Annotated in this window: 50 protein-coding genes, 1 pseudogene and 1 riboswitch; of the genes and pseudogenes, 12 read left to right on the forward strand and 39 right to left on the reverse strand. The window is 60.0% G+C overall.

What is annotated here, in order from left to right; all coding sequences use genetic code 11:
• From AACY18_RS15800 to motA, 4 genes are all read right to left on the reverse strand, one after another.
• A partial coding sequence (locus AACY18_RS15800) for a hypothetical protein (RefSeq protein WP_339465338.1) occupies window positions 1-202 on the reverse strand: 202 nt, incomplete at its 3' end.
• A gap of 212 nt (window positions 203-414) precedes the next feature.
• Window positions 415-1,548, reverse strand: coding sequence for a sterol desaturase family protein (locus AACY18_RS15805; protein WP_339432314.1), 1,134 nt, complete (start codon window positions 1,546-1,548; stop codon window positions 415-417).
• Between the two features lie 90 nt (window positions 1,549-1,638).
• Window positions 1,639-2,715 carry a flagellar motor protein MotB gene (motB, locus tag AACY18_RS15810; protein ID WP_339432313.1) on the reverse strand — a complete coding sequence of 359 codons (1,077 nt, stop codon included), beginning with the start codon at window positions 2,713-2,715 and terminating at the stop codon, window positions 1,639-1,641.
• A 3-nt stretch (window positions 2,716-2,718) separates the two neighbouring features.
• Window positions 2,719-3,570: a flagellar motor stator protein MotA gene (gene motA, locus AACY18_RS15815; RefSeq protein ID WP_339432311.1), complete on the reverse strand. Its 852-nt coding sequence runs from the start codon at window positions 3,568-3,570 to the stop codon at window positions 2,719-2,721.
• Between the two features lie 166 nt (window positions 3,571-3,736).
• On the opposite strand from motA, the gene AACY18_RS15820 reads away from it, so the two are divergent.
• Genes AACY18_RS15820 through asd form a run of 3 tightly spaced genes read left to right on the forward strand, consistent with a single transcriptional unit; the run spans window position 3,737 to window position 7,012 of the window.
• Window positions 3,737-5,275, forward strand: a complete 1,539-nt coding sequence (locus AACY18_RS15820; RefSeq protein ID WP_339465339.1) for an HDOD domain-containing protein — start codon at window positions 3,737-3,739, stop codon at window positions 5,273-5,275.
• A gap of 42 nt (window positions 5,276-5,317) precedes the next feature.
• The gene (rhdA, locus tag AACY18_RS15825; RefSeq protein WP_339432309.1) at window positions 5,318-6,133 is read left to right on the forward strand and encodes a thiosulfate sulfurtransferase; all 816 of its coding nucleotides are present in this window, start codon (window positions 5,318-5,320) and stop codon (window positions 6,131-6,133) included.
• A gap of 18 nt (window positions 6,134-6,151) precedes the next feature.
• Complete coding sequence (gene asd / locus AACY18_RS15830) at window positions 6,152-7,012, forward strand: archaetidylserine decarboxylase (protein ID WP_339432308.1); 861 nt, start codon at window positions 6,152-6,154, stop codon at window positions 7,010-7,012.
• Between the two features lie 68 nt (window positions 7,013-7,080).
• Here asd and AACY18_RS15835 read toward each other — a convergent pair whose 3' ends face one another.
• Complete coding sequence (locus AACY18_RS15835) at window positions 7,081-7,482, reverse strand: lectin OAA family protein (RefSeq protein ID WP_221731209.1); 402 nt, start codon at window positions 7,480-7,482, stop codon at window positions 7,081-7,083.
• A 220-nt stretch (window positions 7,483-7,702) separates the two neighbouring features.
• Here AACY18_RS15835 and AACY18_RS15840 point away from each other — a divergent pair, with 220 nt between their 5' ends.
• A complete protein-coding gene (locus tag AACY18_RS15840; protein ID WP_339465340.1) occupies window positions 7,703-9,457 on the forward strand; it encodes a molecular chaperone in 1,755 nt (584 codons plus the stop codon).
• 103 nt (window positions 9,458-9,560) lie between these two features.
• Here the strand turns inward: AACY18_RS15840 and serB are convergent, their stop codons facing one another.
• A complete protein-coding gene (serB, locus tag AACY18_RS15845) occupies window positions 9,561-10,775 on the reverse strand; it encodes a phosphoserine phosphatase SerB (RefSeq protein WP_339465341.1) in 1,215 nt (404 codons plus the stop codon).
• 134 nt (window positions 10,776-10,909) lie between these two features.
• Between serB and AACY18_RS15850 the strand changes: the two genes are divergently transcribed.
• Entirely contained in the window at window positions 10,910-12,418 is a 1,509-nt protein-coding gene (locus tag AACY18_RS15850; RefSeq protein ID WP_339432305.1) for an AhpA/YtjB family protein, read from the forward strand.
• Between the two features lie 233 nt (window positions 12,419-12,651).
• On the opposite strand, the gene AACY18_RS15855 is transcribed toward AACY18_RS15850, so the two are convergent.
• The 9 genes from AACY18_RS15855 to AACY18_RS15895 form a co-directional block, all read right to left on the reverse strand.
• Entirely contained in the window at window positions 12,652-13,359 is a 708-nt protein-coding gene (locus AACY18_RS15855) for a PqiC family protein (RefSeq protein ID WP_339432304.1), read from the reverse strand.
• 176 nt (window positions 13,360-13,535) lie between these two features.
• Window positions 13,536-15,800: a DNA topoisomerase IV subunit A gene (gene parC / locus AACY18_RS15860; RefSeq protein ID WP_339432303.1), complete on the reverse strand. Its 2,265-nt coding sequence runs from the start codon at window positions 15,798-15,800 to the stop codon at window positions 13,536-13,538.
• 7 nt (window positions 15,801-15,807) lie between these two features.
• Window positions 15,808-16,332: a retropepsin-like aspartic protease family protein gene (locus tag AACY18_RS15865; protein ID WP_339465343.1), complete on the reverse strand. Its 525-nt coding sequence runs from the start codon at window positions 16,330-16,332 to the stop codon at window positions 15,808-15,810.
• Complete coding sequence (locus tag AACY18_RS15870; RefSeq protein ID WP_339432301.1) at window positions 16,329-17,318, reverse strand: esterase-like activity of phytase family protein; 990 nt, start codon at window positions 17,316-17,318, stop codon at window positions 16,329-16,331. The genes AACY18_RS15865 and AACY18_RS15870 overlap by 4 nt, the downstream gene beginning before the upstream one ends.
• Window positions 17,318-19,225, reverse strand: a complete 1,908-nt coding sequence (gene parE / locus AACY18_RS15875; RefSeq protein WP_339432300.1) for a DNA topoisomerase IV subunit B — start codon at window positions 19,223-19,225, stop codon at window positions 17,318-17,320. The genes AACY18_RS15870 and parE overlap by 1 nt, the downstream gene beginning before the upstream one ends.
• A 41-nt stretch (window positions 19,226-19,266) precedes the next feature.
• Window positions 19,267-19,875 (reverse strand): YqiA/YcfP family alpha/beta fold hydrolase, encoded by a 609-nt coding sequence (locus tag AACY18_RS15880; protein WP_339465345.1) that lies wholly within the window; start codon window positions 19,873-19,875, stop codon window positions 19,267-19,269.
• 90 nt (window positions 19,876-19,965) lie between these two features.
• Complete coding sequence (gene cpdA / locus AACY18_RS15885; RefSeq protein WP_339465347.1) at window positions 19,966-20,781, reverse strand: 3',5'-cyclic-AMP phosphodiesterase; 816 nt, start codon at window positions 20,779-20,781, stop codon at window positions 19,966-19,968.
• A 99-nt stretch (window positions 20,782-20,880) separates the two neighbouring features.
• Window positions 20,881-21,333, reverse strand: coding sequence for a DUF1249 domain-containing protein (locus tag AACY18_RS15890; protein ID WP_221731220.1), 453 nt, complete (start codon window positions 21,331-21,333; stop codon window positions 20,881-20,883).
• On the reverse strand, window positions 21,324-21,941 hold the full coding sequence (locus AACY18_RS15895; RefSeq protein ID WP_339432297.1) for an NUDIX domain-containing protein: 618 nt from the start codon (window positions 21,939-21,941) through the stop codon (window positions 21,324-21,326). Before AACY18_RS15895 ends, AACY18_RS15890 begins: the two co-directional genes overlap by 10 nt.
• Before the next feature lie 228 nt (window positions 21,942-22,169).
• Between AACY18_RS15895 and AACY18_RS15900 the strand changes: the two genes are divergently transcribed.
• Window positions 22,170-22,916, forward strand: coding sequence for an RsiV family protein (locus tag AACY18_RS15900; protein ID WP_339465348.1), 747 nt, complete (start codon window positions 22,170-22,172; stop codon window positions 22,914-22,916).
• On the opposite strand, the gene cytX is transcribed toward AACY18_RS15900, so the two are convergent.
• Both cytX and thiC read right to left on the reverse strand, forming a co-directional pair.
• On the reverse strand, window positions 22,885-24,177 hold the full coding sequence (gene cytX, locus AACY18_RS15905; protein WP_339465350.1) for a putative hydroxymethylpyrimidine transporter CytX: 1,293 nt from the start codon (window positions 24,175-24,177) through the stop codon (window positions 22,885-22,887). The genes AACY18_RS15900 and cytX overlap by 32 nt on opposite strands.
• Window positions 24,178-24,364: 187 nt before the next feature.
• The gene (gene thiC / locus AACY18_RS15910; RefSeq protein WP_339432294.1) at window positions 24,365-26,254 is read right to left on the reverse strand and encodes a phosphomethylpyrimidine synthase ThiC; all 1,890 of its coding nucleotides are present in this window, start codon (window positions 26,252-26,254) and stop codon (window positions 24,365-24,367) included.
• Between the two features lie 146 nt (window positions 26,255-26,400).
• Window positions 26,401-26,506, reverse strand: a riboswitch (TPP riboswitch).
• A gap of 204 nt (window positions 26,507-26,710) precedes the next feature.
• Between thiC and AACY18_RS15915 the strand changes: the two genes are divergently transcribed.
• The gene (locus AACY18_RS15915; RefSeq protein WP_339432293.1) at window positions 26,711-28,144 is read left to right on the forward strand and encodes a TolC family outer membrane protein; all 1,434 of its coding nucleotides are present in this window, start codon (window positions 26,711-26,713) and stop codon (window positions 28,142-28,144) included.
• Window positions 28,145-28,201: 57 nt separating this feature from the next.
• Here the strand turns inward: AACY18_RS15915 and waaA are convergent, their stop codons facing one another.
• A complete protein-coding gene (gene waaA / locus AACY18_RS15920) occupies window positions 28,202-29,476 on the reverse strand; it encodes a lipid IV(A) 3-deoxy-D-manno-octulosonic acid transferase (protein WP_339465351.1) in 1,275 nt (424 codons plus the stop codon).
• A gap of 11 nt (window positions 29,477-29,487) precedes the next feature.
• Window positions 29,488-30,384 (reverse strand): LysR family transcriptional regulator, encoded by an 897-nt coding sequence (locus AACY18_RS15925; protein ID WP_339432291.1) that lies wholly within the window; start codon window positions 30,382-30,384, stop codon window positions 29,488-29,490.
• Window positions 30,385-30,493: 109 nt separating this feature from the next.
• Here AACY18_RS15925 and AACY18_RS15930 point away from each other — a divergent pair, with 109 nt between their 5' ends.
• The 4 genes from AACY18_RS15930 (at window position 30,494) to AACY18_RS15945 (ending at window position 33,941) form a co-directional block, all read left to right on the forward strand.
• Complete coding sequence (locus AACY18_RS15930) at window positions 30,494-30,826, forward strand: DMT family transporter (protein ID WP_221731228.1); 333 nt, start codon at window positions 30,494-30,496, stop codon at window positions 30,824-30,826.
• A 133-nt stretch (window positions 30,827-30,959) separates the two neighbouring features.
• Window positions 30,960-32,135 carry an NAD(P)/FAD-dependent oxidoreductase gene (locus AACY18_RS15935; RefSeq protein WP_339465352.1) on the forward strand — a complete coding sequence of 392 codons (1,176 nt, stop codon included), beginning with the start codon at window positions 30,960-30,962 and terminating at the stop codon, window positions 32,133-32,135.
• On the forward strand, window positions 32,132-32,944 hold the full coding sequence (locus tag AACY18_RS15940; RefSeq protein WP_339465353.1) for an aldo/keto reductase: 813 nt from the start codon (window positions 32,132-32,134) through the stop codon (window positions 32,942-32,944). Before AACY18_RS15935 ends, AACY18_RS15940 begins: the two co-directional genes overlap by 4 nt.
• Window positions 32,945-32,975: 31 nt before the next feature.
• Window positions 32,976-33,941, forward strand: coding sequence for a metal ABC transporter ATPase (locus AACY18_RS15945; RefSeq protein ID WP_339465354.1), 966 nt, complete (start codon window positions 32,976-32,978; stop codon window positions 33,939-33,941).
• A 4-nt stretch (window positions 33,942-33,945) separates the two neighbouring features.
• On the opposite strand, the gene AACY18_RS15950 is transcribed toward AACY18_RS15945, so the two are convergent.
• The 5 genes from AACY18_RS15950 to msbA all read right to left on the reverse strand — a co-directional run bounded on the left by AACY18_RS15950 (window position 33,946) and on the right by msbA (window position 40,209).
• Window positions 33,946-34,746 carry a hypothetical protein gene (locus AACY18_RS15950; protein ID WP_339465355.1) on the reverse strand — a complete coding sequence of 267 codons (801 nt, stop codon included), beginning with the start codon at window positions 34,744-34,746 and terminating at the stop codon, window positions 33,946-33,948.
• A gap of 13 nt (window positions 34,747-34,759) precedes the next feature.
• Window positions 34,760-35,446: a hypothetical protein gene (locus AACY18_RS15955; RefSeq protein ID WP_339465356.1), complete on the reverse strand. Its 687-nt coding sequence runs from the start codon at window positions 35,444-35,446 to the stop codon at window positions 34,760-34,762.
• Window positions 35,447-36,421 (reverse strand): glycosyltransferase, encoded by a 975-nt coding sequence (locus AACY18_RS15960; protein ID WP_339465357.1) that lies wholly within the window; start codon window positions 36,419-36,421, stop codon window positions 35,447-35,449.
• A gap of 130 nt (window positions 36,422-36,551) precedes the next feature.
• A complete protein-coding gene (hldE, locus tag AACY18_RS15965) occupies window positions 36,552-37,973 on the reverse strand; it encodes a bifunctional D-glycero-beta-D-manno-heptose-7-phosphate kinase/D-glycero-beta-D-manno-heptose 1-phosphate adenylyltransferase HldE (protein ID WP_339432284.1) in 1,422 nt (473 codons plus the stop codon).
• A 433-nt stretch (window positions 37,974-38,406) separates the two neighbouring features.
• On the reverse strand, window positions 38,407-40,209 hold the full coding sequence (gene msbA / locus AACY18_RS15975; RefSeq protein WP_339432283.1) for a lipid A export permease/ATP-binding protein MsbA: 1,803 nt from the start codon (window positions 40,207-40,209) through the stop codon (window positions 38,407-38,409).
• Between the two features lie 154 nt (window positions 40,210-40,363).
• On the opposite strand from msbA, the gene AACY18_RS15980 reads away from it, so the two are divergent.
• Window positions 40,364-42,226: an O-antigen ligase family protein gene (locus AACY18_RS15980; RefSeq protein ID WP_339465358.1), complete on the forward strand. Its 1,863-nt coding sequence runs from the start codon at window positions 40,364-40,366 to the stop codon at window positions 42,224-42,226.
• Window positions 42,227-42,305: 79 nt separating this feature from the next.
• On the opposite strand, the gene AACY18_RS15985 is transcribed toward AACY18_RS15980, so the two are convergent.
• The 15 genes and pseudogenes from AACY18_RS15985 to waaF all read right to left on the reverse strand — a co-directional run bounded on the left by AACY18_RS15985 (window position 42,306) and on the right by waaF (window position 57,547).
• A complete protein-coding gene (locus tag AACY18_RS15985) occupies window positions 42,306-43,208 on the reverse strand; it encodes a glycosyltransferase (RefSeq protein ID WP_339432315.1) in 903 nt (300 codons plus the stop codon).
• 14 nt (window positions 43,209-43,222) lie between these two features.
• Window positions 43,223-44,380 carry a glycosyltransferase family 4 protein gene (locus AACY18_RS15990; RefSeq protein WP_339465359.1) on the reverse strand — a complete coding sequence of 386 codons (1,158 nt, stop codon included), beginning with the start codon at window positions 44,378-44,380 and terminating at the stop codon, window positions 43,223-43,225.
• Window positions 44,364-44,727 (reverse strand): annotated as a pseudogene (locus AACY18_RS15995) (DUF6625 family protein); the annotation flags it as partial. The gene AACY18_RS15990 and the pseudogene AACY18_RS15995, both read right to left, overlap by 17 nt.
• Before the next feature lie 26 nt (window positions 44,728-44,753).
• Window positions 44,754-46,184, reverse strand: a complete 1,431-nt coding sequence (locus AACY18_RS16000; RefSeq protein WP_339432279.1) for a PIG-L deacetylase family protein — start codon at window positions 46,182-46,184, stop codon at window positions 44,754-44,756.
• Window positions 46,185-46,192: 8 nt separating this feature from the next.
• Window positions 46,193-47,089, reverse strand: coding sequence for an antimicrobial resistance protein Mig-14 (locus tag AACY18_RS16005; protein WP_339432278.1), 897 nt, complete (start codon window positions 47,087-47,089; stop codon window positions 46,193-46,195).
• Window positions 47,089-48,219, reverse strand: coding sequence for a glycosyltransferase (locus tag AACY18_RS16010; RefSeq protein WP_339465360.1), 1,131 nt, complete (start codon window positions 48,217-48,219; stop codon window positions 47,089-47,091). Before AACY18_RS16010 ends, AACY18_RS16005 begins: the two co-directional genes overlap by 1 nt.
• On the reverse strand, window positions 48,203-49,960 hold the full coding sequence (locus AACY18_RS16015; protein WP_339432276.1) for a carbamoyltransferase family protein: 1,758 nt from the start codon (window positions 49,958-49,960) through the stop codon (window positions 48,203-48,205). The genes AACY18_RS16010 and AACY18_RS16015 overlap by 17 nt, the downstream gene beginning before the upstream one ends.
• 172 nt (window positions 49,961-50,132) lie before the next feature.
• Window positions 50,133-50,468 (reverse strand): YceK/YidQ family lipoprotein, encoded by a 336-nt coding sequence (locus tag AACY18_RS16020; RefSeq protein ID WP_339432275.1) that lies wholly within the window; start codon window positions 50,466-50,468, stop codon window positions 50,133-50,135.
• 119 nt (window positions 50,469-50,587) lie between these two features.
• A complete protein-coding gene (locus tag AACY18_RS16025) occupies window positions 50,588-52,039 on the reverse strand; it encodes a lipopolysaccharide kinase InaA family protein (protein WP_339465362.1) in 1,452 nt (483 codons plus the stop codon).
• A complete protein-coding gene (locus AACY18_RS16030; protein WP_339465363.1) occupies window positions 52,039-52,791 on the reverse strand; it encodes a lipopolysaccharide kinase InaA family protein in 753 nt (250 codons plus the stop codon). Before AACY18_RS16030 ends, AACY18_RS16025 begins: the two co-directional genes overlap by 1 nt.
• The gene (locus AACY18_RS16035) at window positions 52,788-53,522 is read right to left on the reverse strand and encodes a lipopolysaccharide kinase InaA family protein (protein WP_339432272.1); all 735 of its coding nucleotides are present in this window, start codon (window positions 53,520-53,522) and stop codon (window positions 52,788-52,790) included. Before AACY18_RS16035 ends, AACY18_RS16030 begins: the two co-directional genes overlap by 4 nt.
• Window positions 53,522-54,328 carry a lipopolysaccharide core heptose(I) kinase RfaP gene (gene rfaP / locus AACY18_RS16040; protein WP_339432271.1) on the reverse strand — a complete coding sequence of 269 codons (807 nt, stop codon included), beginning with the start codon at window positions 54,326-54,328 and terminating at the stop codon, window positions 53,522-53,524. The genes AACY18_RS16035 and rfaP overlap by 1 nt, the downstream gene beginning before the upstream one ends.
• The gene (locus tag AACY18_RS16045; protein ID WP_339465365.1) at window positions 54,329-55,450 is read right to left on the reverse strand and encodes a glycosyltransferase family 4 protein; all 1,122 of its coding nucleotides are present in this window, start codon (window positions 55,448-55,450) and stop codon (window positions 54,329-54,331) included. It lies immediately after the preceding gene.
• Window positions 55,450-56,511, reverse strand: coding sequence for a lipopolysaccharide heptosyltransferase I (gene waaC, locus AACY18_RS16050; RefSeq protein ID WP_221731249.1), 1,062 nt, complete (start codon window positions 56,509-56,511; stop codon window positions 55,450-55,452). The genes AACY18_RS16045 and waaC overlap by 1 nt, the downstream gene beginning before the upstream one ends.
• A gap of 1 nt (window position 56,512) precedes the next feature.
• Window positions 56,513-57,547, reverse strand: coding sequence for a lipopolysaccharide heptosyltransferase II (gene waaF / locus AACY18_RS16055; RefSeq protein WP_339432269.1), 1,035 nt, complete (start codon window positions 57,545-57,547; stop codon window positions 56,513-56,515).
• Between the last annotated feature and the right edge of the window lie 124 nt (window positions 57,548-57,671).

The following is a 57,671-nucleotide window of genomic DNA, read 5'->3' on the forward strand; positions in this document are numbered from 1 at the left end:
CGCCGTTATGGCCAAATTGCAGAAACGCCGGTTGGCTGAGCAAGCTCTCCAGATCGAAATCCGGGTGCTCGCTGACCAGTTCAATGTGGATGTTGTAAAGGTTGCTGATTGCTTCGGTGCCGCTGAACGCCAGCACCTTGAAGTCGTGACGGATAGCAGGAATCTGCAACGAGAAATGCGCCGCATTGGCCGGCCGGAACATACGCTTATCCTTAAGCAAAGAGGAAAAGAGCGCGATGTCGAAACCGTCCCTGGTTTGTGCTCGCGAGAACTGGCGGGCACAGTAACGAGGCGAAAAAAAGATAGCTGTAGGGGGATTCTTCAAAATCGGAAGGACATTTCCTTTACAACAGCCTGCCGTTCAACAGACGTAAAAAAGCCGCGATCAACGCGGCTCCTCCACATCCACCTGCCCTACTTCGGCTCAGGCTTCTTAAACGCATAAAGATGCTGCTGCACAATCCCGCCCGGCAGCTCTTTGCCAAATACGCCATAACGCACCGGCCATTCTTTCGGCGGGAGCTTGAAGGTGCCGAACAGCATGTCCACCAGTGGCGTGTGGATCGCGTAGTTCTTGTAGATGTAGTCCTTGTGCCGGGCGTGGTGCCAGTGGTGGTAGCGCGGCAGCACGATCAGGTAATTCAGCCAGCCACCCTTGATCCGCACGTTGGCGTGGGCCAGTACGGCTTGCACGCCGACCAGAATCACATAGGCATTCAACGCCTGCGGCGCAAAGCCCAGCAGCATCAGCGGCACCAGTACGCCGGTGCGGGTCAGCAGGATTTCGATGAAATGCACGCGCGAGCCGGCCAGCCAGTCCATGTGCGTGCTGGAGTGATGCACGGCGTGAAGGCGCCACAGAAAAGGTACAACGTGGTACAGCCGATGCAGCCAGTACTGACCGAGGTCCGCCACCAGCACCGCGAGCAGGAACTGCACCACCAGCGGCAGGCTTTGCACGCTGGCCTGAAAGCCCGGCGACACGGCCCAACCGGCGATGTAGCTCGACGAAGCGGTGATGAAAATCAGGATGAATTGCACCAGCATGTGACTGACAAAAAAGTAGGTCAGGTCAGTGCGCCAGTGCGGTCGCAGAATGTTTTGCTCGGGGTCCTTGGCATACAGTTTTTCCAGAGGAATAAACACGATGGCCGAGACCAGCAGCGCCAGGACAAACCAGTCCAGACCCAGCGAGTACGGGGTCTGCCCGATTGCACTGACCTGCACGTTGGTGCCGCCGAGAAATACCGCCAGCCCCGACGCGACCAGCCCGGTGATCCCCAGACGCTTGCGTTTGTTGAGCAGGATATTCAGGGTACCGAGGCTGAACGACAGCACCAGCCCCAGCAACAGCGTGGTACGCGCAAACTGTTCGTCGTAGACCTTGCGCAGTTCAGCAGTGGTGAGCCACTCGGGAAACAGGAAGCACAACACCGCGAGCAGGCTCAACAGCCCGAGCGTGGCCGAGATATAACCACTGACCCGCCCCTCACCAAACTTGAAGGGGGCGTGGCCGTGCCGCTGAAAATAGGCTTTGACTCTTTCCATAACTGATCTTCCGTGAATGCGAAAACTGCGATTGGTCAATGCGACGCAGGCAGGCACAAAAAAGCCACGGTTACCGTGGCTTTTTAGGGGTCACTGCTTCGGCGCGGGGGCCGGTGCAGTCGCCGGGGGCGTTGTCGGCGCCGGCGCCGCACTTCCCGGCTCGGCCGGTTTCGGTGCCGCGTCGTCGAACAGGTTCAACCGTTCACGCAACTCGTGGGCAGGCACCGGTTGCTGATCGGCCGGCAGTGCGTTCGGATCGACCGGTGGCGTTGCAACGGCACCATTTTGCCCTTGCTCTGCCGGTTTCGCCGGTTCGGCACCTTGCGCACCTTCGATGGCTGCCTGAGCCTTCTTGGTCAGCACGACAATGTCGATGCGGCGGTTGACCGGATTGAACGGGTTCTCCTTGTCGAACAACGCCGACGAGGCATAACCCACCACTCGCGCCACCTGCTCCTCCGGATAGCTACCAGCGACCAATGCGCGGCGAGCGGCATTGGCACGGTTGGCCGAGAGTTCCCAGTTGCCGTAATCACCACGGCCAATGTATGGCTGGGCGTCAGTGTGGCCGCTGATACTGATCTTGTTCGGCACCGCTTTGATGGTGTCGGCCATGGCCAGCAGGATGTCTTCGAAGTACGGCTTCAGACGTGCGGAACCGGAGTCGAACATCGGCCGGTTCTCGGCGTCCATGATCTGGATGCGCAAGCCGTTCGGCGTGATCTCGAAGAGGATCTGATCCTTGAACTTCTGCAGTTGCGGGTTTTCGTCGACCTTGTTCTGCAACTCTTGCAGGAGCAGTTCCAGACGCTCCTTCTCGACCTGCTCGGCCATGCCTTCGACCTGATCGGTGTCGACGGTGACCTTGTCCGGTTGTGGCTGGGATTTCACCTCGGGGTTGAGGGTATTTTCCGGGGCCAGGGTCGGTGTACCGCCCAGATCGATGATGTAAGGCGTGCCACTTTCAGAGAAGCCGACCGGGTCTTTGAAATAGCCGGCGATGGCGATCTTCTGCTCCGGCGTTGCGGTGGACAGCAGCCACAACACCAGAAAGAACGCCATCATTGCCGTGGCGAAGTCGGCGAAGGCGATTTTCCATGCCCCGCCGTGGTGCCCACCGGCTATGCGCTTGACGCGCTTGATGATTATCGGCTGATTATTTTCCATGGCTTAACGACCGCGAACGGCTTGTTCCAGCTCGGCAAAGCTTGGACGGTGCGCCGGGTACAGCACCTTGCGACCGAACTCCACCGCCAACGATGGCGGCATGCCGGAAGCCGAAGCCACCAGCGAGGCCTTGATGGCTTCGTAGACGTTCAGTTCTTCCTTGGCATCGTGGGCCAGGGAATGCGCCAACGGGCCGAAGAAACCGTACGCGGCGAGAATACCGAAGAAGGTACCCACGAGCGCCGCACCGACGTGCAGACCGATGGACTTCTGATCGCCCTCACCCAAGGATGCCATGGTCACCACGATACCCAGTACCGCCGCGACAATACCGAAACCCGGCATGGCGTCGGCAATGCCGTTTACCGCGTGGGACGGGTGCTCAAGGTCTTCTTTGAGGCTGTACAGCTCCATGTCGAACAGGCCTTCGAGCTCGTGGGGAGCCATGTTGCCGGAGGACATGATGCGCAGGTAATCACAGATGAACGCGGTCATGCGTTCATCTTTAAGGACTGCCGGGTACTTGGCGAAAATCGGGCTCGCGGCGGCGTCTTCGATGTCGCCTTCAATGGCCATCATGCCTTCGCGACGGCTCTTGTTGAGGATCTCGTAGATCAGGCCGAGCACTTCCAGGTAGAAGGTGTGGCTGAAACGCGAACTGAACATGCTCAGGGATTTCTTGAGCACGTGCATCGTCATGTAACCGGGGTTGGCCTGGAGGAATGCACCCAGTGCCGCACCACCGATGATCATCACCTCGAAGGGCTGGACCAGGGCGGCAATCTTGCCGTGGGAAAGCACGTATCCGCCGAGCACGCTCGCGAATACGACGATGATGCCGATAATTTTAGCCATAGGTAGAAAGTACTTATTTAAGTCGGGTTCAAGGTCATATTCGGAAGTTAAAAAATCTCTTCTTCTACTTATCGGCAAAACTGCGCCAGACTATAGCCAGTTCAGGCGAAAAGCCAATTTAGCCCATGCCGGGCGCGTCTACAGTCAGTGAAGATCTCGTCCAGACATGGCTAATGAAACGAACGTCCCACACGTAAAACCGACCACCCTTGAAGGCTGGGTGACATGGCTCGATAGCGTGCGCCTGCCCGTGCCGCAAGACGCTCACGACAAAGTCTGCCGGGCCATTCGTGACAACCGCAGTTCTCTGCGCGACATCGCTGACCTGATGCAGGACAGCCCGGCGCTGGCCTTGAGCATCATCCGTGAGGCAAATCGTCACACCCACGGCACGATGAGCACACCGGCGGAAAATCTCGAAGTGGCGATCAACCGTCTCGGCCTCGCCCGCACCGAAGAACTGCTGGCACGCCTGCCTGCCGAACCGCAGATGCAGATTCCCAAGGCCCTGCGGCAACTGCAAATGATCAGCCAACACGCCACGCAACAGGCCAACGGTTTTTTTGCCAGTCGCCTGGCGCGGCTGTGGCAGGACATTCATTGGGGCAGTCTGCTGTTTCTCTCGCCGTTGTGGCCGCTGGCGCTGACGTATCCACAGTTGCTTGAAGAGTGGGAACTGCGGGTTATCCACAAGGGCGAGTCGGCGCGCACTGTCGAGAAACAGTTGTTCGGCGTGCGCCTGCTGAAAATCGCCGAGGCGCTGGTGCACGTATGGCACCTGCCGGTCTGGGTGCAACAAGGCTACAAATTGCTGCTCGGCGAGCGCCGCGAATTGGTCAAGGTCCTTAGAATCGCCCGCGACAGCGAGCACCCGTTACGTCAGCAAAATCGTCTGGACGATGATCCGACGTTGCGCCGCTGGCTCAATCAGCCGGCCAACACCGTGCTGCTGGCCAACGGGCTGGCGCTGTCGGCGCAACAGGCGTGGGACAGTCCGCACAGTAAGCGCTGGCAGTACCTGACCAGCCTTTATCTGCAAATTTCGATGGACGAGGTGCAGCAGCAATTGCACCAACAGGCGGCCAACAGCGCGCGTCACCATGCGCTGCCGGATCTGTGGCACCCGGCCATTTCGCTGCTATGGCCGTGGGGCACTCATCGCTTGCCGGCCGGAATGCTCCCGGCCGCCGCCCCCAGCGCCGAAGATCTGACGCAGTGGCGCCGGCAATGCGCCGAACTGCTGGCCGAGCCGAGTCGCTTCACCAATGCCATGAGCCTGACCGTTGCCGCCCGTGACGCCCTGGTCGCCAGCGGCATGCATCGGGTGATGATCCTGATGGCCGATCGCACCCAGTCCAATCTGCGCGTGCACCAGACCTTCGGCCTGCCAAAAGAAGCGGGGGCGCTGAACTTTGTGGTCAGTCAGAGCAAAGTCCTGCAACGGCTGCTCGCGCAACAGGCGCAGGTACGGATCAACCCGCAAAACCACGGACAATTCTCTGCCCTGCTGCCGCCGAACCTGCGCTCGCTGTTTCGTGGCGAGCACCTGTTCCTGCGCTCACTGGTCAACAATGGCCGGGTGATCATGATCGTCGTCGCCGATCAGGGCGGTGGCCCCTTCGCCGATATCACCGTGCAAGCCTTTGGCAAAACCGCGCAATGCATCGAAAAAGCCCTGCACAGCTTTAGCAGCCGTGGCCGATGAGGCTGCGCTACAATCCCCCACTTTGTGCTCTGGAGACCTCACATGTCTGACTTCTCTGGCTTGCCGCTCGTGATCGAACCGAGCGACCTGCTCCCCAGGCTCGAGGCAAGCGATCTGATTCTGGTGGACTTGACCAGTGCCGCCCGCTACACCGAAGGACACATTCCCGGGGCGCGGTTTGTCGATCCGAAACGAACCCAGTTCGGCCAGCCACCGGCGCCGGGACTGTTGCCGGCCAAAGCCGATCTGGAAGCGTTGTTCGGTGAGCTGGGCCATCGCCAGGACGCGGTCTACGTGGTCTATGACGACGAGGGCGGCGGCTGGGCCGGACGCTTCATCTGGCTGCTCGACGTGATCGGTCACGACAAGTACCACTATGTCGATGGCGGTCTGCCGGCGTGGCTGGCCGATGGCATGCCGATGTCGATCCAGGTACCTCCTGCCGCCGGTGGTCCGGTGGCATTGACGCTGCACGAAGAACCGACCGCCACGCGCGAATACCTGCAAAGCCGTCTCGGCGCCGCCGACCTGGCGATCTGGGATGCACGCGGGCCGCTGGAATACTCCGGCGAGAAGGTCCTGGCCGCCAAAGCCGGCCATATTCCCGGCGCCGTCAATTTCGAATGGACGGCGGGCATGGACAAGGCGCGTCAGTTACGCATTCGCACTGACATGCCGCAGATCCTCGAAGACCTGGGGATCACCAAGGACAAAGAAATCATTACCCACTGCCAGACCCATCACCGGTCGGGCTTCACTTATCTGGTGGCCAAGTCCCTCGGTTATCCGCGAGTCAAAGGCTACGCCGGTTCCTGGGGCGAATGGGGCAACCACCCCGACACGCCTGTCGAGATTTAAGGTTTTTAAGGACAACTAATGAAAGAGCGTCTGTTTATCCTCAGCCAGTACCTGCTGCCTCATCATTTGCTGTCGCGCCTGGCCGGCTGCATTGCCGAGTGCCGCGTGCGCTGGTTCAAGAATGCGTTCACCCAGTGGTTCGCCAAGCGCTATCAAGTGGACATGTCGCAGGCACTGGTTGAAGACCTGACTGCCTACGAGCACTTCAACGCGTTCTTCACCCGCGCCCTGAAAGACGGCGCGCGTCCGCTGGACGAAACCCCGGGCGCAGTCCTCAGCCCGGCCGACGGTGCCGTCAGCCAGCTCGGCCCGATCGAACACGGTCGGGTGTTCCAGGCCAAGGGCCACAGTTTCAGCGTGCTGGAACTGCTCGGCGGTGACGCGGCAAACGCAGCGCCGTTCATGGGCGGCGACTTCGCCACCATTTACCTGTCGCCGAAGGACTACCACCGCGTACACATGCCGCTGGCCGGCACCCTGCGTGAAATGGTCTACATCCCGGGCCGGATCTTCTCGGTCAACCAGACCACCGCCGAAAACGTCCCGGAGCTGTTCGCCCGCAACGAGCGCGTAGCGTGCATTTTCGACACCGAACGCGGCCCGATGGCGGTTGTTCTGGTGGGCGCGATGATTGTGGCTTCGATCGAAACCGTGTGGGCCGGCCTGGTCACGCCGCCGAAACGCGAGCTGAAAACCTTCCGCTACGACGAAGCCGCCCGCGCGCCGATTCATCTGGAAAAAGGCGCCGAACTGGGCCGTTTCAAGCTGGGTTCGACCGCGATCGTGCTGTTCGGGCCGGATCAAGTGAAGTGGGCTGAAGAACTGGCGGCTGGCTCGCCAGTGCAGATGGGCCAGGGTTTGGCGCTGCCAAAAGCCTGAGTCTGATGTAGCCACTGATCCGCCCGTTCGCACGTCTGCGAATGGGCGGATACGACTCGCGGGGACCGTTACTCTATTTGCCCACGAAAGCCGATTGGCCCTTCGTTGGCATAGGTATTGGTGCCACTGAGGTTTTTCCCTCCATCATTGGAAGTGACGCTCAACGCGACAACGTTCTGATTGTCCCGTCCGCCAATGACCCACTTGCCGCCCGGATGCCACGGGGCATCGTTGCCACCCCACTGATTCTCGACGTTGTACTGGTTCTGGCCTGTGCGTTGCGCCTTGAAGCCAATGGGCCCTTCACCGGCGTAGGTCATGGTGCCGGTGAACGTTTTGCCGTCGTCACCGGACTTGATCTCGATGGCCACGACGTTCTGGTTGTCCCGCGCGCCCAGCACCCAATCTCCACCTGGATGCCAAGGGGCCGAACTGCCGCCCCACTGATTTGCCACTACATATTTAGACATGAACCTCATCTCCTTGAAGTTATGAAGAGACCTGCCCGCTATTGGCAACAGGCCGTACGACCGTGCGTATCCGATCGCACGCCTAAGAGCCTAGTTGCGCCTACGGCATGGCAACGAGCAAGCAGACAAACGGTAAAAAACCCCACAGGAACCCGCGAACCCGGCCACAGCTGCTAGAGTTTTGTGCATTGCCCCATTCGTTTCCGGAGCTGGTCATGGCATGAGTGAGCCTCAATTCCAACCGACATTACGCGCCCCGACGCCAACGCAAACGCGCCTGTCGTTCTGTGAACACACCCCGCGCGATCTCAAACGCTGGATCGCCGACCTGCCCAAAGCCAACATCGGCGAAACCGCCCGCCTGTTGTATCAAGGCCTGGGCGAACTCAATCTGTTGCTCACCCCCAGTGACAATCGCCTGCAACTGCTGGAACTGCTGCGCCCTGAGGTGTACTTCGTCTGCCAGCATCTGGAGCGGCACTTCCTGCATCAGGCGATCATGCTCGACGAGCGCTCGCGCAAGATCAGCAACCTGTGTCAGGCGCTGCAAGGTCATCTGGCCATCGGCTACAAACAGATCGTGTTGCGCATTGCGCCGAAGTACAGCAAGGATCGCGCAGCACTTGTCAGCCAGACCCTGCAACGGGCAGCCCATGCACTTAAAGCTCAAGGGGTGCGCGCCGCGCAGTTGTACAGCTCGCCGCCGGAGCATCTGTGGTTCGAGCTGCATCAGCTCTATCGAATAGCCTGTCAATTGCAGTTGCAACAGCGCCAGGTGCATGACGATCTCGCCAGCCTGAGCACCGAGTTGAGCCTGGAACAGACTTACATCGCCGCCCTGCTATTGGGCTGCGCCCGCTGCAATCAACTGCGACAGAACCAGATTGCCCGGCTGGCAGAAGTGATCGAGCCGTGGAGTGCTTTGCTCAAACTGCATCCCGGTAGCCCGGACGAGGGTTTGTTTGCGATCAGCGCCGAACTCGATGCCGGGCCGCGCTATCGCAACATGTTCCGCAGTGAGCAGAAAAATGCACTGCTCGGCTTCGATCCGCAGCCGCTGGTGAATGTCATCGAGGCATTTCTGCAGCGCCAGGACACGTCGACGCCGCTGCCCGTCCCTGCCGGGCTGAGCTTCGACACCCTGCAACACTTGCATGCGACCTGGGGCCAGGCGGCCGAGCGCAGTTTTCAGCGCACCGTGGGCCAAGGCAGCCTGACCGTGTGCGTGGGCATGAGCGCCCTGCACTTCTATTTGGGTGGTGAACGCACGTTCAGCGAACTGCTCAAGCACCCCGGCGCACGCGCGGCAAACTTCAGCAGCGCCGTGACTCAAGGTGAAAAGGACAGTTGGAGCCAGGCGTTCGACGCCGCGCCGCAAAGCAAGGCCGATGAGTTTCTGCCCTACGAAGAAATTCAGTACGACCAGTTGGTGGAGGACGACAGCAGCACCGACAGCACGCCACACTATCCGACGTATGCTCTGCCTGTGATCAATCACAGTCCCGGTGGTTATTGCCTGGGCTGGCCGAAAGAAGTCCCCGTCGAGCTACAGACCGGGGAAATGCTCGGGATTCAGGACAGCACGAATCAGGGCTGGAGCATCGCGGTCATTCGCTGGATCCGGCAGGTGCGCGGCAGCGGCACGCAGATGGGCATTGAACTGGTGGCGCCCCATGCACAACCGTGCGGTTTGCAACTGGTGCGCTCGCGGGACGATCACAGCCACTATTTACGCGGATTGCTACTGCCGCAGATCAGCTCGATCGACTTGCCGGCCACCTTGCTGGCGCCGCGTTTACCCTTTCAGGAAGGCAGCAAGGTGCTGATCAACACCCTGGGCGAGGAGCACCCCGCCGGGCTGGATCGACGGGTGGCGAGTACGCACAGTTTCAATCAGTTTGCCTATCGCTCGCTGGAGGCGGCGTCGCAGAGCGGGAGCGAAGAGGATTTCGATTCGTTGTGGAAGTCGCTTTAGACCGGGTTGCGCCCTTCGCGAGCAAGCCGGCTCCCACACTTGAAATGCATTCCAAAGTGGGAGCGGGTTTGTTTGCGAAGAGTCCGACGCTGGCCCTGGAGAGTCAGAGCTGCCCGTCGCGATCCCGGAAGCCCAGCAGATACAGCACGCCATCGAGCCCAAGGGTGGAGATCGCCTGCTTCGCCGACTGCTTGACCAACGGCTTGGCGCGAAACGCCACGCCCAACCCGGCAATGGCCAGCATCGGCAGGTCATTGGCGCCGTCGCCGACCGCAATGGTCTGCTCCAGACGCAAACCTTCCTTGTGCGCCAGTTCTTTCAACAGGTCAGCCTTGCGCTGCGCATCGACAATCGGCTCGATCGCCACGCCTGTGCACTTACCGTCGACCACTTCCAGTTCGTTGGCGAACACGTAGTCGATACCGAGTTTGGCCTGCAATTGCTTGGCGAAATAGGTGAAGCCGCCCGACAGGATTGCGGTCTTGTAACCCAGACACTTGAGTTCGGCGAACAGGGTTTCGGCTCCCTCGGTCAGGCGCAGCGAAGCACCGATCGAGTCCAGCACGCTGACGTCGAGGCCTTTGAGCAGCGCCAGACGCTCTTTGAAGCTGGCGCGAAAATCCAGTTCGCCCGCCATGGCACGCTCGGTGATGTGCGAAACCTGCTCGCCAACTCCGGCCGCCTTGGCCAGTTCATCGATGACTTCGGCTTCGATCAGCGTCGAGTCCATGTCGAACACCGCCAGGCGACGGTTGCGACGGAACAGCGAATCTTCCTGGAAGGCGATGTCGACGTTCAGTTCCTGCGCGACGCTGAGGAACTCGGCACGCAGCGCCTGCGGATCAGCCGCTTCGCCCCGCACGGAGAACTCGATGCAGCCCTTGCCCTGGTCGGCCGGGGTGTCGAGCGGCATGCGACCCGACAGACGGTCGATGTGATCGATGTTCAGGCCGTATTTGGCGGTGATCGAACTGACAGCCTGCAATTGGCCAGCCGTCACTTTGCGCGTCAACAGGGTGACGATGTGGCGTTTCTTGCCCTGATTGCCCACCCATTGCTGGTAATCCTCTTCGGACACTGGGGTGAAGCGCACTTGCTGATCAAGCTCGTAGCCCTTGAACAGGATGTCCTTGAGCACCGACTTGCCTTGCAAGGAATCGGGAATTTCAACCAGGATGCCAAACGACAGGGTGTCGTGGATCACCGCCTGACCGATGTCGAGAATGTTCACACCACCCTGGGCCAGAACACCGGTAATGGCCGCCGTCAGACCCGGACGGTCGACTCCCGTGATGTTAATCAGGACGATTTCGCGCAACGCGCACCCCCGCAACTGGAAAAAAACCGCATTCTACCCACTTTCAGTGACCATCGGGCACCGCGAGCGCTTTGCCGGTCTAGGGCCTGTCGCTATACTGCGCGTCAACTTCACGGACAAAAGAGCCGAGCTCAGTGAACCGGCCCACGCCAGTTAAAACCGATAACTTCTTCCTGCTGATCTTCCGTGCACTGCGCCACCGCCGTGTACCGATTGCATTGCGCATTGCCAGCCATAACGTGATCCTGGTCGCTCTGGCCCTGGTGATCTATGCCGGCGTGATGGGTTTGCAATTCAAGCAGGCCATGCACGAACAGGCCGATGCGCTGGGCGAAAGCCTGACCACGCAGACCGCCACCTCCGCCACGGAGCTGCTGGTGTCCAACGACATCCTCAGCCTCAACGTACTGCTCAATAATCTGACCAAAAACAAACTGGTGGCCCACGCCGCCATTTACAGCGTGGATAACCGCATCCTCGCCGAGTCCGGTCAGCGCCCCAAGCACAGCCTGCTGGGCGAAGCCGAAGGCATGTACGAAAGCAAGATCACTTTTCAGGACGTGACCGCCGGGCAACTGCGCATCAGCCTGGACATGGATCAGTTCCAGCAGCCGATGACCATCAGCCTGCAGAGCATGGGCATCTTGAGTGCGATTCTGTTGGCGCTGTCGTTGGCCCTGAGCCTGCGGCTGGGTCGGCACATCTCCACGCCGCTCCTGCAACTGCGCGTATGGCTGCGCCGGATCGATGAGTACACCCCGGGCATCGAGCGTCAGGACGAGATCGGCGATCTGGCCCGTCAGTTACACGCCAACTATGCCCCCGAGCCTGTTGAACCCGAGCCAGAACCGGAGCCCGAGTTCGAAGACGACGAGACCGAGTTCGAGGTGCGTAACCTGCGCGACCCGAGCTTCGACGAGAGCCGGCCGATGGCCGCGCAAAAGCCTGCGGCACGCCGGGTGGTCAGCACCGTCGAAGACGATGAGGACGACGACGCCTTCGCCGACCTGCGTGACGAGTCCTTGAATGAAACCGCGCAACCGCCGATTCGCCAGGCCACGCCAAGCGTGCCTCAGCACACGGCAGTACTGGCCGTGCAACTGGGCTCGCAGGAGCAACTGCGCCGTTTGCCTCGGACCCGTCTGGAAGAGTTGCAAAAGCGCTACCGCGATTGCCTCGATCAAGCCGCTTCGCTGTATCAAGGCGAGATCGAAACCCTGAACGATGGCAGCACGCTGATGCTGTTCCACACCGAGGACAGTGGCGACGACTACCTGACCAACGCGATCTGTTGCGGCGAGTTACTGCGAGCGCTGGGCCATCAGTTGCAGATTGAAGTCGCGGACAGTGGCATTACCCTGCAATTGCAACTGGGCCTGACCCTGGGTGATGAGTTGTTCGGCCTGAGCCAGATTGATCTGCTGCTCACCGATTCGGCCCAGGACGCGCTGGCCTTGTCACAGCACAGCCGCAATTTGCTGCTGGTTGAACGCAAGATCAGTGATGACGCGCTAATCCGTCAGCGTGCACGGATTCGCCCGATCGCCAGTCCCGAGGGGGCGTGCTGTGTCGAGCGGTTGATGGAGCCTTATCCATCGATGCTGGAGCGGCAACTGGCGCGGATGCATGAGCGCCGGGCCTGAGGTCTGACCCCGCTGTAAAGGAGCCCGCAGATGAGTGATTGTCTGCGGGCTTTTTCGTAGCCTGATCCGACCCCTTCGCGAGCAAGCCCGCTCCCACAGGGGAACCGCAAACACCAGAACCCTTGTGGGGGCGGGCTTGCTCGCGAAGGGGCTAGACGCCTGACCACAAATCGCCAGACAGCAGACACAACAAAGCCCGCACAAGGCGGGCTTTGTCTTGACTCAAACCAGACTTAGAAGCGGAACACTTCCATATCGGTGCGAATCGGCGAAGCCATCGGGATCTTCGGCTGCTTGTCGGCTTCCGAAGGCGCTGCCGGTTTCGGTGCCGGTTTACGCTGCGCCTCGACCACCGGCGGCTGATTGGCCAGCGGTTTGAGCGCCACCGACAGTTGATCGGCCAATCGCTGCAACAGAATCCCCTGTGCCTGAACCTGCGAAGCCGTGCTACCGGCGTGCAGTTCTTGCAGGTGGACGATACGGTTATCGCGCACCTTTCCACGACGGTCGATCAATCGCCATTGCGCATCGAGAATCGCCGGTTGTTTCTCGCCGGAGTCCAGACGCGTGATGGTCAGCAATACCTGCACATCCGGGGTGAAGCCCTGAGTGGCCGGCGCCAATACCACGCGCTGGCTGTCCAGATGACCGGCAACCTGACGCAGCAGCAACTGGTCGATATCCGACGAAAGGCTGCCGGCCCAACGACCATCGGTCGCCGCTTGCAGACTGCCGTCCGGTTGACGTTGCAGCAGGGTTTCACGTTGCAGGTAGTCGGCGACGACTACAGGGCCCAACAAAACCGCCATGCCTGCGCTTTGCGCAGGCTGAACCGGACTTCCGCTGTCCAGCTGATACAGCGACACCGGCTGGTGTACGCTGCAACCCGCCAGGCCAAGAACGCCGGCGAGCAGGAAAATAAGGGGGCGCAGAGCAGTCATCATCCCGTCCAGGTGGCCGCCACTCGGCTGACCACAGTGAAAATACTCAATAAATATGAAGAACGCTCGGCCACGCCGGCGCTTGAAAGGCCATATCATCCGTGAATATGCGTTCCGACTCCAGCGCCAAAGCGTCGATCTACGCGTTAAATCGTAGATCGAGCGCTCTGGGACGCCTAATTGAGGTTTTCGACGAGCAGTGCATCGACTCGCTGGAAGCCACGCGGCAGTTTATTGCCACGGCGACCACGCTCGCCTTTGTAGTGTTCGAGGTCGTCGGCTTTGAGCGAAAGTGTCCGTTTTCCGGCCTGCAACACCAGTGTTGCGCCTTCCGCAAGCACGGCGATGTCCGTGACATATTCTTCGCGACTGGCCACGCGCTCACCGGAAATACCGATGATCTTGTTGCCCTTGCCCTTACCTAATTGTGGCAGATCGCTGATTTTGAAAATCAGCAGGCGACCTTCGGTCGTGACCGAGGCCAGCCAGTTCTGTTCACGATCGGTCACCGGACGCGGCGCGATCACTTTGGCGTTGTTCGGCAGGCTCAACAGGGCTTTACCGGCCTTGTTCTTGGCTTGCAGGTCTTCGCCTTTGACCACGAATCCGTAACCGGCGTCGGAAGCGATCACGTACAGCGCGTCGTCTTCCGGCATCATCACGCATTCGAACGATGCGCCCGGTGGCGGCGTCAGACGGCCGGTCAACGGCTCGCCCTGGCCACGCGCCGACGGCAACGTGTGCGCGGCGACCGAATAGCTGCGGCCGGTGGAGTCGATAAACACCGCAAACTGGTTGGAGCGTCCCGCTGCCGAGGTCTTGAAGCCGTCGCCTGCCTTGTACGAAAGGCCAGTGGCGTCGATGTCATGACCTTTGGCCGAACGGATCCAGCCTTTTTCCGACAACACGACTGTTACTTTCTCGTTCGGCAGCAGATCGTGCTCGGTCAACGCCTTGGCTTCGGCGCGCTCCACGATTGGCGAGCGGCGGTCGTCGCCATAGGTTTCGGCGTCCTTGATCAGCTCGGTGCGCACCAGTTTCTTCAACTTGGCTTCGCTGCCCAGCAGCGCTTGCAGCTTGGCTTGTTCCTTGAGCAGTTCGTCCTGCTCGTCGCGCAACTTCATTTCTTCCAGTCGCGCCAATTGACGCAGACGGGTGTCGAGGATGTAGTCGGCTTGAATCTCGCTGAGGGCGAAGCGCTCGATCAGCTTGGCTTTGGGGTGTTCCTCGGTACGGATGATGTGGATCACTTCATCCAGATTGAGGTAGGCAATCAGCAAACCGTCCAACAGGTGCAGACGACGCTCGACCTTGTCGAGACGAAATTGCAAGCGGCGACGCACGGTCTGCACGCGGAACTCCAGCCATTCGACCAGCAAGGCGCGCAGGTTTTTGAGCTGTGGCTTGCCGTCCAGGCCGATGATGTTGACGTTGACCCGGTAGGTCGACTCCAGCTCGGTGCTGGCGAACAGGTGCTGCATCAGCGCTTCGTGATCGACGCGGCTGTTGACCGGGATAATCACGATGCGGCACGGATTTTCGTGGTCGGATTCGTCGCGCAGGTCGGCGATCTGCGGCGCTTTCGACGGTTTGGCCTGCATCAGCGCGGCGATCTGCTCCAGCACTTTGGCCCCGGAGACCTGATGCGGCAGCGCGGTGACGATGATGTCGCCGTCCTCGACGTGGTACACGGCGCGCATGCGCACCGAGCCCTTGCCGGTTTCGTACATTTTCAGCAGGTCGGCGCGCGGCGTGATGATTTCCGCTTCGGTCGGATAGTCCGGGCCCTGGATGTGTTCACAGAGTTGCTCGACCGTGGCTTTGGGCTCATCAAGCAAGCGCACGCACGCCGTGGCGACTTCGCGCAGGTTGTGCGGCGGTACGTCGGTGGCCATGCCCACGGCGATGCCGGTGGTACCGTTGAGCAGAATGTTCGGCAGACGCGCTGGCAATACCAGCGGTTCCTGCAGGGTGCCGTCGAAGTTCGGCCCCCAGTCCGCGGTGCCCTGGCCCAGTTCGCTGAGCAGCACTTCGGAATAACGCGACAGGCGAGCCTCGGTGTAACGCATGGCCGCGAAGGACTTGGGATCATCCGGCGCACCCCAGTTACCCTGGCCGTCGACCAGCGTGTAGCGATAGCTGAACGGCTGAGCCATCAGCACCATCGCTTCGTAGCACGCCGAGTCGCCGTGGGGGTGGAACTTACCGAGTACGTCACCGACGGTACGCGCCGACTTCTTGTGTTTAGAGTCAGCGTCCAGCCCCAGTTCGCTCATCGCATAAATGATGCGACGCTGCACCGGTTTCAGGCCATCGCCGATATGCGGCAAGGCACGGTCCATGATCACGTACATGGAGTAGTTGAGGTAGGCACTTTCGGTGAAGTCAGCCAGCGAGCGGCGCTCTACGCCGTCTAAGCTGTCTGCAAGGATGTCGCTCATGCGGGCCTCATCGGTTCGTTGTCTGGCGCAGCAGCATGGTGCCACCGCGCTGAGTAAATTCAAGTTTGTTCAGGGCGCTCATCCCGAGCAGCACCTGATCACCCTGCAAGCCTGGCGCCACCAGTGCCCGGACGTCCCGCAGCACGATGTCGCCCAGTTGCAGGCGGTCAATTTTTGTACGATAGCCCTGGCTCAGGCCATTGGCCGTGCTCAGGGTCACACCAAAACCCTCTTGCAGCTTCAAACGCTCGGCCAGATCCGCCGGGATCGCCACATCGGTTGCGCCGGTGTCGAGCAGGAATTCAACCGGCTCGCCGTTGATCTGGCCGCTGGCGACAAAATGCCCCTGGGCGTTACCGGCCAGCTTCACTTCGATATAACCTTCGCCCTGCTGCGAACTCACCACCACGTTCGGATTCTGCTGGCGTTGTTCCCACTGGCCGAAAAACCGCGTGGCCAGAAAAAGCGCAGCGCACCAGGCCAGGATCATCAGCACCCGCCCGGCGCGCTTGCCCGGTGGTTGCTGGCTCAAGGCTTGGCGCTCCAGCCACCGTCAGGTGCGGCGAACCGCCAGACGACCGGCCGAACCTCACCGTCGGCACGTGGGCCAAAATTATTGTCGACGCCGATCCACGCACCCTCAGCATCGACGATCAGTGCCTCTTCCAGCCCGTAGCTCTGTGAGTATTGGCGGTTGGCCTGCAACAGTTCGGCCGCATACGACCAGCAACGCTCGACCTTGGCTGTTTGCGCATCGCGACGACATATCTGGAAGGCGTTGCGTTCAAGGGTAAACAGTTTGCCGTTGAACAACGAAAGGTCGGAAAAGTCCCGATCGACCGCTTTGGCATCCGGGAACTGCGGCGGCTGCATCTCCTTGCCACTCTCGCTGAGCAGCACGCAACGACCGTCACAATCCCACACCGTCTGCTGGCGCTTGATCTTGAGCAAGCCACGGCTTTGCCGTTCGGCCGCCAGCCACATCTGATCGCCTGCCGGGTTGATCGCCAGGCCTTCGAATATCGCATTGAAATGCAGGAGCATGCCGCTGGCCCGCGCTTCGCGAACCATCATCGGCGAGATTTTCAGCCAGTTGGCCGGGCCATTGAGGGGCACCTGCAATACCGCTGCATGGCCTTCGCTGACGATGTAGCGATTGCCAGCGCTGTCGCAGGTGATGCCTTCGAAATCCAGATCGCCACCGCGCACGAACGACGCGGCCCAATTGCGCGAGCGCAACCCCCACGGTAAACCGGTCTCCGGCACTTCGGGCACGTCGATGTGCAAGGCTTCGGCCTGCCAGACCTGATCGGCGGTATTGAGCCGATAAATCTGGTCGTCATCGCGGTCCGACACCGTCCACAACTCGCTGCCACACATCGCCAGCCCCGACAGGTTACCGCCGCGCATGCCGTCGACCGGGTGCTCGGAAAGCACGCGCAACTCCTGCAACGGCTCGGCCGACACGCTCATCGCACTCAGCAGCAACGCACCCGCCAAGGCCCAGCCAAACCGCATCAGGCCAGCACCTCGGCGAGGTTGCCTTTGGATTCGAGCCAAGCCTTGCGATCACCGGCGCGTTTCTTCGCCAGCAGCATGTCCATCATTTCCGAGGTCTGGGCGAAATCTTCGCCCAGCGTCAGTTGCACCAGACGCCGGGTGTTGGGGTCCATGGTGGTTTCACGCAACTGCGGCGGGTTCATTTCACCCAGACCTTTGAATCGGGTGACCTGTGGTTTGCCGCGTTTTTTCTCGGCCACCAGACGGTCTAGAATCCCATCACGTTCGGCTTCGTCGAGGGCGTAGTAGATCTCTTTGCCGAGGTCGATACGGTACAGCGGCGGCATCGCGACGTAGACGTGACCGGCATCCACCAACGGGCGGAAATGCTGGACGAACAACGCGCAGAGCAAGGTTGCGATGTGCAGGCCGTCAGAGTCGGCGTCGGCGAGGATGCAGATCTTGCCGTAGCGCAACTGGCTCATGTCCGCCGCGCCCGGATCGACACCGATGGCCACGGCGATGTTGTGCACTTCCTGGCTGGCGAGCACTTCGCTGCCGTCGACTTCCCAGGTGTTGAGGATCTTGCCGCGCAACGGCAGGATCGCCTGAAACTCTTTGTCCCGGGCTTGCTTGGCGGAACCGCCGGCGGAATCACCTTCGACCAGGAACAGTTCGGAACGCATCGGGTCCTGCCCGGCGCAGTCAGCGAGTTTGCCCGGCAGTGCCGGCCCCTGAGTGACGCGCTTGCGCTCGACTTTCTTGCTGGCCTTGAGACGACGGCCGGCGTTGTTGATCGCCAGTTCGGCCAACGCCAGACCGGTTTCCGGGTTGGCGTTAAGCCACAGGCTGAAAGCATCCTTGACCACACCGGAAACGAACGCCGCCGCTTCACGCGATGACAGACGCTCTTTGGTCTGGCCGGAGAATTGCGGCTCCTGCATCTTCATCGACAGCACGAAGGCGATGCGTTCCCAGACGTCTTCCGGCGCCAGTTTCACACCGCGCGGCAGCAGGCTGCGGAATTCGCAGAACTCGCGCATCGCATCAAGCAAGCCCTGACGCAAACCATTGACGTGGGTACCGCCCTGCGCCGTCGGGATCAGGTTGACGTAGCTTTCCTGCACCGCGTCGCCACCTTCGGGCAACCACAGCAGGGCCCAGTCGACCGCTTCTTTATTACCGGCGAAAGCGCCGCAGAACGGTTCGTCCGGCAGGCGTTCAAATTCGCTGACCGCGTCGACCAGGTAGGAGCGCAGGCCGTCTTCGTAATGCCATTCGACCTTCTCGCCGGTGCCTTTGTCTTCAAAACTGACCAGCAGTCCCGGGCACAGCACAGCCTTGGCCTTGAGCACGTGCTTGAGGCGGCTGATGGAAAATTTCGGTGAATCGAAGTATTTCGGGTCCGGCGCGAAGTACACGCTGGTGCCGGTATTGCGCTTGCCGACGGTACCGACGATTTCCAGTTCCGAGGCCTTGAAGCCGTCGTTGAAGGTCATCTGGTATTCGTTGCCGTCACGCTTGACGCGAACCCGGACTTCGGTCGACAAGGCGTTGACCACGGAAATACCCACCCCGTGCAGACCGCCGGAGAACTGGTAGTTCTTGTTGGAAAACTTGCCGCCCGCATGGAGCTTGGTGAGGATCAGTTCGACACCTGAAACACCCTCTTCCGGGTGGACGTCGACCGGCATGCCACGACCGTCGTCGCTGACTTCCAGCGAGTGATCGGCGTGCAGGATCACCTGCACCGATTTGGCGTGGCCGGCCAGGGCTTCGTCGACACTGTTGTCGATGACTTCCTGGGCGAGGTGGTTCGGCCGACTGGTGTCGGTGTACATGCCGGGGCGTTTGCGCACCGGGTCGAGGCCCGAGAGGACTTCGATGGCGTCGGCGTTATAAGAACTAGCGCTGGGAGTGGCCATAGGGTCTCGTCGTCAGTCATTCATGAAAGAGGGGCAAGACTTCACAGTGCGGTGAAATCGATTGCCTGATACACATCGGCGCCAATGCCGGCAAAACTCAACAAGGCTGGCAATTGCCCGGCAAAACACTGGAAACCATGGTCGCCGCCGGCCTGAATGCGCAAGGCGCAGGCCCGGTAATAGTGCTGGGCGAGGCGATAATCCAGTGTTTCGTCGCCGGTCTGCAACCACACCTGATACCGCTGCGCATCCTGGGGCGCCGGCACTTCCAGCTCGGCCAGGGCCGTCACATGGTCGTGGGTCAATTCCCAGGTTTCATCGGTATACAGGTTTTTCTGCGTTCCCAGATAGCCGTCGAACATCCGATGCGGACTGACGGCCGGGTTGACCAGCAACGCTTTCAGGCCATGGTGCTCGGCCAGGTGAGTCGCATAGTAGCCGCCGAGTGAGCTTCCCACCAGCAGCGGCCGGCCCAGCTCGGCAATCGCTTGCTCCAACTGACCGATGGCTTGGCGCGGATGGTGATGCAAGGCCGGAACCTGCAGTTGCCCGCTCAAACCCAGCCGCTCCATCACCGCGACCAGCTCACAGGCCTTTTTCGAGGCCGGCGCGCTGTTGAAACCGTGGATATAGAGGATCGAACCGGACATTTGAGCTCCCTGAGTGTCGGCGAAAGATAGCGGAGTTTACAGGGAGTCGAGGGGATCGTGGGTGTTTGTAAGGATGCCTTCGGTGCGGCCTCAGTAACCGTTTGAACCGTAATCGACAGTGAAGGCGAAATCCGTGACCCGCTCGACGCCAGTCTCCAGCCGCCCGTCTGGCAACAGCCGCAACCAGCGATACCCCGGCGCCTGGTCCCCGACCTTGAAGTCTTCACTGTTTGGCTCGAACTGAATGCAGGTCGACGGGGAAGCCATCAGCCGCACGCCGTTGCGCTCTCGGTCGACTTCCTGATGCACATGCCCCCACAGCACCGCACGCGCCTGTGGAAAACGATCCAGCACCTCGAAAAACGCCTCGGGATTGCGCAAACCGATCGGCTCCGCCCAGGCACACCCCACTGGCACCGGATGATGGTGGAAACACACCAGATGATGGCGTTCCGGTGCCTCACTCAACGAGCGGGCGAGCAACTGCAATTGATCGTCCTGCAGGTAACCGGGCACAGAACCCGGCACCGCCGAGTCGAGCAAGGTCACGCGCCAGTTGCCGACATCGACCACTGACTCCAGCAACGCACTTTGTACCGCGGCCTGCGCCATGATCTGCGGCTCATCGTGATTGCCGGGAATCCAGCGCGCTGGCGCATCGATCTGCGCGGTCATCTGGCGAAACTGTTGATACGACTCCAGCGTGCCGTCCTGGGAAATATCCCCGGTGGCCAGAATCAGGTCGATCCGCGGTTGCTGCCTGAGCACCTGTTCGATGACCTTCTGCAGGCTCTCGCGGGTGTTCATACCCACCAGCGTGCCATCCGCCTCGGCGAACAGATGACTGTCGGATAACTGCACCAGCAGCGCCGGATCGGCGGTGGTCAATGCGGATACGCTCGGCAAGGCGTTCTCCCAGGGCAAAAGCACGGAATCGGTTGAGTGCCGCAATTATGCTGGGGGATCACTGAAAGGGGAAACCTGTGAACCGGACGCAGTTCACAACTAGCGTACGACTTCGTACTCATGCCCCAAGGCCAGGCAATGACTCAACCACTCCCCCAGAAACAGATTGAGTTGAGCCTTTTCATCCGGCTGATGCATCGCGGCGTTCGGGTAAGGATAGATGCCGCGAAAGCGTCGTGCATGTTCAGCGCTGATGACCTCGGCCATGCGCGCGTCGTGATAGACCTGCACTTCCAGTTGCGGCACCGGCAGCCACGGCAGACTGTGTTCCTGACGCACCTGCAACGTGGTGGTGTAAGGACAGGTTTGCAGCACTTCAAGGGCCAGCACGCCGAGCATCTGCTCGCCCTGAGTCACGGCGATGCGTCGCGCCTCCGGGTCGTTACGCATGTCCGGCACCAGTCGCATCAGGCGCGCGTAGTTGGCCTCGCAGGCGGCTTGCAGCCCCACGAGGTCGACTCGATAACGATCGCGCAGCTTGTTTACAACCATAACCCCCTCACTTCGGCACGGTTCAGCGCCAGCCATTGCAGAGCGATGATGCTCGCCGCATTGGCAATACGTCCATCGCGTACAGCCTGCAAGGCATCTTCAAACGCCCAGACCGTGACGCGGATATCTTCGGCCTCTTCCTCCAGCCCATGCAGGCCGCCCACACCTGCGGTTTCGCAACGCCCCAGATACAAATGCACAAACTCGTTGCTGCCGCCCGGCGACGGGAAATACTTGGTCATCGGCCACAGGGCCTTGATGTCCAGCCCAGCTTCCTCCTGCGCCTCGCGGTGAGCAACTTCTTCCGGTTGCTCGTCCTTGTCGATCAGACCAGCGACCAACTCAACCAGCCAAGGGTTGCTGGCCTTGCCCATGGCGCCGACGCGAAATTGCTCGATCAGCACCACTTCGTCGCGCTGCGGATCGTAAGGCAGCATGCAGACGGCATCGTGACGCACGAACACTTCGCGGTTGATTTCGCGGCTCATGCCACCCGCGAACAATTCATGGCGCAGGTGCAAACGGTCGAGCTTGTAAAAGCCCTCGTAGCATTTTTCGCGCCGCACGATATCGACGGCGGTTGGAATGGCGTTGGCAAAGTCAGTCATGAGCATCCTCTTTACTGCAAATCCATTACGAGGTTCCTTTTTGTGACTTGCAACCTCGACTTCGCGCCATCCTAACGCGCCCGCATCGTTTGATGCAGCCCCTTTACCGTCAGCGGGATGGACGGTGAAGGCGAAACCCACTCTAATTAGCTTAGTGGCGAACTGACTGCTTCGGTGAGAGTCGAAGCGGATATCTTTTTGCCTTCCCCTGTTTCAGAAAGGACGCCCATGTCGCTTTTCAAAATTGCCTCCGTGGCCGCCATCGCCCTGACCCTGGGCGCGTGCGCGAGCCTGTTCCAGCCCAACTACCGCACGCCCCTGGAAACCACCCGCGATGCGTCGGAACAGCTCAAGCCTGGGTGTTCCAGCCCCGACTGCCCGCTGGTGAATATCGATACCGTACATTTCGCGGCAGAGCCTGCCCTGGACGGCATCATCGAAAAACGCCTGCTGCAAATGACCGGCACCGAACAGAACCCATCGGTGGCGCCAACCCTGGCGGCCTACCGCGAGCAGTTCTTGAATACTGCCGGCCCACGCAACAGCAGTTATCTGCAAGCCAAAGTACGCGAGCAGCATGACGGCTTGGTGATCATCGAATTGTCGAGCTACCTCGACACCGGCGGCGCCCATGGCACACCGGGTCGCGGTTTCATCAACTATTCGCGCCAGCAGCACAAAGTGCTGAACCTGTCGGACATGCTGATGCCAGGTCAGGAAGACGCGTTCTGGAAGGCTGCGCAGGTGGCACACAACAGTTGGCTGATCAGCACCAAGCTCGATCAGGAAGCGGAATTCGTTTCGAGCTGGCCGTTCAAGAAAACCCCGAACGTGGCGCTGACCTACGGTGGCGTAATCCTCAAGTACGACGTGAGCACCATCGCGCCTTACGCGCTGGGTCACGTCGAGCTGAAGATCCCTTATCCGCGCCTGAACGGCATTCTCAAGCCTGAGCTGTTCCCCGGCCGTAACTGAAAGCCCGGCCGAGCACGAGTTGCAGCAGCCCTGCCAGCACCAGCGCTGGCAGGGTTGCGCCGACATCCGGGTACAGATTCGCCAGCAAGTGATAGGTGCTCACACCACCGAGCCAGGCCAACAGCGCCGGCCAGCGCAATGCGGCTGACGCAACCCGAGTGCTGCGCTTGCGCAAGATGAAGTGATCCACCAGCACCACGCCGAACAGCGGCGCAAACACCGAGCCGATCAGCAGCAGGAAATTCTGGTATTGCGCCAATGGCGCCAGCAGTGCGATCAGCGTGCAGATCGCGCCGATGGCCAAGGCCAGATGCTCGACTTTCAAGCGCAACAGAATCCCGCTGGACACCGCGGCCGAGTGAATGTCGGCGAACGCGTTTTCCGACTCGTCCAGCAAAATCAGCAACAACGGAATCCCCAGACCGGCGCCAGCCAGGGCCAGCAACAGCGCGTTGACTTCACCACTCGGCGCGAACGCCAATGTGTAAGCGACGCCCAGGCTCATCAGCCAGAAATTGCCGACGAAGAAACCGATGGCGGTGCCGCCGAAAACGCTCTTGGCCCGTTTGCCGAAACGCGAGTAGTCAGCAATCAGCGGCAGCCACGACAGTGGCATGGCGATGGCAATGTCGAAGCCCACGGCGAACGGCATCGAACCATCGCCGGCACGCGCCCAGAGAGCAGTCAGATCGGCCTTGGCGAACAGGTTCCAGGTCAGCCAGAGGCATGCGGCCAACAGCAGCCAAATGCCCCACTTACGCAGAACCTTGCGCACGAACGTCAGCGGCCCGCTGACCGCAAGCAATGTCGCCAGAGCGCCGAAAACCAGCGTCCACAACACCGGATTCGACCCCAGCGAACCTTCGCTGAACGCACGGGTGCCGAGCAGGCTGGCGGCGTCGCGCATGACGATGATTTCGAATGAGCCCCAACCGATCAGTTGCAGCAAATTGAGCAGCGCCGGCAGGCTGGCGCCTTTGTTGCCGAGGCTGAGTTTCAGCGCGGCCATCGACGACAGGCCGGTGTCGCTGCCGATCACGCCAACAGCGGCCAGCAGCAGAACGCCGACCAGCGTGCCGAGGAAAATGGCCAGCAGCGAACCCGACAGGCCCAGACCCGGCGCGAGCAATGCGCCGGTCTGCAACACCATCAGGCCGATGCCTAAGGAAAACCACAGGGAAAACAGATCGCGACCGCCGAATACACGCTTGTCGGCGGGTACGGCAAGGTCAGGGGAGTAAGTGCTGGGTTGAATGCTCAAGGGTGGTATCTCGGAGGAGTATTTTTGTCATTGAGACCCCTGGCGCCTGTTCTGACGCCTTCGCGAGCAAGCCCGCTCCCACACCGGATCTCCTGTGAACACAAGTTCTGTGAACAACTGGATTCAAATGTGGGAGCGGGCTTGCTCGCGAAGAGGCCAGTACAGGCACCGAAAATCTCAGGTCAGATCAAACCTTCTTGTACAGCTGACTGCCTTCCTTCTTGAACCGCTCGGCCTGTTCCGCCAGGCCTCGGGCGACATCCACGTCGACCGCTTCGATACGCTGGTTGGCCGCGTACTCACGGACTTCCTGAGTGATCTTCATCGAGCAGAATTTCGGCCCGCACATCGAGCAGAAGTGCGCGACCTTCGCCGAGTCCTTCGGCAGCGTTTCATCGTGATACGAACGGGCGGTGTCCGGGTCCAGACCGAGGTTGAACTGGTCTTCCCAACGGAATTCGAAACGCGCCTTGCTCAGAGCGTTGTCGCGGATCTGCGCGCCCGGATGGCCCTTGGCAAGGTCGGCGGCATGCGCGGCGATCTTGTAGGTGATGATCCCGGTCTTCACGTCATCCTTGTTCGGCAAGCCCAAGTGCTCTTTGGGCGTCACGTAGCACAGCATCGCGCAACCGAACCAGCCGATCATCGCCGCACCGATGCCCGAGGTGATGTGGTCGTAACCTGGCGCGATGTCGGTGGTCAGCGGGCCGAGGGTGTAGAACGGCGCCTCGTCGCAGCACTCCAGTTGCTTGTCCATGTTCTCTTTGATCAGTTGCATCGGCACATGACCGGGGCCTTCGATCATGCATTGCACATCGTGCTTCCAGGCGATCTTGGTCAGCTCGCCGAGGGTTTCCAGTTCGCCGAATTGCGCTTCGTCGTTGGCGTCGGCAATCGAGCCCGGACGCAGGCCGTCGCCCAGCGAGAAGCTGACGTCGTAGGCCTTCATGATTTCGCAGATTTCGTCGAAGTGGGTGTAGAGGAAGTTCTCTTTGTGGTGCGCCAGGCACCACTTGGCCATGATCGAACCTCCACGGGAAACGATGCCGGTCACCCGCTTGGCGGTCAGCGGCACATAGCGCAACAGCACACCGGCGTGGATGGTGAAGTAGTCGACGCCCTGCTCGGCCTGCTCGATCAGTGTGTCGCGGAACAACTCCCAGGTCAGGTCTTCAGCGACGCCGTTGACCTTCTCCAGCGCCTGATAGATCGGCACAGTGCCGATCGGCACCGGCGAGTTGCGGATGATCCATTCGCGGGTTTCGTGAATGTGTTTGCCAGTGGACAGGTCCATCACGGTGTCCGAGCCCCAGCGAATGCCCCAGGTCAGTTTCGCCACTTCTTCTTCGATGGACGACCCCAGGGCGCTGTTGCCGATGTTGCCGTTGATCTTCACCAGGAAGTTACGGCCGATGATCATCGGTTCCAGTTCGACGTGGTTGATGTTGGCCGGAATGATTGCGCGACCACGGGCGATTTCTTCGCGGACGAACTCAGGGGTGATTTCTTTCGGGATGCTCGCGCCGAAGCTGTGCCCGGCGTGTTGCTGGTTCAACAGGCCGGCGGCGCGGGCCTCTTGCAGCTTCATGTTTTCGCGGATGGCGACGTATTCCATCTCGGCGGTGATGATGCCTTTGCGCGCGTAGTGCATCTGGCTGACGTTGGCCCCGGCCTTGGCGCGGCGCGGGTTGTTGACGTGAGCGAAACGCAGCTTGGTCAGTTCCGGGTCGGCGAGGCGCTCCTGACCGAAGCTGGAGCTCAGGCCGGCCAGGCGCTCGGTGTCACCACGGTCGTCGATCCAGGCCGAACGCACATCGGCCAAACCTTTACGCACGTCGATCACCACGTTCGGATCGGTGTACGGACCGGAGGTGTCGTACACAGTGACCGGCGCGTTGATTTCGCCGCCGAAGTCGGTGGGGGTCACGTCCAGGGTGATTTCGCGCATGGGCACGCGGATGTCCGGGCGCGAGCCCTGAACGTAGACTTTTTGCGAACGGGTGAACGGCTTGACCGATTGCTCGTCGACCTTGGCCGAGTCACTCAGGTTGATCGCGTTTTTTGCTTTTGTCGTCATCACGGGCTCTCCAGACAGCATCCAGGCAGTGGATTGTCGGAGCAGAACCTGAAAGGCACGGACGCACCAGGACCGGTGCTGTGCATCGTCGTCGAGCGTTCGATTGTCGAACAATATCCCGGACGAAGCACAAGAGGACTCGCCGGGTGACGAGAAATCTTGTTCCCTACGCAGGCGCTAACCTGATCAGGTTCAACGGGATCCGAAATTATTCGATCTCAGCCTCATAGCAAGGCACCCCGACAAGAACCCGGCCAGTCTAGACACAAGCGGCAAAGAACGCCAACACCGCGGCAAACACCATGATGAATGGCGCAATTGCCGGTGCTTGCAGGATTGTTGCAGCCCCAATGCCCAACTACACTCGCTACGCCATGCTGCGCCTTGACGCTGCGTGGACCGCGCCTTACCTTTGACACCCGGATTATTTCCATAATATTTGCTAGGGATCGCCTCATGCTGCGCAAACTTTCACTGGCTCTTGCCGTGTCTTGTGCGTCCAACGCAATGGCCTGGGCAGCAGAAGCGCCCTTGTCGACCAAAACCGATCTGGTCAGCGTCTATCAGGAAGCGGTCGACAACAATGCCGACCTCGCCGCCGCTCGCGCCCAGTACGGCGCACAGAAAGAAGTCGTACCGCAGGCCCGCGCCGGGCTGCTGCCGAACCTGTCCGGTGGCGCCGAAGTCGCCAACGTGCGCACCTCGATCGACCAGCCTTCGGCCACCGCCAGCCGCAGCGCCCATTCCTATCAGGCGACCCTGGCCCAGCCCTTGTTCCGCGCTGATCGCTGGTTCCAGTACCAGGCCGCCAAAGACGTCAACGAACAGGCGGCGCTGCAACTGTCTGCCACTGAGCAAAACCTGATCCTTCAATCGGCCGAAAGCTACTTCAATGTGCTGCGCAGTCAGGACAACCTGGCCTCGACCAAAGCGGAAGAAGCAGCGTTCAAGCGCCAACTCGACCAGTCCAACGAGCGCTTCGATGTCGGCCTGTCGGACAAGACCGACGTGCTGCAATCGCAGGCCAGCTACGACACCGCACGGGCCAACCGGATCGTCGCCCAGCGTCAGGTCGATGATGCGTTCGAAGCGCTGATCACCCTGACCAACCGTCAGTACAACTCGATTCAAGGCATCGTCCACACGCTGCCGATCCTGCCGCCAGCGCCGAACGACGCCAAGGCCTGGGTCGACACGGCGGCGAAACAGAACCTCAATCTGCTGGCGAGCAACTTTGCTGTCAGTTCGGCTGAGGAAACGTTGAAGCAACGCAAGGCCGGTCACTTGCCGACCCTCGACGCCGTGGCCAAATACGAAAAGGGTGACAACGACGCCCTCGGCTTCTCCAATCCGAACGCCTTCGGCACGCCGTACCGTGGCAACGTCGAACAGAGCACGCTGGGGCTGCAACTGAACATCCCGATCTACAGCGGCGGGCTGACCAGTTCGCAAGTGCGTCAGTCTTACGAGCAACTGAATCAGAGCGAACAACAGCGCGAATCCCTGCGCCGGCAAGTCGTCGAGAACACTCGCAACCTGCACCGTGCGGTGAACACCGATGTCGAGCAGGTGCAGGCGCGCCGCCAGTCGATCATCTCCAACCAGAGCGCAGTGGAAGCCACGGAAATCGGTTATCAAGTCGGTACGCGCAACATCGTCGATGTGCTCGATGCCCAGCGACAGCTGTACACCTCGGTGCGCAACTACAACAACACCCGCTACGACTACATCCTCGACAACCTGCGCTTGAAGCAGGCAGCAGGCACGTTGAACCCGGGTGACTTGCAGGACCTGACGCGCTATCTGAAAGCCGACTACAACCCGGACAAGGACTTCCTGCCGCCGGACCTGGCCAAGGCTGCTGAGGCGCAGCTCAAGGCGCGGCCTTAAAAAAATCGCCGCCTGCGGTGTGAGCTGGAGCAGGCGGCGATCTTTTTTTGTGTAGGGTTACTTGATCAAGCGCCCCAACCCATCCAACAAACGCTGCAACGCCCCCTGATTGCGGCGCATCACATTCAGCCCCGCCTCAGCCATGCGCTGCGCATCGCGCGGCAGTTCGAACAAGCGCCGCACTTCCACTGCCAGCCCTTCGGCATCATCCACCTCAACCAACGCGCCGGCTTCACGCATCTGCGCGGCGATGTCGAGGAAGTTGAACAGGTGCGGGCCGCTGATCACAGGTTTCGCCAAGGCGGCCGGTTCCAGCAGGTTGTGCCCACCGTTCGGCACCAGGCTGCCGCCGACAAACGCACTGTCGGCCAAGGCATAGAGAAACAGCAACTCGCCCATGGTGTCGCCGAGCAGCACCGATGTTTCAGCCGCGACGTTAGCGTCGGTGGAGCGGCGCACCGTGGCGAAGCCTTCGCGCTGGCACAGTTCGAACACCGTGCTGAAACGCTCCGGATGACGCGGCACCAGAATCAACAGTGCATTCGGATAGCTGGCCAGTAACTGACGATGGGCGTTGAGCACCACTTCGTCTTCGCCTTCGTGAGTGCTGGCGGCGATCCACACCGGACGTTCCAGCGCTTGCCACTGGCCGCGCAATTGGGCGGCGCGCTGCAGCAGTTGCGGGTCGATGGTCAGGTCGAACTTGATCGACCCCGTCACTTCGACCGTTTCAGGACGCGCGCCCAGATCACGGAAGCGCTGGGCTTCCGCTTCGGTCTGCACGGCAAAAAAACTCATCTCGGCGAGCATTGGCGCGGTCAGCTTGCGGAAGCGGCCATAACCCCGGGCCGAACGTTCAGACAATCGCCCGTTGGCCAACGCCACTGGAATGCCGCGTTTGGCGCATTGATGAATGTGATTGGGCCAGAGCTCGGTTTCCATGATCACCGCCAGCTTCGGCTGCGCACGCTCCAGAAAACGCGCTGCGGCACACGGCAAGTCATACGGCAGGTAGCAATGCTGGATGCGCGGCTCGTTGGCGAACAGGGCCTGAATTCGCTCCGATCCGGTCGGCGTCATGCAGGTCACAGTGATTGGCAACTGTGGATAACGTTGCAGCAAGGCGCGAATCATCGGCGCCGCCGCAATACTTTCGCCCACCGACACCGCGTGCACCCAGATGCCACCCGGTTGCAACGTCGGCATGCCATAAGAGAAACGTTCGCCAATCCGCTTGGCATACGCCGGCGCTTTTCGCGCCCGTAGCCATAGCCGAATCGCCACCAATGGCAGCCCCAGGTAAAACAGCGCGGTGTAGAGAGTTCTATTCATGGCGGCGGAGTTTATCGACTTTTGTCGCCGATGGCCCGCAAGTGCACGGCAAAACGCTCTGCCAGCCAGCGCGCGGCCGGGCCGAGCGGCTCGTCGCGGCGCCAGACCAGTTCGACCACCAGCGCCGGCGGCGTCCATTCGCTGTCGAGCTCGACCATCAAGCCCTGATAGGCCGAATACTGCACGACATGCCGTGGCAACCACGCCCAGCCCAGGTCGCGCACCAGCCACTCGGCCATGACATAGAAGCTGTCGGCACGCCACACTTGCGGGCTGGCCGGGTCGTTGCCGGGGTAAACACTGGTTTGCGTCGACATCAACAGTTGCCGATGTTGCGCCATTTGCTGGCAGGTGACGTAGGACTGCGTCGCCAAGGGATGGTTGATCCCGCAGACGGTGACCATCTCCACGCGCCCCAGTACCCGACGTTCAAGTGCCTCGGGGATTTCATCGTGATAGAACAGCAGCCCGAGATCGGCGCGGTGTTCCACCAGTTTGCGCGCCACTTCGCCTTGGGCGGCGCTGGTCAGTTGCACTTCCAGGCTGGGGAAATGCTCGGCCAACGCGCCGAAACTCTCCAGCAGCGCCTGGTACGGCATCGCCTCATCCTGAGCCACCCGTAATTGCGCCTCCTGGCCGCGCATCATCGCCATGGCCCGACCATTGAGACGCTCGCATTGGCGCAACACTTCCCGCGCCTCTTCAAGCAGTGCCTCACCCGCTTCGGTGAGGCTGGGTTGACGCCCGCTGCTACGCTGGAACAGGCTGACACCCAAGTCGTCCTCCAGCATGGCAATCGCACTGCTGATGGCTGACTGCGCCTTGCGTTGCTGCCGCGCCACGGCGGAGAACGAGCGCTGCTCAGCGACGTCGACAAACACCCGCAACTGATCGAGATTCCACTGCATGCTGATCCACCAACCTATCTCAATAACAGATAGGTAATGACTTTACCCCATCTGAGGAATCACTAGAATGCCGCCTCAGCAAGCAACATTTTCCATGAGGATTTGAACCATGAACGCCTACGTCTATCTGGCCATTGCCATTTGCGCCGAAGTGATAGCCACCGTTTCGATGAAGGCGGTCAAAGGCATCAGCACACCCCTGCCACTGATTCTGGTGATTGTCGGCTACAGCATCGCTTTCTGGATGCTGACGCTGGTGGTGCGAACGGTGCCGGTGGGTGTCGCTTACGCCGTTTGGGCCGGAATGGGCATCGTCATGGTCAGTGTCGCGGCGCTGTTCGTTTACGGGCAGAAGCTGGATCTGCCGGCGATGCTGGGGATGGCGTTGATTGTCCTGGGTGTCGTCGTCATCCAGCTCTTCTCGAAAACCGCCGGCCATTAACGCCAACTCCAATCCCTGTGGGAGCGAGCAGGCTCCCACATTGGTCTTGCCTCAGCCTTGTTGATCACCGACAAATCCGCCTCTTTCCCGAGTCTGTATACTGCGCCCTCGTCTTGAACTCTGAGGTCGCTGCATGCCATCTGTTATTTCCACCGACGTTCTGATTGTCGGCGCTGGTGTCGCCGGCCTCTGGCTGAATGCACGCCTGCGTCGTCAGGGTTTTTCGACCGTGCTGGTGGAAAGTGCCAGCCTCGGTGGCGGGCAGAGCCTGAAATCCCAAGGCATCATCCACGGCGGCGCCAAGTACGCGCTGCACGGTGCGCTGACCGGCGCCTCGGAAGCCATCGCCGATATGCCACGGCGCTGGCGTGAAGCGCTGGCCGGTAACGGCGAACTGGACCTGTCCGGCGTGCGCTTGCTGTCCGACGCTCATTACCTATGGTCGCCCGGCACCCTCGCCGGCAACCTCACCAGTTTCTTTGCCAGCAAAGCCGTGCGTGGCCGTGTCGATCAGGTCAAAGGTGAACAACTGCCACCCGCCCTGCAAGACAAGCGTTTCAAGGGCAAGGTCTATCGTCTCGCCGAACTGGTGGTGGATGTGCCGGGCCTGATCCAGCGTCTGGCCGATCTGGCCGGCGATGGCCTGTTGGCCGGACGCACCATCGAGCCTCTGCTCGAAGCGGGTGTGCTGGTCGGCCTGAAAGTCGACGGTCGCGAAATCCGCGCCCAGCGCATCGTCCTCAGTGCCGGCGCCGGTACCGCTGAACTGCTCACCGCCCTGGGCTTGAGCCAACCGGCCATGCAACGCCGTCCGCTGCACATGATCATCGCCAAAGGTCCGGGTCTGAAACCGCTGTACGCCCACTGCCTGGGCGGCGGCACCAAACCGCGCATCACCGTGACAACCCATCCGGCCGCTGACGGCCAGTGGGTCTGGTACATGGGTGGCGACATCGCCGAAAGCGAAGGCGTGGCTCGCGAGCCTGCCGAGCAGATCGCCACGGCGCAAAAAGAAATCGCTCAGTTGTTGCCGTGGATCGACCTCAGCACCACGCAGTGGGCGACCTTGCGCGTCGACCGTGCCGAACCGCTGCAAACCGGCCTGACGCGCCCGGACAACGCCTTCCTCGCCGAAGAGGGGCGCCTGTTGGTCGGCTGGCCCACCAAACTGGCGCTGGCACCGGACTTCGCTGATCGCGTGTTCGCTTCGCTGCAACGCGACGGTATCCAGCCGCAAGCCGCCGAGCCATTACCGCCGCTGCCGAAACCACTCATGGGCGTTCCGGCCTGGGAGCAACTGCTGCCATGACGATTGCAACCCTGCACGACTTGCTCCGCCCATTGGGCAGCACGGGCCTGAGGGTTTCGCCGTTGGGCCTGGGCACCGTCAAACTCGGCCGTGATCAAGGCGTTAAATACCCCAACGGCTTCCAGATTCCCGACGACGACGACGCGCGCAGGCTGCTCAAACTTTCTCGGGACTTGGGCATCAATCTGATCGACACCGCCCCGGCCTATGGCCGCAGCGAAGAACGCCTCGGCCCGCTGTTGCGGGGTCAGCGTCAGGACTGGGTGATTGTCAGCAAGGTCGGTGAAGAGTTCGCCAACGGCGAGTCTCGCCACGACTTCAGCGCAGCGCACACCCGGATGTCGGTGGAACGCAGTCTGCAACGTCTGGAAACGGACTTCATCGATCTGGTGCTGGTGCATTCCGATGGCAACGACATCGCCATCCTTGAGCACGAAGCGGTGTACGCGACGCTCGCGGCGCTCAAGGCTGAAGGCAAGATCCGCGGCTTCGGTTTCTCCGGCAAAACCGTCGAAGGCGGGTTGAAGGCGCTGGAGCAAGGCGACTGTGCGATGGTCACCTACAATCTGAACGAACAAAACGAGAAGGCTGTCATTGACTATGCTGCTGTTCACGGCAAGGCCATCCTGGTGAAAAAAGCCTTGGCCAGCGGTCACATTTGCCTGAGCCCGGGCGTGGATCCGGTGCAGGCCAGCTTCGAGTTGCTGTTTGCCCAGCCTGGCGTAGCCAGTGCTATTGTCGGGACGATCAATCCGCTGCACCTCGCCCATAACGTTGCGACCGTTGCCCAAGTCCTTCGTGGTCATTGACGCCGCTTCGCGGCCTTAAGCAGGAGCCGATATGGCGCGCACGCTCATCAGAAAGAACCCGAGCAACTTCAAGACGCTGCCACTGTTCGTCGAAGCAACGCCCGAAGGCCTGACGTATCAGAGTGTCGGCATGCCATTGAATTTCACCCAGACCCTGCAGCGGCGCAAACCGGTCAGCGTGGCCGACACCGAGCGCTTCTCACTGGAACTGGCGAACCTCGGGGTGTCGGTGCGACTGACCCTGCATTGGCAGGGTCGCGACTATTGGGTATTGGTGCGTCAGCGGCGCCAGGATCGCGGCGACGTGGTGCTCAAGTTGATTTCCGGTTACGTGCCGGCCCACGAACTGAACATCCCGCTGCACACCGCCATTCAAGAGATCGCCGAAGAGTGTCTGCTGGAAACCCCGGAAGGCTGGCTCGGCGGGCGCTTCAACGATACGTGGCTGCCGGCGCCCTACTCAGCCGCGCTGCATTATCGCGAGGCCCTGCCGTTTCGCCTGACGCCGCTGTCCGGCTCGGCGCGGCCCATTCGTTGCGCCAATCTGCAATTGCTGGAACGTCCACGGGCGTACGTGCATTTGCCCACCGCGTCGCTGCAATTGATCTATGACCTGCGGCTGGAGGTGCCCAAGGAAGCCAAATCCCTGAGCCTGTTCCACGTCGATGAGCGTTTGGAGGGCGATCAACTGGTGGCGCGGCTCGACCGCAAACGCCCGGACCTGTACCTGATGCCACTCAAGGACGGCGCGCCAGTGGCCGAGTTGTACACCCTCAAGCGCGACAAACTCCTGCCGGCCAGTACCCGCGGACTCTACCTGGCCGAGAGCTTTGCGAGCCAGGAAGGGTGGGTCGTGCGCGAAGAGCGGATTCGCTGGAAAGACTGGCTCGTGCAGCAGGGACTGCAACCGGCAGAACCCCCTCGCCCAGGGCTCAAGCAATTGAGCCTCAAGGCCCTGAGCCTGGTGGGCATCGGCAAGAAACGCGCGAGCAAATAGCCAACTAGCGACGACGATCCATCCATGTGCGCAGTGTTGCGAAGAAATGGAAGTAACGATTTTCGCGTTTGCCCATGCCGCGCTTGGGCGAGAACGATTCTTCGGCAAAGGCGCCGGTGATTCGAACTCGGGAGGCCTGGGTCGGTAGCGTACAAATCCTGGTGCCCGCCTGCTGCAATGCATATTTGAGCAGGCGCTCGGAGTGCAGCTTTCTTCCCGTCGCGCGGCAGAAGTCGAAGATGCGCTCGATCCGTTTGCCATACGCGACGTAGGTATCGCGCCCACAAATGGCAAATCGATCATTCAGCCCGCCCCACCACTGCCAGTCAGGAATGTAGGCATTGTGCCGCCGGGCTTGTTGGTGACTGAACACATAGGCGGGAAGCGGGTCGTGGAAAAAAATGTCCGGTCGCACGAAGACAACAAAATCCGGACTGAAGGTTTCGATCATCGTAGTGACGGTATGCAGTGAGTTGAGCTGAAAGATCAGGTTGCGCAGCGATGCATAGTCATCAGCCCAGGTATCACCCTGTGCTTTGACCTGCTCGAAATCCCAACGCTGCAGCACGTCTTCAGTGGAAGTCAGCGCTCCCGTCATCGCCTCGAACGGCTGATAGTTGTCAGCCGCCAGTTCGCCTTTCTCGCCAGATCGCGTGTTCTGCACTTCATCGATTTTGTACAGGTGATAAAAGCACTTCACGTCGCTGCCAACAGGCAACTGCGCCAATACGTTCTGCTCGATGGAAGGAAAGCAAATTTGCGAGTTTCTCGGGATCCCGAAAAAAGCCACGGCAATTTTCAACACTCAACAGCACCTTTTATTTTTGGCGAAACAGCTTTTGCCACCAGCGACGTGGCTGCAGAGGGACCACGAAGACGTCCGACGCCCTTAGCCAGTCCCGCTCATAATCCCAGGCATGGCCACCCCACAATTTTCCGGCCTCGTTGGAAAAACCCAGGGTCATGAGCTGATAGGTATAACCGGTATGGCCGCGCAACCAATCGAACAGCACCAGCGTGTTGAAACCCGTGGAGGGCCCGACGTAACGCTTGCCTCCCGGACGATCGACCGGATAGTGCCATAGCGGCGGCAAGGGGATGCGATCCCAGTACATGGCTACCCTCGGCAACGGACACATCGGCGCGGCGCAGCCCACCAGCAAGGTGAAACAGCGCTCACTTGCCTGCTCGAACAGCCGCTGCACATCCGGCCCGTAGGGAAGGCCGAAAAAATACGCATCCGGTGCGTTGTACCCGTGCACGAAGACATTCACGCTCCGCGAGTCGAGCAGCGTTGCCTTGATGCAGGTATTGAAGCTGACCACGACATCGTCGACGCCAAGGTTAAGCGCCTGAAAATCCGCCACAGTAATAGCCGGATTGTTGGCGATCAGTACGACACGAGCCGCACGGCTCAGGCACTCGCGCAAAGGCTCAGGCAACGCGTCCAGAACAGACTGGTCACCGCCGGGTAGCGCATCCAGCGCCATGTGTTCGTCCATCATTCAGAACGGCACCTTCATCCCGTAACGTAGCTTCACCCAGAACCTCGTGAGCGCCGAAGGCGATTGCCATGGGCGCATCTCGCGCTGGATTTCAGTAGCCAACGTCTGACCCACACGGGCAAAGGAATAGCGACTTTGTGCGAACACCTGTCCATTGCTGGCGATACGCTGCGCCAACTCCGGGTCGTCCTGCAGCAGTTTGATCTTTTCCAGTGCTTGCGCTTCGCTGCGATAAAACACCGTGTTGTGCATATCTTCGAAGCCGAGCAACTGGTCTTCTTCGCCCTGACTCCAGGCCAGCAATACGCAACCGCAAGCCATGGCTTCAAAGTTCTTGATCATGAATTCGTTCATGCCGATGTCGGCGCTGACGAAAATCTTGATGCGATTGAGCATTTCCAGATACTCCGAGCCCGATTCGGTCCGGGTCACCAGCATGCCGGTGCGCTGCGCCAAAGACTCGAGCAGCGATTTGCGCTGGGCATACTCGGTACTTTTCAGGCTACCGAGAAAGCCGATGGGAATGTCCCGCTCGACACCGGTGTTGTGCAGCATCTGTTCGTCGTAACCCTTTGAAACGAACGCTGTATCAATGCCTTCAGCCAGCATTTTGCGGGCAACCACGGCACCGGACACCAACGCCCGACAACTCGGAAGACGACGATAGAGACGCGAATACACCCCACGGTATTTACTGGCAGGCATGTAGTTCTGGTACGCGTCGTGTTCGAGAAAGATCAACCCGGGAATGCACTTGAGCACCCGCAATTGTCTGGTCAGGCGCTTGACCCGGGAGAAGATCACCACACGATCGAAGGTTTGATAATCAACCGAGGCCAGAAACGGCCCCAGGTTCATTTGTTGCCGCTTGCTCAAACGATAGATGAAACACTCATCACAATTCTGCTGAACGATGTCGTAGAGCCGGTCGAGAATGACCCGCTGCTCGTCCATCACCAGGAGCATGACTTTCATAAGTTAATTGACCACGCGACGTAAGCGGGCAAGCGCAGCGGACTCAACCTTGCCAACATCATCGGAAACGGCTCGATCCCCAAGGCAAAATCCGTTCACACGCAGTACACAACGGCAAAAATTCATCTGATCAGCGACTGCGGATTTTTTCGACAATCGCCGTTGTCGAGCTGTTTTCCACGAGCCCCAGCACTTTCACGGTGCCGCCATAAGCCGTCACGATGTCCGCGCCGACCACTTGGTCGATCCCGTAATCGCCCCCCTTGACCAGCACATCCGGTTTGACTTCGCGTAGCAGGTTTTCCGGCGTGCCTTCAGGGAAGCTGATCACCCAGTCCACCGCCCCAAGCCCAGCCAGCACGGCCATGCGCCGGTCGACACTGTTGATCGGGCGACCCGGCCCCTTCAGGCGACTGACCGAAGCATCGTCGTTGACTGCGACGATCAGTCGATCGCCTTGGGCCCGTGCCTGTTCCAGATAGGTCACGTGACCGGCATGCAGAATGTCGAAGCAGCCATTGGTGAACACGATCTTTTCGTTATGCGCCCGTGCATCGGCCACTGCGAGCAACAACTGTTCAAGACCCAGCACGCCGCGCTCGGAACCCTCTTCACGCTGAATCGCACGACGCAATTCCGGGGCGCTGATGGCCGCCGTACCAAGTTTGCCAACGACAATGCCCGCTGCCAGGTTGGCCAGCGCCACCGCGTGGGGCAGATCTTCGCCGGCTGCGATGGCTGCCGCGAGGGTGGAAATCACAGTATCACCGGCACCGGTCACATCGAATACCTCACGGGCCCGGGCAGGCAGGTGCAGCGCTGGCTGATCAGGGCGTAGCAACGTCATGCCGTGCTCGCCCCGTGTTACCAGCAAAGCGCCGAGTTCCAGGTCGTGCATCAGCGTCGCCCCCTTGCTGACGAGTTCGTGCTCATCGACACAACCGCCGACGATGGCTTCGAATTCACTGAGGTTCGGGGTAATCAGGCTGGCGCCACGATAGACCGAGAAGTCCTTGCCTTTCGGGTCGGCCAGCACCGGGATGTTTTTGGCGCGTGCCGCCTGGATCAGGGCCTGATGGTTTCTCAATGCACCTTTACCGTAGTCGGACAACACCAGTACTTTGACGCCTTCAAGCAAGTCATCGACCTGCGAGCCAAGGGCAAGTGCGTCAGTGGCGAACGGTTCTTCGAAGTCGATACGCAGCAGTTGCTGGTGCCGGCTCATGACCCGCAGCTTGACGATGGTTGGCTGGTGCGCAATGCGCTGGAACAAGGCACGTACGCCCACGCCCTTGAGACTGTTGCTCAGGCTGTCGGCGGCTTCGTCGTCACCGGTCACACCGACCAGGGACGCCGGCGCACCCAGCGCGGCAATGTTCAAGGCAACGTTGGCGGCACCGCCCGGACGATCTTCGATTTGCTCGACTTTAACGACCGGCACCGGGGCCTCAGGGGAAATCCGTGAGGTTCCGCCATGCCAGTAACGGTCGAGCATGACATCACCGACCACCAAGACTGGGGCTTGATCGAATCGCGGCATGGACAACTTCATGGAGCAACCCACATACAAAATGAACAGGGGCGCGATATTAACACAGGGTTGGCGCAGGCTTGTGTACAGGCTGCAACAGGATGAAACAGCTATTGTCTTTGCTTGTTTTTTGAGCAAATGGGCGGAGAATTGCTGGCCTGCCTCGGACAACTCGAGAGTTTCGGTATCGATCCGACACTCGACAGCAGCGGTACATACAATCCTTCCCCCATAAGCGAGCAGTTCGTAATCACGCTGATAAGCCCGCCGCCCCCCCCGCTTGTTCCGCAGGGACAGAACTCTTGGGCCGACGAGGAAAACCTGAACGCCACGGCAAACTGCGCCGGGAATTGATCTTCGTACCCGTATGACGGGCGCCAGCCATTGAACACCGCGACGCCTACGTGGCTGCCCGCGCATTTGGGCACATCAATGAACGAACAGGAACGCTGAGTCAGGCGATGTCTTCGGCCGGGGCGTCGAGCCCCATGGCGTTCAGACGCGCGTAGTAACCGTTTTGCGCCAATAGTTCATCGTGAGTACCGCGCTCGACGATCCGCCCCTGGTCCATGACCAGAATCAGATCGGCTTTCTCGATGGTCGATAAACGGTGAGCAATCACTAGCGTGGTGCGGCCCTTCATGACCTGATCCAGCGCCGCTTGAATGTGCCGTTCGGATTCCGTGTCGAGAGCCGAGGTTGCCTCATCGAGAATCAGCAACGGTGCGTTCTTGAGCAATGCACGGGCAATCGCCAGGCGCTGGCGCTGGCCACCGGAAAGCAATACCCCGTTCTCGCCGACCTGGGTGTCCAGGCCTTCAGGCAGTTGCGAAATGAAGTCCATCGCGTAGGCGTCACACGCAGCCTTCTCGATGTCTTCACGCGGTGCGCCAACCAGATCGCCATAAGCGATGTTGTTGGCCACGGTGTCGCTGAACAAGGTCACGTGTTGGGTCACTTGGGCGATATGACGGCGCAGGTTAAGCAGTTTGTACTGCTCGACTTCCACACCGTCGATAAGGATTTCGCCCTTGTCGTGGTGATAGAAGCGCGGAATCAGATTGGCCAGCGTTGACTTGCCGCTGCCCGAACGGCCGACAAGCGCCACCATCTGCCCGGGCTCGACCGAAAAGCTGATGTCATCGAGCACCTGACGTTCAGTGTCCGGGTAGGTAAAGCTCAGGTTACGTACATCAAGACGACCGGTCACCGAATCGCGCTCGACCGTACCGGTGTCGGTTTCAGGCTTGACGTCCAGTTGCTCGAAAATGCTTTCGGCACCGGCCACACCTTTCTGAATTGTTGAACTGACTTCAGACAACTGACGGATGGGCTTGGGCAACAGGCCGGCCAGAGTGATATAGGCGACCATGTCACCGGCCGACGCGTCACCGCGCAGGAACAGCACCAAGAACATCAACACAGCCATGGCGCTGTAGATCACCAGTTGCAGCAACGGCGTGTAGATCGCACCGGTGCGGGTCATGCGCAGTTGTTTGTCGGTGTTGCCCTGGCTGGCATTGAAGAAGCGTTTCTGTTCGTAGACCTCGCCGCCGAAGCTGCGCACGACACGATAGCCCTGAATGGTTTCCGAGGCCACGTGGGTAACGTCGCCCATGGCCAGTTGGATCTTCTTGCTCTGCTTGCGGAATTTTTTGCTCGCGGTGCGCACCATCAGAGCGATGAGCGGCAGGATCGCGACCATGACCAACGTCAGCTTCCAGTTCATGAACATCAAGGAGACAAACAGGAAGATCACTGTCATGCCTTCACGGATTACGACCTTGATCGCATCTGTCGCCGCCCCTGTGACCATGGTCACGTTGAAGGTAATGCGCGAAATCAGATGACCGGAGTTATGCTTGTCGAAATAGCGGTTGGGCAGGACCAGCAGGTTATTGAACAGTTGCACCCGCAAGTCATGCACCAGGCCGAGGGATACCTTGGCCAGAAAATAGTTACCCAGATAAGAACCCAGCCCCTGCCACGCAGCAATCAGGATGATCAGCAGCGGCACGGCCTGCAGCAGTTGCAGGTCACGCAGGTAGGGCACGGAGGGGAACAGCACCGCTTCAGGGTTCGACAGGCCGTCAACAAAATACTTGAGGATGTAGCCAAGCATCGGCTGCGTCGAAGCGAAAATCAAAAAACCGACAATGCTGATCAGGAACAAACTGATGTACGGCCTGACGTAGCCGAGCAGGCGGAAGTAGATTTTCAAGCTCGAAGGGCTTGCGGCGAGACTGGAGTCGGTCATATCACGCGAAAGTCGATAAAAAGGACGCAGACTTTAGCACAGCTTCTCAAGGGTTCTGGCAATCGGTGAAAGGCTGTTATTGTTAGGCATCTTTTTCAGCATCAAATAGCCATCACCCGAATGGCCGATCAACTTCAGGATTGAATCTCACAGCATGCAACTTCGCGGCTTCAGCAGTACGTCCAATCGAGTTTTCGATTTCATTAGCCGGTGGATTCTTCCAACCGGCTATTTCTTGCTCCTCTGTGCATTTTTCTTTTTGCCGGGCCGAAGTCAGCTTCACAAACTGTATTACGGGCTGTTCAGCATTCCGGCGCTGATTGCGCTGTGCCTGCGCCCCCGTGAACTCAGGGCGCTGCTGGGCGAACCGATTTTCATCGCAGCCATCGTGTTCGTTGCCTGGGCCTTGCTCAGTCTTGCCTGGGGACCGTCGGGTGAACCCTTCGACGGGAAGCTCAAACCGCCATTGCATACACTGCTGCTGTTTGTCGGTTGCTATCTGTTGGTGCGCTATCGCAGCGACATCCTGCAACCCTTGCTGTTCACCGCCGCATTGGTCGCACTGATTGCCACGACTTTCTTTCTGTTCACGTTTGCACGAGTGTATGAACCGGGCATGCGCCTGATCGGGGGTGGGGCGTTCGACAATCCACTGCTCAGTTCGCATCTCTTCGGTTTTTTCAGCGCCTACTGGCTGAGTGTGACCATGATCTGCAAGCGCCGCCAGATGATGTGGCTCAGCGTGCCGGCGATGGCGATCATGTTTATCGCCGTAGTCGGCACCGGCTCCAGAACCCCACTGGTCGCTCTGACGCTGGCCGCTTTGTGGCTGTGCTTGATCTGCTGGAATCGGCGCTCACTGGGCCTGTTAGCGGCACTGTTTCTCAGTGGCGCTGCCGTGCTGACAGTGTTTTCGCAAATGATCATCGAGCGTGGCGATTCATACCGGCTGGAAATCTGGCGGCAGGTCCTGCTTAAGGTGGCCGAGCATCCATGGATCGGCCATGGCTACAGCGCAAGCCTCAGCGTCGACCCCGGCCTTGGGGTGAACTTCGAGGAACCGCACAGTTTTGTGCTGGGTGTTCTCTATTACGTAGGGATATTCGGTTTGCTGCCATGGCTGTTCTTCCAGGCGTGGGGACTGCTGAGCAGTTGGCGCTTGCGTGTGCAACCGTTGTTTATCATCGCTTCGACCTGGCTGGTGTTCGGCATCGGGGCCGGGCTGACAGAGGGTGGAGGGATCATCTCACGCCCCAAGGAACACTGGTTTCTGCTGTGGATACCATTGGCACTGATCGCTGCGCTGAGTATCAATCAGCGCGCACGTCGTCTACTGACAATACCGGTTCAAAAACTGGCACCGGCCAACTTTCAGCAACTGAGCAGCGACGCTCAAATAGTTGAAGAAGACGGTCTTGGCCCCAAAGTCCTGTGCCTGAGCGACGGCAGCTTCCTCAAGCTGTTCCGCCGTCGTCGCTGGTACACCTCTGGCAGTTTCAACCCGTACTCCGAACGCTTCGCCGTCAACAGCGAACAACTGCGCCTGATGGGCATTCCCACACCACAAATCCTGAACCTGTATCGCCTCGACGACGGCAGCAGTGCCGTGCACTATGCGCCATTGCCAGGGCACACGCTGCGCCAGGTATTGCAGAGCATCACCGCTCCCGCTGTCCGCCAGGCCCTGGTGGAACGCTTCGGCAAGTTCATGGCGCAATTGCATGAAAAAGGTGTGTATTTCCGCTCATTGCACTTGGGCAACGTACTTGTGCTGGAGGATGGCGAGTTCGGGCTGATCGACCTGGCGGATCTGTGCATCTACCCTTCAGCATTGAGCAACTCGCTGCGCCAGCGCAATTTGCGCCATATGCAGCGCTACACCGTAGACAAACGCTGGCTGTTCGAGGATCACCTCGATGCGCTGCTACAGGGATATGCCACGATGGCGTCGCCATCCGCAGTGGATAAATTGCAAAAGCAAGTGCTGGCAAGCAATGGGCCAACAGGCGAGCATTGAGGACGAAGCCGGTTCGCCGGATTCACGATCAACTTGCCATGCCAACGAAGCCGCTCACTGATCGCGAGCGGCCTGTGACTCAGTCTTTTTCCAGCGGGGAAAGATACATCCGCGCCAATCCGCGCCAGGTCTTCTTGTTCCATGCCTTGAATGGAATCTGCGCCAGCAGTTCCCTGGCCAGCTTGTGATCGCGGTTGGACGCTTTGAGGAACATGGAACTGAGAAATCTGTAGCGCACTTCGTCGTACAGCGGGTGATCACTGAACAACGCGTAAGTGCGCAGGATGTTTTCGATCATGAAGCGATGGTTCTTGTACGAATTGGTGGCGTGCTTGCGGTAGCGCGCCATGACGACGCTCAGGCCATCGATAAAGTAGCCGGCCCGGGTCACCTTCAACTCGATCAACAAGTCCTCCAGACGAATCGTCGGATCAAAACCACCGACCGCTTCCAGCGCCTCGCGACGGATCATCAGGGTCGGGGCCGGTGGGTACGGCTTGCGCTCAAGGAACATGTCATCGAAGTCCAGGCGCCGGAATGGCACATCCCGGCGCTGGCGCTTCTCTGGATAGAGGTTGCCGTCGGCATCGATCAACTCGATGTTACCGGCGCAAATTCCCACTTCCGGCTTACCGTCCATGTAGGCCACCTGGATGGCAATACGATCAGGGTACATGATGTCGTCTGAACCGAACGGCACGATCAGGCTACCCTTGGCACGCGCGATGGCACCATTGAGCGTATTGGTCAGCCCCTGATTCTGCTGCACGCGAAAATCGAATCCGTGCTGCGTCTGTAACGCAGTGATTCGCTCGACGCTGTCGTCCTTCGAGCCGTCATCGATTACCAGCAATTCGATGTTTTTGTAGGTCTGGTCAAGGACGCTGAGGATGCTCTCCTCAATGTATGGACCGTGGTTATAAGAGGCAATGATGACGGTGACGAGTGTTTGCCGGTCGCTTGCAGTTTGTTCTTCGCGCATGGTTTGTCCTTCGCTCACGGCTGCTGCTCCTTGCGGGCCTGTTCCAGGCCGGAGTCGATCAGGTCCAGGTACGCCTGACGGAACACCTCAATGTCGTGTTGCTCCTGCAGATAACGGTAGGCCTGCTCGCCCTTGGCCTTGAGTTCGTCATCCGACAGTGCGAGGTAGGTATCGAGCGCCGCGACCAGGCTCGGTACGTCCTTGGGCATGGTCGCCAGGCCACCGGCACCTTCGATCAACGGCAACATGGCCGGTACGTTCGAAGCAATCACCGGCAAGTGACCGCTCATGCCTTCGAGTAGTGCCAGGCCCAGACCTTCGGCTAACGATGGCATGGTCCAGATATCGAAGGCGCGCACATATTGCAGGGCGTTTTCCTTGAAACCCAGCAAGTGCGCACGACCACACAGACCCAGTTGCTCGATCTCGGCAGTCAACGGCTCCTGCAGGCGGCCGGCACCAATGATCGCCAACTGAGTATTCGGATACTTGTCCTTCAACGCCGCGAAAGCCTGCAACAGATAAGTGTGGCCCTTGACCGATACCAACCGCCCCAGCGCGCCGATCAGCCGCACATTCGGGTCGATCCCCAATAGTTCGCGCGCTCGCTCGCGGCTATGCTGCAAGCCTTCGGCCTGTTCGATGTCGATTGCATTGGTGATGGCGTAAGTGTTCTGGTCGGTGAAACCGCAGTCGCAATCGAGCAGGTACTGTTTGACTGCCGGTGAGACACCGACGAACCGCCAGTGCCGATCGATCAGGCGCTGGGTCTGGCGGCGTCGATAAAAGCGGTCGTATTCGCCGAAACCGTGGGAAATGCCAATGCACAACGGCACCTTCAGCCAACGATTGAGCGTCAGCATCATGTTCACCGGTTTGAAGCGATTGCAGATCACCACATCGAACTTTTCACGGCGGCAGAACTTGTACAACTGCCACATCGCCCGCAGACGCATACCTTTAAGCGACTTGTCGGAAAACTCGAAATACACCGAATGATCAGAACGGCTCACCGGTTCGCCGGGTGCGGGTTTACCGCGCAGAAACGCTGCGGTCACTTCATAGCGATCCGTCGGCAGGGCTTTGACGATCTGCTCGGAGAGATCGGCAAAATCATGTGCCTTGATGTTGTAATCAGGCTGCAGTTGCAGGACCTTAGATCGTTGACTCATAAGACCCCTCGTGGAAACCCGTTGCATTGATAATCCAAGCATGACCGGCGGCAATGCGCCTGATTTCGGCCTGATTCGGCTGAGACAATCGAGACCATTCGTTGCGTTTTCAGCAAACGAAATGGGAATACGATAATGGACGATCGCCATCCGATGCGGCTGAATGCGCTTTCGTCCATCGCATGATGTGTCTGATCGGTAAACCGTTGCCGCCAGTCCTTGATCTTTATGAACCACTCGCGCTTGAGCGCGGTGTTGCACATCAGATACAAGTGCCCCGCCACCCGACGCTCATGAATCGAAAACAGACCATAGCCAGCCAGTCGATGCGCAGAGAAATAACGGCGATGGCAAGTCCAGTCTGCGAATGTCATTAACGCGGCTTAACAGGAGTGTCACCACGCCTGAGAAGCCAGAACAACTCCTGACGCCTGACCGCTTTCCTGAAAAATTCATTCTCGCCGTAGACCGACGGCACTCTACTGGCCAACTGCCACTGAATCAATCGTCGCAGGCGACGCTTGAGTGATGCCGGCGGTTGCAAGTCATGCATCATGCCGAGCGCCATCGCCTTGTCGCGTTGTTGCTCTATGGACAGAGGCAGACACAGTGGCTGCATCGGAACGGCCGGATCGAAGGCCGGCGGCAGCGCAATTCCCTGCCCTGTGTCGCCCATCGGCCAACGGTCGTTGTCGTGCAGATGGTTGGCGTAACCGAGCAGCGTCGGTTGCCAGTCAAGATGGCTCAAGGCTTCAACCACGGCTTGCTGGGCGCAGATGTGGTCGGGATGCGGATCCAGCGTCGGGTGCGGCAGCACGATCACATCCGGGCGTGCGCGCAACAGAACCTCACGCAGGTCCGCCAGCAGATTGTTCCAGGTCGGCGCACCGTCGGCATCACCGGGCAAGGTGAACGGGTTCAACTGACGAAACAGTCGCGTGTCATTCAGATCGGCTTCACGCGAGCCCACGGACTGATTCGGCGCGGCTTGCATCGCTGCCAGTTGCAGACAGAAATAGCCGAGCTGCACGCAGTGCTCCTGCGGCACACCGGCCCAACGCGGCACGGCCAGACTGTCCCAGGCGCGCAGACGGCCCTTGAGCCTGGCAGCCTCGACCTTGTTCATGCCCATCTGCTGATAATGTTCGGCTTCGATCTCACCAGCCGTCAGGGTGACAATCCAGGCTTCGTCGGCCTGACTATACAAACCGTAGGCCGCCAATTCAGCGTCGTCCGCATGCGGCGCGATCACCATCACGCGCTGACGACGATAATCCGGTTGCTCCAGCACCCACAGGACCGCCTTGCCGGCCACCCGGCAGAAACGCCCCCGCAAGCGCAGCCGCCCCTGCGAAAGGGTGTGTGCATGACCACTGAGGTTCAGATAACGCTGGCCGCTGACGCCACGCTCGAAGGTTTGCGAATCAGGGTGAGGGCCACCGACCAACTCGATCCGAGGGTCAAGGAAACGTCCCAGCCAAGTGCTTTTGACCCGCACCTGCAGAATCAACGTGGCATCATCCACCAGCATCACGCCGTCATCCAAACGCAACTGTTCGCCGTTCAAGTGAACCTTGGGTTGTGGTGTGAATGGTGGAAAGCTGTACTGGTAATCGTCTTTCGGCGAATAGAACAGATGATCGGCAAACCAGGCCTCATGGGCGATCCAGCCGAGCACCGCGAGCAACAATGGCAGCCACCAAGCAACCAGCACGCCGACTGAGATCATTACGATCAGCGCCACCAGCAGAGCGATACGCTTGTTGCGCCGGTGGCGTTTGAGCAATTGCTGTTTACGGCTCATGAGCTGGCTCATACGGTGAACACCGGCACAGGGTTGCACCACCGATCCTTATACTCACGGTCGGCACGACCGAAGGAAAAACGCATCGGCTTGTCCAGCGCCCGAGCATGCTCCCAGGCGCTTTGCGTATTGAGGAAGCTCAGTACGCTGCCGGGACTGAATTCACGGGTCTCTGGATCAACGCCACCATTGACGTACTCAACACTGATCCATTGCGGCGCTTCAACGCGATAGACCAGTTGAATCGCAATCGGCGCGTCGTTGAGGAAGATCACCGAGCCGATCAACAGATCGCGCAACAGCTCGATGACCTGCGCCATGCGCGCCGCACCGGTGGCCGGAAAGCCCCAGCGACGCTGAAACAGATCGCAGTAGATCGCCGCCAACTCGGCACTGGAAAACTCGCCGACCGGACGCACCACCCCGCCCGCCTCTTCCAGCAGACGCAATTCGCGGCGCTGGTTGTAGCGAAATTTCTTCGACAGTTCTTCGGGCGTACGGGCCATGGCCAGTTGTTCGGTCTGCAACTTCATACCGCTGAAACGGTTTTCGTTGAGCGCCGACAGATAGCGTGCGCGATGACGCAGCGGAGCCTGAGCATCAGCGGCAGCCGGCAAGATCAACTCAGCGTTGCCGAGGTCGAACAAGCCTTTTTTCCCGCTGCGTTTGAGTACGTCCTTGGATAAGGCCAGATCACGGCCCCAGGTCGGGATCGCGGCTTTGACGTCACCGTCCTGCTCCCACGCCAGATAGCGCACCGGGATGCCGGCCAGATCGGCCAGACGCTCAACCACCAGCGGGTGAGTCGCGACGCTGCCGCCAAAACGCTGCCAGGCTGTTGCATAGGTGGAGGCGTCAACGGGCGACCAGCCACGTTCGCGCCAGCCTTGAAATCGGTTGAGCATCAGCCCCTCGGTGCCAGATCGGTAACTTGCGGCAAACGCCAGAAGGTGTCGTACACCGCGCTGTCGGAGAAACGCTCACGTAAACGGTCGAGCATCAGCTCGGCGCACTGAAGACGCTGTTGATCATTCATTCCCGCCAGATGTTGCAGGCCTTGTGCAAGGTGTTGGGCGTCGCCCATAGGGAACAGAATGCCCACGCCTTCAACCACTTCCTTTGCCCCACCACACGCTGTGCTCAGCAATGGCACACCGGCGGCCATCGCCTCCAGCAGCACCATACCAAACGGCTCGTGATCAGAACTCAGGGCAAATACGTCAAACGCTCGGAAGTAATTGCGCGCTTGCGACACTTGACCGAGAAACATCACGCGGTCGCCAACACCCAGCTCGCGAGCCAGTGCCTTGAGATCTTGCTCCAGACGGCCCTCGCCGAGGATCACCAACTGGCTGTTGTCCGGCAGACCGGGCAAAGCCGCGGCAAAACCGTGCAACAGCGTGGCCTGATCCTTGTCCGGGTGAAGCCGTCCGACGTTGCCGACGATAAACGCGTCCGCCGACAGCCCCAGTGTCTCCCGAGCCTCGCCGACTGACATCTGAGAGGCTTGCAATGCAGCCACGTCGATGCGGTTGTACAACGTCTGAATCCGCGTCGCTGGCCACTTCGGCAGATATCGGCGCATATCGTCACGCACCGCATCAGACACCCCGAGCAGACTCAGGCGCTTACGAAAAATGTGCGCGAACAGCTTGCGCGTGCCGCGTTTGTAATCGTCGAACGCGTGGTGTACGCCGATCACCGGCAGCGAAGTACCCAGTAAGGCGATGTAAATCGGCTTGAAACGATGGGCAATACAGAAACTGAAGTTGCGTGAAGCGGCGATCTTTCGCAGATCGCCGATAGCGCCCAGCTTCAGGCCACGAATAGCCTTGGAACTGTATTCCATGAACAACACTTCATCTGAAGCACACGCCGCGGCGACTTCGCTATCGGCGACGCCGGTCAGAAAGACCGTGGTCACCCGATAGCCTGTGCCCGCGAACAGGCTGGCGTACTGCCGCGCGCAGTCGAGGAACGGCCCGTCATAGCCGTGACAGAACTGCAGCACATGGCGTTCAGCCGAGCGTGTCATAAGCGTTTGTGCCTTCTTTGACTACCAGAATATCTTCCATGATCAGGTATTCCAGATCGGAGCCAAAAAACATGTTCAGCGCGTCGGTCGGCGAGCAGATCATCGGTTCGCCACGACGGTTGAGCGAGGTGTTCAGCGATACGCCATTTCCAGTGAGGCTTTCCAGCGCCTTCATCATGTCGTAGTAGCGCGGGTTGTATTCGCGCTTGAGTACCTGGGCCCGGGAAGTGCCATCTTCGTGGACGACTTCCGGCACGCGGGTCTTCCACTCTTCAGCCACTTCAAAGGTGAAGGTCATGAACGGCGCCGGGTGATCGATCTTGATCATCTGCGGGGCGACAGTGTCGAGCATCGACGGGCAGAAAGGCCTCCAGCGCTCGCGGAACTTGATCTGATGATTGATGCGGTCGGCGACACCGGGGACGCTCGGGCAGCCAATGATCGAACGGCCACCCAGCGCACGCGGACCGAATTCCATGCGGCCCTGGAACCAGGCCACCGGATTGCCGTCAACCATGATTTTGGCGATCTGCTCGGGCATGTTGTCGAGCTTGCGCCAGACCGGCTTGCTCTCGTGACGGGCGCAGGCGGCGATCACGTCTTCGTTGCTGTAAGACGGGCCGAGGTAGACGTGCTCCATCTTCTCGACCGGAACGCCACGGGCATGGGACACATAGGCTGCTGCGCCGACCGCCGTGCCGGCATCGCCGGACGCCGGTTGTACGAACAACTCCTTGATGTCGTCACGAGCAATGATTTTCTGGTTCAGCTTGACGTTCAACGCACAGCCACCGGCAAAAGCCAGTTTGCCGGTTTCCTTGAGCACATCGCCCAGGTAATGGTCGATCATTTGCAGCGCCAGTTTCTCGAACAGCGCTTGCATGCTCGCGGCGTAGTGGATGTAAGGTTCGTCAGCGATGTCACCTTCACGTTTCGGCCCGAGCCATTCGATCAGCTTCGGCGAGAAGTAGAAGCCTTTGCCCTTCTCTTTGTAGCGACGCAAGCCGATGACGTTGGCGTAGTCGGTGTTGATCACCAATTCGCCATTTTCGAACGAAGCCAAGCGCGAGAAATCGTATTTGCTGGCGTCACCGTAAGGCGCCATGCCCATGACCTTGAACTCGCCGTCGAGCATCTCGAAACCGAGGAACTCGGTGATCGCGCCATACAAGCCGCCGAGGGAGTCAGGGTCGAAGAATTCCTTGATCTTGTGGATCTTGCCGTTTTCGCCATAACCGAAGAAAGTCGTGGCGTACTCGCCCTTGCCGTCGATACCGAGGATCGCGGTTTTTTCTTTGAAACCGGAGCAGTGGTAGGCGCTGGAGGCGTGAGCCAAGTGGTGCTCGACTGGTTCGATCTTGATCTTTTTCGGATCAAAACCCAATTGCTCCAGGCACCAGACAATCTTGTTGCGGTAGCGCTTGTAGCGGCGGTTGCCCATCAGAATCGCATCCAGGGCGCGATCCGGCGCGTACCAGTAACGCTTGGCGTAGTGCCAGCGCGCCTTGCCGAACAGGCTGATCGGAGCGAACGGGATCGCAACTACGTCAACGTCGGACGGCTTGATACCGGCCTGCTCAAGACAGAACTTCGCCGATTCGTAGGGCATGCGGTTCTTTGCATGCTTATCGCGTACGAAGCGCTCTTCTTCAGCCGCCGCCACCAGCTTGCCGTCGATGTACAAGGCTGCTGAAGGGTCATGGCTAAGGGCGCCGGACAGGCCAAGAATCGTCAATGCCACAGGGGTCTAGCCTCTTTAGTCTGCGTTCAGGCGCGATGCGCCTTGAAGATGTATGTGTCCTCACTCCGGGCGAGAGACAGCTAAAGGGCGGGATTATAGCGTAAACATGACGGGAATTACCCTGTGCGAATTGACCCGCAGCGAATGGTTTGGATAAACCTTGCCTGAAGACTCAATAACCGCCCTTGCGCCAGTAGATACCGATATTGCCTTCAGTGGCCTGACGATAAATCGTATAAGGCAGCGCAACGGTGTCGAACACCCCGGACAAGGGCAAGTCCAGCAACACGAACGGGACAAGATAGCCGCCTGGATCAGGCGGTGCGTTCAACACGCAAAAATCATAGGCCAACCCACTGTAAATGCGTGGAATGGACTGGCAGTAGGTTTTTTGCTTGCGCATGTCCCGCGCGACGTCGGCATCATCCTGCAGGACAGTCATGGCGCTGCCACAGCCAGCCAGAATCCATGAAAACACACCCAGCGTTGCAGCCTGTTTAATGGTCAAAATTCGCCCTCCAAGGTCGTTGGGCAAATTAGCATCTGGACTGAACAGGGCACAGTTCATGGCTTCTGGAGAAGCTGTAGGACAAGTCGCTGAATCTTGTCCTCTACTGCTGGTTTGTCTCAGGGCACGCTGGAAATATCTTTCGGCAACCGCAGATCAATAATCTGATACAGCGCGCTGCTTTCGGGCCAGTTGCGCATGAATCGCGCACGGTCACGAGCATAGGCCGGCGCGAAACTGCCGACAGATCCATGCTGGCACATCGAGTCCAGATCGATCAGCGCCCAGCGATCATCCTGCCAGAACAGATTGTGTCCCTTGAAGTCGCCATGGCTGATCCGCTCGTCAATCAATCTGGCGAACAACTGATCCAGCGCCTGCAACTCCGCTTCCGGCGCTTCACCGCTTTCAACGTAAGGCGCAAAGCGCTCGATGATGTCCGGCCCGGGCAGGAACTCGGTCACCAGATAGGCGCGACTGCGTAACCACAAAAAGCGCTTCTCCAGCACCGCCAGCGGTTTGGGCGTGGCAATACCGAGAAACGCCAGGCGATTGCCTTCACGCCACGAATGCCAGGCACGACTCGGGCGCCAGAACCGCTTGAGCCAATGGGCAAATCCCTTGATGTTGTAGCGTTTGATCACCAGCGTGCGGGCGCCAACTTCGACCTTGCCGACGCTCGCGGCGCCGCCAGTCTTGTAGAGATGGCCCTTATCAAGCAACGCATCGGCGCTCTCAAGCACCGGCACCATCGCAGCCTCTTCCTCGCGACGAATGGCGCGCAAGCCGAACGCGCCACGCCGGACGCTGAACAGCGTGCATTCGCGACCGACCTTGATCAGGTAATCCTTCAGACGCCAGCGGCGCACCTTGTCGATCTGTTTCTGCAAGGCTTCCAGCGGCAGCGCGTGCTCGCTGTTGCTCAGCAAGTAATACACCAACAGTTCTTCGGTAAACGGTTCCAGCGCCTTGGGCAACTGGGCGAAAAACACTCCGAGATTTTCCAGAACCTTTTGTCGCGACAACGGCTGACCGGCGGTTTCCACACAAATCCCGGCACCGTCGATCAAGTACAACTGACCGCCGTGACGCAGCAGATTGTCCAGATGCAAATCTTCCTGCCAGAGCCCCTTGCCGTGCAGCTCGCCAATGGTGCCAAGCGCCTCGGCCAACACCGCAGACTGTTCATCCGCCAGCACCGGCAGCGACTCGACTTTCGCCCAGGCATCGCCGAGGCTTTCGGCGCCTTCAAGGAATTCGAACAGCAGCCAGCCCCCCTCACCGTCCTTCAGGCCATCGGCCAACAGCAACGGCGTGGTCATGCCTTGCGCGGCCAGCAAGCGCACGCCGTCCAGTTCACGCTGAAAATGCCGGGATGCCTTGCTGCCGACCAGCAATTTGGCCAGCACTGGCCGGCCGCGCCAGACACCCGCGCCGACGTAGCGCTGCCCCGGCAAGACCCGCAGCAGACTCAGCAACTGCAAATCCGCAACACCGGCCGCATCGGCCAGGGCCACCGTCAGTGGCAGTTGCGGGGTTCGTCCGGCAGCGGCCAGCTCGGACAATTGCATCAGCGAGTCTCCTTGTGGCTGCGGCGCGCGGTCAGGCGAACGAGCCAATGATCGAGCAGCGCACTGGTGGTCGGTTGATCGAGATATGCCGCCAGCAATTCACGCAGTTGCGGCTCGCCCCACGCCGTAGCGCGACGTTGCAGGGGCTCCAGATCCTTGATCCGGTCACGCATGCCGAACAACAACGGCCGGGTTTTCTCCAGGTCGATCAGTTGCGCCTGATACCCGTCACCGGTGGCCCGCAGAAAAATGTGTTTGGGGTAGAAGCAGCCATGCACCTGTCGTACGCCGTGCAGATGCCGAGCCAGCAGCCCACAGGCCTTGAGGATGGCCGAGTGCTGAGCGGCGCTAAGATCTGCCCAGCTCGCGAGCAGCGATTCCAGATCGTTCCAGCCGTCCAGCGCGCGCGTCAACAGGATCGCCCGGACTTCGCCATCGACTTTGCGCTCACCGAAAAAAGCCGCCTGCAACGCAGGAATGCCCAGTTTGCGATATCGGCTGATATTACGGAACTCGCGGGCAAAGCTTGGCTCGCCGAAGGGCGCATGCAGGGTGCGCGTCAGATAATTGCTCTGGCGCTTGAGGTAGTAACCCTGCCCTTCCAGGTCCATACGGAAGACGCTGCTCCAGCCGCCACGGGCCGTATTCGGCTCATCCACCGCTTCCAGTTGCTTGGCCCACAGAGCGTCAAAAGTGCCCAGACCATGGCGTTCAAGCAGCGCGCGGTCTTCTTCGGCCAGAAAATCAGTCATTCACGTCCCTCGAAAAATCTCACCACGTGCCGAATCCGTTTCTTATCGGCCGCATTCAGCCGGTCGCACTGGCGATATTGCTTATAGAAGCGCAGGCGTTGGGTATTGGACAGGTGATATTTGGCGAGTTTGTCGAGACAGGCCAGATCCTTGGTGATCCGATATTTGAGCCAGAAGCCGCGCCAGAACTCGCCATTGGGGCAATCGATCAGAAATATCCGCGCCTGGTCATCAATCAACAGGTTGCGCCATTTCAGATCGTTATGGGTAAAGCGGTGATCGTGCATCGTGCGGGTATAAGCGGCCAACTGCCGGCTGACACCATCGACCCAGGCACGATCCTTGAGTTTCGGGTCCTTGCGCTCGGCGAGTGCCGAGAGGTCTTCAGTGTTGGGCAGCTCGCGAGTGATCATCGCCCCTCGATCGTACGCCGCGCCACGGCGCTCCAGCCCCCAAGCCACCACTTCGGCAGTGGGAATGTCCCACTTGGCGAAACGCTTGAGATTCTGCCACTCCATCTTCACCCGCGGCTTGCCAAGATAACGGCGCAAGCCTTTACCGGCGCCGACGTAGCGCTTGACGTAATAGTTGACGCCATTGCGCTGTACGCGAATGACCTCGGACAGCGGGTCGCGGGTCAGACGCTCGCCTTGCAGGGCAAAGACAGCTTGGAGGCTGCCGAAATCTTCGGCGAGATCACTGTATTGCGGTTCAAGAGTCCAACCCGCCATCAGAGCGCATCCCCGTAACGCTGCTTACGCTCGTAGAGTTTGTTGGCCTTGCCTTCCAGCCAGCTCAGCAACGGCGCTTCTTCAGCCAGAATCTGGCGCAGCGGTTGCTGGAAGTAGCCTTTGAGGAAGCGCAGTTTGTCGCGGCGAGTCAGGCCGATGTCCAGCGCGGAAAAGTACAGCGCCGCCAGGTCCTTGTTGCGCCAGCGCTGGGTGATGACCGCGCGGGTCTGGGCCCGGTGCAGGTCGATCACCGAGAGCTTGAAGTCCTCGGCCGTCACCGGTTTGTCGGTGTGCAACAGGAAGTGGCAGATGTAGCAGTCGCGGTGATTGACGCCGGCGCGGTGCATCATGCCGGTCATCCGCGCCACCTCGGCGATCAGCGCCTGCTTGAGTTTCGGCTGCGGTGGCTGCTTGACCCAGTCGATGCTGAAGTCTTCCAGACTGATAGTCGGCGCCAGCTCTTCGGTGACGATAAACGAATGCTGATCGGCCGGGTTGCTGCCCTTCTCGCCGTAGGCAACGGCGGTCATGGTTGGCACACCGACTTCCTGCAAACGCTGGATGGCCTTCCACTCCTGACCCGCGCCGAGCACCGGCAGCTTGGCAGTCAGCAGGTTCTTGAAGATCTCGCCCCAGCCGATGCCGCGGTGGATCTTGACGAAAAATCCGTTGCCGTCGACTTCCGTGCGTAATGTCCGGCGCGCTTCGAGCTCGCGGTAAACCTCGCCCTGCAAGCCTTCGACTTCAGTGAACGGGTCGCGTCCAGCCCAGAGGCTCTTGAACGGTTCAGCCAGCATCAACTTCATTTAAGCGTGCTCCGCCAGAATCACATCGGCCGCGTGCTGCGGCATGCTGTAGAGGTCAGCCGTCTCGGCGAAGGCCACACCGTTGCGGCTCCAGGCCGCGCGCGCAGAGTCATCGGTCAACATGTCTGTCAAATACCGGGTCAGTTGCGCCTGATCGAACGGCTCGCCCAGCACCCGCCCGGCATCCGCCTCAGCGATGTAATGGGCGTAACCGCAGACCGCGCTGACCAGCACCGGCAAACCGGCGACGAGCGCTTCAAGCAGCACTGTGCCGGTATTTTCGTTGTACGCCGGATGGATCAACAGATCGGCGCCAAGCAGAAACCGCGGGATATCGCTGCGGCCCTTGAGAAACGTCACGTTGTCGCCCAGGCCCAAAGTTGCACTCTGCATCTGGAACAATTTGGGGTCATCCTGGCCGATTACAAACAGCCGGGTGCGCTTCTTCAGCTCAGCGGGCAACGCGGCCAGCGCCTTGAGGCTGCGATCCACGCCCTTGGTCTTGAACCCGGAGCCGATCTGCACCAGCAGCAGATCGTCGTCCTTGAGGTTGAATTCAGCGCGGAACCCGGCGCGAATCTCACCGGCATCCGCCGGGCGCCGACGATCCTGGGCAATACCCGGCGGCAGCAGATGGAAGCGTTCGATCGGCGTGTCGTAATGCTTGATGAACAGCGGTTGCTGGACTTCGGAAATCATCAGCACTTGCGTCTTCGCGTCCTTGGCGAACACCGCACGCTCGTACTCGGCGAAGTGGCGATAGCGGCCCCAGCGGCGATACAACGAGTTGCGCAGGTTCTGCGCCTTGTCTTCGAAACAGCCGTCAGCGGCGTAGTAAACGTCCAGACCCGGCATTTTGTTGAAGCCGATCAGGCGATCCACCGGCCGCCTGGCCAGATCGGCCTCCATCCACGCGGTGAGCTTTTCGTTGCGCCGATGGTTGAAGAACGCCTTGACCGGCGCCACCAGCACTTCGAAACCGGGCGGTACATCGCCTTCCCAGATCAGGGTGTAGACGCGAATCTGGTGGCCGCGCTGCTGGCATTCGAGGGCGATGCGCATGAAGTCGCGCTGCAAGCCACCGAACGGAAAATATTTGTACAGGACAAATGCCAATTGCATCAGCGCAGCTCCTCAGCCATTAACAACGTGCTCAGTCGGCTGGCGACACGCTCGGGATTCACACGCGTGAAGCACAGAGGCTGCTCGCGTTTCAGGTCAAACTGACGGGCATCCTGCGCAGTCGGTTGGTAGGTACATTTCTTTTGCAGGCACGGCGCGCACGAAAAGTCGCTGGCCAAGTGAATCTGCACTTTGCCGTAGGCGCCAGTCAGGCCCGGATTGGTCGGGCCGAACAGCGAAATCGTTGGAACATCCAGCGCCGCGGCCAAATGGCCGAGCCCGGTGTCCACTGCCACGCAGGCTTGGGCGCCGGCCAACACTTTGCCGACACCGGCCAGGTTCAGCTTCGGCAAGACTTCGGCGTGTTTGAAGCCCGCCGCGATGCGCTCGGCACGGGCCTTCTCCAGCGGATTGCCCCACGGCAGCTTCACGCCGACGCCGAGGTAACCGACACGTTCGGTCAGCTCACGCCAATAGGCTTCCGGCCAGTGTTTGGTATCCCACGTCGTGCCATGGAGGAACACCACGAAAGCACTCTTGCGCGGCAACTCCACCAGTCGCTCGACACTCAGGCCGTAATCGCCCAGCCCCTTGGGCAGGTCATAACCGAGGGCGATGGCAAACAACTGCCGCACCCGCTCAACGGCGTGCTGCCCCCGCGCCACGGCGAGCTTTCGATCATAAAAACGCGCCGCGATCGGCTCACGCGCTGAACCTTTATCGAGACCGGCCACAGGGGCCTTGACGTAGCGGGTCAGCCAGGCGCTTTTCAGCAGGCCCTGGGCGTCGATCACCAAGTCGTACTTGCTCGCGCGCACGCTTTGCTTGAAGCGTTTCCACTCGCCGCTCTTGAGGGTCTGCCAGAGGTTTTTGCGCCAGCGGCGGATCGCCACCGGAATCACCTTGCCGACGGCCGGGTGCCAGGTCGGAATCTCGGCGAAGCCTTCTTCCACCACCCAGTCGAACTTGATCCCGGGAATGGCCCGAGCCGCGTCGGTCAGCGCTGGCAACGCGTGAATCACGTCGCCCAGCGAAGAAGTCTTGATCAGCAATACCCGCAACTTAATGAACCTCGACCACAGAGCCGTGCAGCTTCTGCAAGGCATCGTTGACCGCGTCCGGCATTAATTGGCGCAGGCAGTTGTAATGGCCAAACCGGCAAGTACGGTCGAAGCACGGACTGCATTCAAGGCCCAGACGGACGATTTCGACATGCTCGGCCAGCGGCGGGGTAAAGCCTGGCGAAGTCGAACCGTAGACCGCCACCAATGGCCGGTTCAGCGCGGCGGCGACGTGCATCAGGCCGGAGTCGTTGGACACCACCGAATCGGCGCAGGACATCAAATCGATAGCCTCGGCCAAGGACGTGTCGCCACTGAGGTTCACCGACTCTTCACGCAAACCGGGAATCAGCCGCGCGCGAATGTCTTCGCCCACCGCATGATCGTTCTTCGAACCGAACAGCCACACCTGCCAGCCCTCACGAATACGCGCTTCGGCGACCTTGGCGTAATGCTCCGACGGCCAGCGTTTGGACTCGCCGAACTCGGCACCGGGGCACAAGGCCAACACCGGGCGATCGAGGGTCAGGCCAAATTTGGCCAGTGCCGCTTCGCGGCTCACCGGATCGATTTGCAGGCTCGGACGCGGATAAGGTTTTGGCAGCTCGGCGTTCGCGTCATAGGCCAGAGCCATGAAGCGCTCGATCATCAGCGGATAACGCTCTTTGTCGAGAGTGCGCACGTCGTTGAGCAGGCCGTAGCGGAACTCGCCGCGCCAACCGGTGCGTGTCTTGATGCCGGCAAAAAACGGCACCAGCGCCGACTTCAGCGAGTTGGGCAACAGGATCGCCTGATCGTACTGACCGGCCAGGGATTTGCCGATGCGCCGACGCGTCGCCAACTCCAGCGCGCCGTGGCCGAGCGGAAAGCTCAAGGCCTTGCGCACTTGCGGCATGCGCTCAAGGATCGGCCGGCTCCACTCTGGGGCCAGTACGTCGATTTCGCATTGCGGGTGGCGTTGCTTGAGACACTGAAACAGGGTCTGCGCCATCACCATGTCACCGACCCAACTGGGCCCAACGATCAGAATATTCATGTGGTTTCCAAAAACGAACCGGGGAGGCATTACGCCTCCCCGCCTCGATAATCACGGTGGGAACACAGGCTGCTTGCGATGGGTCATTACCTTCAACATGACTGTCGAGTGTCACTCCACGATC

The sequence above is a fragment of the Pseudomonas sp. EA_65y_Pfl2_P74 genome (genome assembly GCF_963970575.1).
Taxonomy (GTDB): domain Bacteria; phylum Pseudomonadota; class Gammaproteobacteria; order Pseudomonadales; family Pseudomonadaceae; genus Aquipseudomonas; species Aquipseudomonas baetica_A.

What these genes read in the sequence shown, in the direction of transcription:
- waaF (WP_339432269.1), bottom strand. Translation starts at nt 57,547, where the DNA reads ATGAATATTCTGATCGTTGGGCCCAGTTGGGTCGGTGACATGGTGATG.
- AACY18_RS16005 (WP_339432278.1), bottom strand. Translation starts at nt 47,089, where the DNA reads ATGCTCAACCGATTTCAAGGCTGGCGCGAACGTGGCTGGTCGCCCGTT.
- motA (WP_339432311.1), bottom strand. Translation starts at nt 3,570, where the DNA reads ATGGCTAAAATTATCGGCATCATCGTCGTATTCGCGAGCGTGCTCGGC.
- AACY18_RS15980 (WP_339465358.1), top strand. Translation starts at nt 40,364, where the DNA reads ATGCAACTTCGCGGCTTCAGCAGTACGTCCAATCGAGTTTTCGATTTC.
- AACY18_RS15990 (WP_339465359.1), bottom strand. Translation starts at nt 44,380, where the DNA reads ATGAGTCAACGATCTAAGGTCCTGCAACTGCAGCCTGATTACAACATC.
- AACY18_RS15955 (WP_339465356.1), bottom strand. Translation starts at nt 35,446, where the DNA reads ATGATGGACGAACACATGGCGCTGGATGCGCTACCCGGCGGTGACCAG.
- AACY18_RS16030 (WP_339465363.1), bottom strand. Translation starts at nt 52,791, where the DNA reads ATGACTGATTTTCTGGCCGAAGAAGACCGCGCGCTGCTTGAACGCCAT.
- AACY18_RS15805 (WP_339432314.1), bottom strand. Translation starts at nt 1,548, where the DNA reads ATGGAAAGAGTCAAAGCCTATTTTCAGCGGCACGGCCACGCCCCCTTC.
- waaA (WP_339465351.1), bottom strand. Translation starts at nt 29,476, where the DNA reads ATGAATAGAACTCTCTACACCGCGCTGTTTTACCTGGGGCTGCCATTG.
- AACY18_RS16025 (WP_339465362.1), bottom strand. Translation starts at nt 52,039, where the DNA reads ATGCAATTGTCCGAGCTGGCCGCTGCCGGACGAACCCCGCAACTGCCA.
- AACY18_RS15895 (WP_339432297.1), bottom strand. Translation starts at nt 21,941, where the DNA reads ATGACTGACTTTGCCAACGCCATTCCAACCGCCGTCGATATCGTGCGG.
- msbA (WP_339432283.1), bottom strand. Translation starts at nt 40,209, where the DNA reads ATGACCGACTCCAGTCTCGCCGCAAGCCCTTCGAGCTTGAAAATCTAC.
- AACY18_RS15820 (WP_339465339.1), top strand. Translation starts at nt 3,737, where the DNA reads ATGGCTAATGAAACGAACGTCCCACACGTAAAACCGACCACCCTTGAA.
- parC (WP_339432303.1), bottom strand. Translation starts at nt 15,800, where the DNA reads ATGAGCGACATCCTTGCAGACAGCTTAGACGGCGTAGAGCGCCGCTCG.
- AACY18_RS16045 (WP_339465365.1), bottom strand. Translation starts at nt 55,450, where the DNA reads ATGCAATTGGCATTTGTCCTGTACAAATATTTTCCGTTCGGTGGCTTG.
- AACY18_RS15835 (WP_221731209.1), bottom strand. Translation starts at nt 7,482, where the DNA reads ATGTCTAAATATGTAGTGGCAAATCAGTGGGGCGGCAGTTCGGCCCCT.
- hldE (WP_339432284.1), bottom strand. Translation starts at nt 37,973, where the DNA reads ATGAAGTTGTCCATGCCGCGATTCGATCAAGCCCCAGTCTTGGTGGTC.
- rhdA (WP_339432309.1), top strand. Translation starts at nt 5,318, where the DNA reads ATGTCTGACTTCTCTGGCTTGCCGCTCGTGATCGAACCGAGCGACCTG.
- AACY18_RS15870 (WP_339432301.1), bottom strand. Translation starts at nt 17,318, where the DNA reads ATGCGGTTTGGCTGGGCCTTGGCGGGTGCGTTGCTGCTGAGTGCGATG.
- thiC (WP_339432294.1), bottom strand. Translation starts at nt 26,254, where the DNA reads ATGACGACAAAAGCAAAAAACGCGATCAACCTGAGTGACTCGGCCAAG.
- AACY18_RS15960 (WP_339465357.1), bottom strand. Translation starts at nt 36,421, where the DNA reads ATGAAAGTCATGCTCCTGGTGATGGACGAGCAGCGGGTCATTCTCGAC.
- AACY18_RS15855 (WP_339432304.1), bottom strand. Translation starts at nt 13,359, where the DNA reads ATGACTGCTCTGCGCCCCCTTATTTTCCTGCTCGCCGGCGTTCTTGGC.
- AACY18_RS16010 (WP_339465360.1), bottom strand. Translation starts at nt 48,219, where the DNA reads ATGACACGCTCGGCTGAACGCCATGTGCTGCAGTTCTGTCACGGCTAT.
- AACY18_RS15945 (WP_339465354.1), top strand. Translation starts at nt 32,976, where the DNA reads ATGGCGCGCACGCTCATCAGAAAGAACCCGAGCAACTTCAAGACGCTG.
- parE (WP_339432300.1), bottom strand. Translation starts at nt 19,225, where the DNA reads ATGGCCACTCCCAGCGCTAGTTCTTATAACGCCGACGCCATCGAAGTC.
- AACY18_RS16000 (WP_339432279.1), bottom strand. Translation starts at nt 46,184, where the DNA reads ATGAGCCGTAAACAGCAATTGCTCAAACGCCACCGGCGCAACAAGCGT.
- AACY18_RS15930 (WP_221731228.1), top strand. Translation starts at nt 30,494, where the DNA reads ATGAACGCCTACGTCTATCTGGCCATTGCCATTTGCGCCGAAGTGATA.
- AACY18_RS15840 (WP_339465340.1), top strand. Translation starts at nt 7,703, where the DNA reads ATGAGTGAGCCTCAATTCCAACCGACATTACGCGCCCCGACGCCAACG.
- AACY18_RS16035 (WP_339432272.1), bottom strand. Translation starts at nt 53,522, where the DNA reads ATGGCGGGTTGGACTCTTGAACCGCAATACAGTGATCTCGCCGAAGAT.
- asd (WP_339432308.1), top strand. Translation starts at nt 6,152, where the DNA reads ATGAAAGAGCGTCTGTTTATCCTCAGCCAGTACCTGCTGCCTCATCAT.
- AACY18_RS15890 (WP_221731220.1), bottom strand. Translation starts at nt 21,333, where the DNA reads ATGGTTGTAAACAAGCTGCGCGATCGTTATCGAGTCGACCTCGTGGGG.
- AACY18_RS15985 (WP_339432315.1), bottom strand. Translation starts at nt 43,208, where the DNA reads ATGCGCGAAGAACAAACTGCAAGCGACCGGCAAACACTCGTCACCGTC.
- rfaP (WP_339432271.1), bottom strand. Translation starts at nt 54,328, where the DNA reads ATGAAGTTGATGCTGGCTGAACCGTTCAAGAGCCTCTGGGCTGGACGC.
- motB (WP_339432313.1), bottom strand. Translation starts at nt 2,715, where the DNA reads ATGGAAAATAATCAGCCGATAATCATCAAGCGCGTCAAGCGCATAGCC.
- AACY18_RS15880 (WP_339465345.1), bottom strand. Translation starts at nt 19,875, where the DNA reads ATGTCCGGTTCGATCCTCTATATCCACGGTTTCAACAGCGCGCCGGCC.
- AACY18_RS15915 (WP_339432293.1), top strand. Translation starts at nt 26,711, where the DNA reads ATGCTGCGCAAACTTTCACTGGCTCTTGCCGTGTCTTGTGCGTCCAAC.
- AACY18_RS15925 (WP_339432291.1), bottom strand. Translation starts at nt 30,384, where the DNA reads ATGCAGTGGAATCTCGATCAGTTGCGGGTGTTTGTCGACGTCGCTGAG.
- AACY18_RS15900 (WP_339465348.1), top strand. Translation starts at nt 22,170, where the DNA reads ATGTCGCTTTTCAAAATTGCCTCCGTGGCCGCCATCGCCCTGACCCTG.
- AACY18_RS15935 (WP_339465352.1), top strand. Translation starts at nt 30,960, where the DNA reads ATGCCATCTGTTATTTCCACCGACGTTCTGATTGTCGGCGCTGGTGTC.
- AACY18_RS15940 (WP_339465353.1), top strand. Translation starts at nt 32,132, where the DNA reads ATGACGATTGCAACCCTGCACGACTTGCTCCGCCCATTGGGCAGCACG.